At 38.6% G+C, this 57,424-nt stretch carries 61 protein-coding genes, 1 tRNA gene and 1 other annotated feature; of the genes, 41 read left to right on the plus strand and 21 right to left on the minus strand.

Annotation, left to right across the window (positions count from 1 at the left end):
* Positions 1-4: 4 nt before the first annotated feature.
* Genes BSO02S_RS18955 through BSO02S_RS18970 form a run of 4 tightly spaced genes read right to left on the minus strand, consistent with a single transcriptional unit; the run spans position 5 to position 4,130 of the window.
* Positions 5-1,096, minus strand: a complete 1,092-nt coding sequence (locus BSO02S_RS18955; protein ID WP_084375100.1) for a GerAB/ArcD/ProY family transporter — start codon at positions 1,094-1,096, stop codon at positions 5-7.
* Between the two features lie 24 nt (positions 1,097-1,120).
* A complete protein-coding gene (locus tag BSO02S_RS18960; RefSeq protein WP_066071093.1) occupies positions 1,121-1,351 on the minus strand; it encodes a hypothetical protein in 231 nt (76 codons plus the stop codon).
* Complete coding sequence (locus BSO02S_RS18965) at positions 1,348-2,553, minus strand: Ger(x)C family spore germination protein (RefSeq protein ID WP_169802773.1); 1,206 nt, start codon at positions 2,551-2,553, stop codon at positions 1,348-1,350. Before BSO02S_RS18965 ends, BSO02S_RS18960 begins: the two co-directional genes overlap by 4 nt.
* 2 nt (positions 2,554-2,555) lie before the next feature.
* Positions 2,556-4,130, minus strand: coding sequence for a spore germination protein (locus BSO02S_RS18970; RefSeq protein ID WP_066071099.1), 1,575 nt, complete (start codon positions 4,128-4,130; stop codon positions 2,556-2,558).
* Positions 4,131-4,322: 192 nt separating this feature from the next.
* On the opposite strand from BSO02S_RS18970, the gene BSO02S_RS18975 reads away from it, so the two are divergent.
* Positions 4,323-5,051: a YwiC-like family protein gene (locus BSO02S_RS18975; RefSeq protein ID WP_066071101.1), complete on the plus strand. Its 729-nt coding sequence runs from the start codon at positions 4,323-4,325 to the stop codon at positions 5,049-5,051.
* A gap of 36 nt (positions 5,052-5,087) precedes the next feature.
* Here the strand turns inward: BSO02S_RS18975 and BSO02S_RS18980 are convergent, their stop codons facing one another.
* Entirely contained in the window at positions 5,088-5,780 is a 693-nt protein-coding gene (locus BSO02S_RS18980) for a Crp/Fnr family transcriptional regulator (protein WP_084375101.1), read from the minus strand.
* Between the two features lie 284 nt (positions 5,781-6,064).
* On the opposite strand from BSO02S_RS18980, the gene BSO02S_RS18985 reads away from it, so the two are divergent.
* A complete protein-coding gene (locus BSO02S_RS18985) occupies positions 6,065-6,244 on the plus strand; it encodes a YjzC family protein (RefSeq protein ID WP_066071104.1) in 180 nt (59 codons plus the stop codon).
* Positions 6,245-6,371: 127 nt separating this feature from the next.
* Positions 6,372-8,966 (plus strand): ATP-dependent chaperone ClpB, encoded by a 2,595-nt coding sequence (gene clpB, locus BSO02S_RS18990; RefSeq protein WP_066071107.1) that lies wholly within the window; start codon positions 6,372-6,374, stop codon positions 8,964-8,966.
* Between the two features lie 48 nt (positions 8,967-9,014).
* Here clpB and BSO02S_RS18995 read toward each other — a convergent pair whose 3' ends face one another.
* Positions 9,015-9,200 (minus strand): YjzD family protein, encoded by a 186-nt coding sequence (locus BSO02S_RS18995; protein WP_066071112.1) that lies wholly within the window; start codon positions 9,198-9,200, stop codon positions 9,015-9,017.
* A 188-nt stretch (positions 9,201-9,388) separates the two neighbouring features.
* On the opposite strand from BSO02S_RS18995, the gene BSO02S_RS19000 reads away from it, so the two are divergent.
* The 4 genes from BSO02S_RS19000 (at position 9,389) to BSO02S_RS19015 (ending at position 12,405) form a co-directional block, all read left to right on the plus strand.
* Positions 9,389-10,111 (plus strand): hydrolase, encoded by a 723-nt coding sequence (locus tag BSO02S_RS19000; protein WP_066071114.1) that lies wholly within the window; start codon positions 9,389-9,391, stop codon positions 10,109-10,111.
* Between the two features lie 80 nt (positions 10,112-10,191).
* Positions 10,192-11,031: a hypothetical protein gene (locus BSO02S_RS19005; RefSeq protein WP_066071117.1), complete on the plus strand. Its 840-nt coding sequence runs from the start codon at positions 10,192-10,194 to the stop codon at positions 11,029-11,031.
* 216 nt (positions 11,032-11,247) lie between these two features.
* On the plus strand, positions 11,248-12,195 hold the full coding sequence (locus tag BSO02S_RS19010) for a BMP family ABC transporter substrate-binding protein (protein ID WP_084375102.1): 948 nt from the start codon (positions 11,248-11,250) through the stop codon (positions 12,193-12,195).
* A gap of 18 nt (positions 12,196-12,213) precedes the next feature.
* The gene (locus BSO02S_RS19015) at positions 12,214-12,405 is read left to right on the plus strand and encodes a ComZ family protein (RefSeq protein WP_066071123.1); all 192 of its coding nucleotides are present in this window, start codon (positions 12,214-12,216) and stop codon (positions 12,403-12,405) included.
* 35 nt (positions 12,406-12,440) lie between these two features.
* Here the strand turns inward: BSO02S_RS19015 and BSO02S_RS19020 are convergent, their stop codons facing one another.
* Positions 12,441-12,680, minus strand: a complete 240-nt coding sequence (locus tag BSO02S_RS19020; RefSeq protein ID WP_066071126.1) for a hypothetical protein — start codon at positions 12,678-12,680, stop codon at positions 12,441-12,443.
* 208 nt (positions 12,681-12,888) lie between these two features.
* Here BSO02S_RS19020 and BSO02S_RS19025 point away from each other — a divergent pair, with 208 nt between their 5' ends.
* The 9 genes from BSO02S_RS19025 to BSO02S_RS19065 all read left to right on the plus strand — a co-directional run bounded on the left by BSO02S_RS19025 (position 12,889) and on the right by BSO02S_RS19065 (position 23,034).
* Entirely contained in the window at positions 12,889-13,821 is a 933-nt protein-coding gene (locus tag BSO02S_RS19025) for a beta-ketoacyl-ACP synthase III (RefSeq protein ID WP_066071128.1), read from the plus strand.
* 57 nt (positions 13,822-13,878) lie between these two features.
* Positions 13,879-15,117, plus strand: coding sequence for a beta-ketoacyl-ACP synthase II (gene fabF / locus BSO02S_RS19030; protein WP_066071132.1), 1,239 nt, complete (start codon positions 13,879-13,881; stop codon positions 15,115-15,117).
* Positions 15,118-15,255: 138 nt separating this feature from the next.
* Positions 15,256-16,056, plus strand: coding sequence for a DUF2268 domain-containing putative Zn-dependent protease (locus BSO02S_RS19035; protein WP_066071135.1), 801 nt, complete (start codon positions 15,256-15,258; stop codon positions 16,054-16,056).
* 140 nt (positions 16,057-16,196) lie between these two features.
* The gene (locus BSO02S_RS19040) at positions 16,197-17,219 is read left to right on the plus strand and encodes an ABC transporter ATP-binding protein (protein WP_066071141.1); all 1,023 of its coding nucleotides are present in this window, start codon (positions 16,197-16,199) and stop codon (positions 17,217-17,219) included.
* The gene (locus BSO02S_RS19045; RefSeq protein ID WP_066071144.1) at positions 17,219-18,229 is read left to right on the plus strand and encodes an ABC transporter ATP-binding protein; all 1,011 of its coding nucleotides are present in this window, start codon (positions 17,219-17,221) and stop codon (positions 18,227-18,229) included. The genes BSO02S_RS19040 and BSO02S_RS19045 overlap by 1 nt, the downstream gene beginning before the upstream one ends.
* A 37-nt stretch (positions 18,230-18,266) precedes the next feature.
* Positions 18,267-19,985, plus strand: a complete 1,719-nt coding sequence (opp4A, locus tag BSO02S_RS19050) for an oligopeptide ABC transporter substrate-binding protein (RefSeq protein ID WP_066071147.1) — start codon at positions 18,267-18,269, stop codon at positions 19,983-19,985.
* Between the two features lie 173 nt (positions 19,986-20,158).
* The gene (gene opp4B, locus BSO02S_RS19055; RefSeq protein WP_066071150.1) at positions 20,159-21,124 is read left to right on the plus strand and encodes an oligopeptide ABC transporter permease; all 966 of its coding nucleotides are present in this window, start codon (positions 20,159-20,161) and stop codon (positions 21,122-21,124) included.
* A gap of 11 nt (positions 21,125-21,135) precedes the next feature.
* Positions 21,136-22,047, plus strand: coding sequence for an oligopeptide ABC transporter permease (gene opp4C, locus BSO02S_RS19060; protein ID WP_066071153.1), 912 nt, complete (start codon positions 21,136-21,138; stop codon positions 22,045-22,047).
* A 240-nt stretch (positions 22,048-22,287) separates the two neighbouring features.
* Positions 22,288-23,034, plus strand: coding sequence for a YjbA family protein (locus BSO02S_RS19065; protein ID WP_066071156.1), 747 nt, complete (start codon positions 22,288-22,290; stop codon positions 23,032-23,034).
* A 247-nt stretch (positions 23,035-23,281) separates the two neighbouring features.
* Here BSO02S_RS19065 and trpS read toward each other — a convergent pair whose 3' ends face one another.
* Positions 23,282-24,271, minus strand: a complete 990-nt coding sequence (gene trpS / locus BSO02S_RS19070) for a tryptophan--tRNA ligase (protein ID WP_066071159.1) — start codon at positions 24,269-24,271, stop codon at positions 23,282-23,284.
* 52 nt (positions 24,272-24,323) lie between these two features.
* Positions 24,324-24,558: a binding site (T-box leader), on the minus strand.
* Positions 24,559-24,613: 55 nt separating this feature from the next.
* Positions 24,614-24,970, minus strand: coding sequence for a DUF3899 domain-containing protein (locus BSO02S_RS19075; protein WP_066071162.1), 357 nt, complete (start codon positions 24,968-24,970; stop codon positions 24,614-24,616).
* Between the two features lie 222 nt (positions 24,971-25,192).
* On the opposite strand from BSO02S_RS19075, the gene BSO02S_RS19080 reads away from it, so the two are divergent.
* The 5 genes from BSO02S_RS19080 to BSO02S_RS19100 all read left to right on the plus strand — a co-directional run bounded on the left by BSO02S_RS19080 (position 25,193) and on the right by BSO02S_RS19100 (position 31,011).
* Entirely contained in the window at positions 25,193-26,887 is a 1,695-nt protein-coding gene (locus BSO02S_RS19080; protein WP_066071164.1) for a peptide ABC transporter substrate-binding protein, read from the plus strand.
* Between the two features lie 108 nt (positions 26,888-26,995).
* Complete coding sequence (opp3b, locus tag BSO02S_RS19085) at positions 26,996-27,928, plus strand: oligopeptide ABC transporter permease (RefSeq protein WP_066071167.1); 933 nt, start codon at positions 26,996-26,998, stop codon at positions 27,926-27,928.
* A complete protein-coding gene (opp3C, locus tag BSO02S_RS19090) occupies positions 27,925-28,953 on the plus strand; it encodes an oligopeptide ABC transporter permease (RefSeq protein ID WP_066071170.1) in 1,029 nt (342 codons plus the stop codon). The genes opp3b and opp3C overlap by 4 nt, the downstream gene beginning before the upstream one ends.
* 18 nt (positions 28,954-28,971) lie before the next feature.
* Positions 28,972-30,069, plus strand: coding sequence for an ABC transporter ATP-binding protein (locus BSO02S_RS19095; protein WP_066071174.1), 1,098 nt, complete (start codon positions 28,972-28,974; stop codon positions 30,067-30,069).
* A complete protein-coding gene (locus BSO02S_RS19100; RefSeq protein WP_066071177.1) occupies positions 30,070-31,011 on the plus strand; it encodes an ABC transporter ATP-binding protein in 942 nt (313 codons plus the stop codon).
* Between the two features lie 43 nt (positions 31,012-31,054).
* Here the strand turns inward: BSO02S_RS19100 and BSO02S_RS19105 are convergent, their stop codons facing one another.
* Positions 31,055-31,240: a hypothetical protein gene (locus BSO02S_RS19105; protein ID WP_066071180.1), complete on the minus strand. Its 186-nt coding sequence runs from the start codon at positions 31,238-31,240 to the stop codon at positions 31,055-31,057.
* A 586-nt stretch (positions 31,241-31,826) separates the two neighbouring features.
* Between BSO02S_RS19105 and spxA the strand changes: the two genes are divergently transcribed.
* The 5 genes from spxA to pepF all read left to right on the plus strand — a co-directional run bounded on the left by spxA (position 31,827) and on the right by pepF (position 38,048).
* Positions 31,827-32,222: a transcriptional regulator SpxA gene (gene spxA / locus BSO02S_RS19110; protein ID WP_066071183.1), complete on the plus strand. Its 396-nt coding sequence runs from the start codon at positions 31,827-31,829 to the stop codon at positions 32,220-32,222.
* 309 nt (positions 32,223-32,531) lie between these two features.
* Positions 32,532-33,203 carry an adaptor protein MecA gene (gene mecA, locus BSO02S_RS19115; RefSeq protein WP_066071186.1) on the plus strand — a complete coding sequence of 224 codons (672 nt, stop codon included), beginning with the start codon at positions 32,532-32,534 and terminating at the stop codon, positions 33,201-33,203.
* A gap of 74 nt (positions 33,204-33,277) precedes the next feature.
* Positions 33,278-34,789 carry a cardiolipin synthase gene (gene cls / locus BSO02S_RS19120; protein ID WP_066071189.1) on the plus strand — a complete coding sequence of 504 codons (1,512 nt, stop codon included), beginning with the start codon at positions 33,278-33,280 and terminating at the stop codon, positions 34,787-34,789.
* 104 nt (positions 34,790-34,893) lie between these two features.
* The gene (locus BSO02S_RS19125) at positions 34,894-36,090 is read left to right on the plus strand and encodes a competence protein CoiA (protein ID WP_066071192.1); all 1,197 of its coding nucleotides are present in this window, start codon (positions 34,894-34,896) and stop codon (positions 36,088-36,090) included.
* Between the two features lie 140 nt (positions 36,091-36,230).
* Entirely contained in the window at positions 36,231-38,048 is a 1,818-nt protein-coding gene (pepF, locus tag BSO02S_RS19130) for an oligoendopeptidase F (RefSeq protein ID WP_066071195.1), read from the plus strand.
* Between the two features lie 37 nt (positions 38,049-38,085).
* Here pepF and BSO02S_RS28725 read toward each other — a convergent pair whose 3' ends face one another.
* From BSO02S_RS28725 to BSO02S_RS19150, 4 genes are all read right to left on the minus strand, one after another.
* A complete protein-coding gene (locus BSO02S_RS28725; RefSeq protein ID WP_501193487.1) occupies positions 38,086-38,235 on the minus strand; it encodes a hypothetical protein in 150 nt (49 codons plus the stop codon).
* Between the two features lie 333 nt (positions 38,236-38,568).
* Positions 38,569-39,462, minus strand: coding sequence for a ClpXP adapter SpxH family protein (locus BSO02S_RS19140; protein WP_066071299.1), 894 nt, complete (start codon positions 39,460-39,462; stop codon positions 38,569-38,571).
* Positions 39,431-39,844, minus strand: coding sequence for a globin domain-containing protein (locus BSO02S_RS19145; protein ID WP_066071200.1), 414 nt, complete (start codon positions 39,842-39,844; stop codon positions 39,431-39,433). Before BSO02S_RS19145 ends, BSO02S_RS19140 begins: the two co-directional genes overlap by 32 nt.
* 199 nt (positions 39,845-40,043) lie before the next feature.
* Positions 40,044-40,628: a CYTH domain-containing protein gene (locus BSO02S_RS19150; RefSeq protein WP_066071203.1), complete on the minus strand. Its 585-nt coding sequence runs from the start codon at positions 40,626-40,628 to the stop codon at positions 40,044-40,046.
* A gap of 117 nt (positions 40,629-40,745) precedes the next feature.
* On the opposite strand from BSO02S_RS19150, the gene BSO02S_RS19155 reads away from it, so the two are divergent.
* From BSO02S_RS19155 to BSO02S_RS19170, 4 genes are read left to right on the plus strand one after another with little or no spacing between them, the layout of a single operon-like run.
* Complete coding sequence (locus tag BSO02S_RS19155; RefSeq protein ID WP_066071206.1) at positions 40,746-41,111, plus strand: UPF0738 family protein; 366 nt, start codon at positions 40,746-40,748, stop codon at positions 41,109-41,111.
* Positions 41,112-41,134: 23 nt separating this feature from the next.
* Complete coding sequence (yjbM, locus tag BSO02S_RS19160) at positions 41,135-41,773, plus strand: GTP diphosphokinase (protein WP_066071209.1); 639 nt, start codon at positions 41,135-41,137, stop codon at positions 41,771-41,773.
* 45 nt (positions 41,774-41,818) lie between these two features.
* A complete protein-coding gene (locus BSO02S_RS19165) occupies positions 41,819-42,613 on the plus strand; it encodes an NAD kinase (protein ID WP_066071302.1) in 795 nt (264 codons plus the stop codon).
* Between the two features lie 15 nt (positions 42,614-42,628).
* Positions 42,629-43,537, plus strand: a complete 909-nt coding sequence (locus tag BSO02S_RS19170; RefSeq protein ID WP_066071212.1) for an RluA family pseudouridine synthase — start codon at positions 42,629-42,631, stop codon at positions 43,535-43,537.
* 311 nt (positions 43,538-43,848) lie between these two features.
* On the opposite strand, the gene prpE is transcribed toward BSO02S_RS19170, so the two are convergent.
* Positions 43,849-44,589, minus strand: a complete 741-nt coding sequence (prpE, locus tag BSO02S_RS19175) for a bis(5'-nucleosyl)-tetraphosphatase PrpE (RefSeq protein WP_066071214.1) — start codon at positions 44,587-44,589, stop codon at positions 43,849-43,851.
* Between the two features lie 87 nt (positions 44,590-44,676).
* Here prpE and BSO02S_RS19180 point away from each other — a divergent pair, with 87 nt between their 5' ends.
* The 3 genes from BSO02S_RS19180 to BSO02S_RS19190 all read left to right on the plus strand — a co-directional run bounded on the left by BSO02S_RS19180 (position 44,677) and on the right by BSO02S_RS19190 (position 48,041).
* Positions 44,677-46,536 (plus strand): monovalent cation:proton antiporter family protein, encoded by a 1,860-nt coding sequence (locus BSO02S_RS19180; protein ID WP_066071217.1) that lies wholly within the window; start codon positions 44,677-44,679, stop codon positions 46,534-46,536.
* Between the two features lie 111 nt (positions 46,537-46,647).
* On the plus strand, positions 46,648-47,418 hold the full coding sequence (fabI, locus tag BSO02S_RS19185) for an enoyl-ACP reductase FabI (RefSeq protein WP_066071220.1): 771 nt from the start codon (positions 46,648-46,650) through the stop codon (positions 47,416-47,418).
* A 125-nt stretch (positions 47,419-47,543) separates the two neighbouring features.
* The gene (locus tag BSO02S_RS19190) at positions 47,544-48,041 is read left to right on the plus strand and encodes a CotO family spore coat protein (protein ID WP_066071222.1); all 498 of its coding nucleotides are present in this window, start codon (positions 47,544-47,546) and stop codon (positions 48,039-48,041) included.
* A gap of 43 nt (positions 48,042-48,084) precedes the next feature.
* Here BSO02S_RS19190 and BSO02S_RS19195 read toward each other — a convergent pair whose 3' ends face one another.
* Positions 48,085-48,600, minus strand: a complete 516-nt coding sequence (locus BSO02S_RS19195; protein WP_066071225.1) for a CotY/CotZ family spore coat protein — start codon at positions 48,598-48,600, stop codon at positions 48,085-48,087.
* Between the two features lie 144 nt (positions 48,601-48,744).
* Between BSO02S_RS19195 and BSO02S_RS19200 the strand changes: the two genes are divergently transcribed.
* The 7 genes from BSO02S_RS19200 (at position 48,745) to spoVIF (ending at position 52,393) form a co-directional block, all read left to right on the plus strand.
* The gene (locus tag BSO02S_RS19200; RefSeq protein WP_066071229.1) at positions 48,745-49,101 is read left to right on the plus strand and encodes a DUF1360 domain-containing protein; all 357 of its coding nucleotides are present in this window, start codon (positions 48,745-48,747) and stop codon (positions 49,099-49,101) included.
* A gap of 332 nt (positions 49,102-49,433) precedes the next feature.
* On the plus strand, positions 49,434-49,901 hold the full coding sequence (locus tag BSO02S_RS19205; RefSeq protein ID WP_066071233.1) for a sporulation protein: 468 nt from the start codon (positions 49,434-49,436) through the stop codon (positions 49,899-49,901).
* A gap of 16 nt (positions 49,902-49,917) precedes the next feature.
* Positions 49,918-50,394, plus strand: coding sequence for a stage V sporulation protein AC (spoVAC, locus tag BSO02S_RS19210; protein ID WP_066071236.1), 477 nt, complete (start codon positions 49,918-49,920; stop codon positions 50,392-50,394).
* On the plus strand, positions 50,395-51,420 hold the full coding sequence (gene spoVAD, locus BSO02S_RS19215) for a stage V sporulation protein AD (RefSeq protein WP_066071239.1): 1,026 nt from the start codon (positions 50,395-50,397) through the stop codon (positions 51,418-51,420).
* 4 nt (positions 51,421-51,424) lie between these two features.
* Positions 51,425-51,781, plus strand: a complete 357-nt coding sequence (gene spoVAE / locus BSO02S_RS19220) for a stage V sporulation protein AE (RefSeq protein WP_066071242.1) — start codon at positions 51,425-51,427, stop codon at positions 51,779-51,781.
* Between the two features lie 107 nt (positions 51,782-51,888).
* The gene (locus BSO02S_RS19225; protein WP_066071244.1) at positions 51,889-52,011 is read left to right on the plus strand and encodes a YjcZ family sporulation protein; all 123 of its coding nucleotides are present in this window, start codon (positions 51,889-51,891) and stop codon (positions 52,009-52,011) included.
* A gap of 127 nt (positions 52,012-52,138) precedes the next feature.
* Complete coding sequence (gene spoVIF, locus BSO02S_RS19230; protein WP_066071305.1) at positions 52,139-52,393, plus strand: sporulation-specific transcription regulator SpoVIF; 255 nt, start codon at positions 52,139-52,141, stop codon at positions 52,391-52,393.
* 28 nt (positions 52,394-52,421) lie between these two features.
* Here the strand turns inward: spoVIF and BSO02S_RS19235 are convergent, their stop codons facing one another.
* The 5 genes from BSO02S_RS19235 to BSO02S_RS19255 all read right to left on the minus strand — a co-directional run bounded on the left by BSO02S_RS19235 (position 52,422) and on the right by BSO02S_RS19255 (position 57,022).
* The gene (locus BSO02S_RS19235) at positions 52,422-54,731 is read right to left on the minus strand and encodes an ATP-dependent helicase (RefSeq protein WP_066071247.1); all 2,310 of its coding nucleotides are present in this window, start codon (positions 54,729-54,731) and stop codon (positions 52,422-52,424) included.
* A 121-nt stretch (positions 54,732-54,852) separates the two neighbouring features.
* A complete protein-coding gene (locus BSO02S_RS19240; RefSeq protein WP_066071250.1) occupies positions 54,853-55,275 on the minus strand; it encodes a GNAT family N-acetyltransferase in 423 nt (140 codons plus the stop codon).
* A 6-nt stretch (positions 55,276-55,281) separates the two neighbouring features.
* Complete coding sequence (locus tag BSO02S_RS19245; protein WP_066071253.1) at positions 55,282-55,794, minus strand: YjcG family protein; 513 nt, start codon at positions 55,792-55,794, stop codon at positions 55,282-55,284.
* A 164-nt stretch (positions 55,795-55,958) separates the two neighbouring features.
* Complete coding sequence (locus BSO02S_RS19250) at positions 55,959-56,681, minus strand: alpha/beta hydrolase (RefSeq protein ID WP_066071256.1); 723 nt, start codon at positions 56,679-56,681, stop codon at positions 55,959-55,961.
* Between the two features lie 116 nt (positions 56,682-56,797).
* Complete coding sequence (locus BSO02S_RS19255) at positions 56,798-57,022, minus strand: hypothetical protein (RefSeq protein WP_066071260.1); 225 nt, start codon at positions 57,020-57,022, stop codon at positions 56,798-56,800.
* A gap of 180 nt (positions 57,023-57,202) precedes the next feature.
* Here BSO02S_RS19255 and BSO02S_RS19260 point away from each other — a divergent pair.
* Positions 57,203-57,274 (plus strand) — tRNA-Val (locus tag BSO02S_RS19260).
* The last annotated feature ends 150 nt before the right edge of the window (positions 57,275-57,424 follow it).

Genomic DNA, 57,424 nt, shown 5'->3' on the forward strand with positions numbered 1-57,424 from the left:
GTTCTTATACCTTTCTAAGTTTTTTTCTGATGACTGCGACAAATAAAAGTAACAAAGGAATGAGCAGCTGAATGGAAATAAAATAAAAAGGTGTGGTTGTCCCCATACCATGAATCATTTCTTGAAATGAGGACGCTGACCAAATAGAGAAAAGAATAATTAAAAAACCAAATGGTAAGATAATTGGCTTATAACTTGGCAATTTCAGCCATTGTGAAGTTCCAAGAACAAGCATATAAAAAAACGCCGATAGCTGTACAAAACCACCAAGAACCCAAACGGCTATGACAATTGACTCGACATGTTCAAAAAATGATCCAATGCTAATATATCTCGCCGCTTGAAACGCTGGAAATTGAGTACTGGTAATAATTCCCCCAAATAAAAATATATTCCCAAGATTGATATATACCATTGTCAGGACACTCACAATTACAGACAATATACTCCATTTCATCGCTTTCTTTTCGTCCGATAAAAGAGGAAGCAGGAAGGACAATAACGAAAATTGACTTAACCAAGCATGTGGTGCTAGAGATCCTTTAACAGAAGGTATCCAGCCATCCTCCATGATTGGAAACATATTTTTTACGTTCAGATCGGGAATTAGGAATAAATAGATCATTACGTAAAGAACCAAGACAATTGGCAAGAAAACAGTAGCACTCCTCCCTAATACTTCTATGCCCCCATGGACAGCAAAAGCACAAGTTAGTGCAATACCTCCTGTAACAACAACTATCGGAGTTTTATGCAAAAAGGCACTTTCGACGAATTCCCCATACTCCCTAAAAGCTATGGCCGTATCATATAAAAGGAAGAATAAGAAGATGAACCCGATGATCTTCCCGAAGGTACGACCAAGAATGAGTTCACTATATTCGACAAGTGTCTTGTTCGGGTAAAGTTTATAGAGTTTAGTAATAATATAAACAATCAAAAAACCGCTTAAAGCAGCCCAAATGGGCGAAAGCCATAGATCACGTTTTGCCTGTTGTGCGGTAATAAATGGAATATAAAGAATGGCCGTGGCCACAACGACCGCGTACATAATTAGTGCCATTTGGAAGGAGGAAATTTTCCCTTTTTCAATCATTTCGCTTCATTCCTTTATAAGATACTAACTAATTTCCCAATATCTGCCGATTGGTTTGAAGATAAAGTCAATTAATTGGCTTGGTCCAGGCATGTTAGGGAATAAAACGAGTAAAATAGCAAGCACCCATCCAATCGTGATTAATGTAAAAAATACTACCTGTACTTTCCGTATATTTTTCTTCAGTTTCGGCCATTCATATAAAATGATAAGCATCAAAAGAGCCGTTATTCCCAATATCCCTCCCCACTTCATCTTTCTCTCCCACCTTTTTTTGCTTTCTCATTGGATAAACCCGTTCTTCTAATATTTACCTTTGTTTCGAATGTAACGTCTACTTTTCGGAATATTTCGCTCCATTCGTTTTTCTTCTTTTTCCATGTACCTGGATAATCCCGTTGGAACGCTGCTGCAAAGCCAAATATATCAGCATTCATTTTTTTCTGTGCTTTTGATAAAGCCAATCTCTCTCTTTCCTCAATTACTTGAACAACCATACGTTTTAGTTTTTTTGATGACTTTAGATTTAACAAATTAAGACTTGTTGTATTTTGAATAACTTCTAGATCTGCATCTGTCTTAACCTTGATGCTCCAGTTTCCGTTTGAAATCTTAGGAATCAACTGGTTATGGCTTCTTAACAAATTTAATGACACAAAGGCCTTTTCGTCTTTTAAAGAAATCGTAATAATCCCTGATTTCGCTTCATTTCTCGGCCAAAGAATCCCTCTAGTTTCTTTATCGCTCAGTCTCCCGACCATCTTATCTCCTCTCAATACGGCTGCCCCTTTAATGAATGGAATGTTCTTCCCCTTGTTAACAGCCAAATTGGACGGTGACATTTTTGCAACCCAAGGAATGACGGCGGCACCAGCATCCCCTGTTAACATTTCCGACAAACTTTTTACAGTTACTTTTACACCTATTTGTGAGTCGACCAATTTGCGAAGCTGTTTAGCAGAGTCCCGCTCCAACTCAGGCATCGACTCCAAAACTTCTTTTGCAGAGTCCATAGAAACAAAAACATCAGCACGTTCGCGAGGCTCCGTATGCCCCATCCAAAAATCAATATGATCCCCAATTCCTTTTTCCGCTAATTTCTCACCGATAATTAGCACTTCGTTTTGTCCCCAGAAAATCCGCCTTGTAAGCTTCTCTTGGAGCCTGGACATCGCATCAGCAATAGTTACACCTTTGGCTGATCGGACTAAGGTTTGACTACTATTATTTCCGCTTGACACCCCTTCTTGTTGTCCGCTCTCTGCCGGCTTTGGTATAAATACTTGGACGGACAGTTCAATCTCCTCCTTTTTACTTTGATCAACACCAGTTGCCAAAATGATTGCTAAGTCATTTACCTCAGTACGATCCCAGCATCCGGCAAGCAATAGTATTATGAGGCAAAGAAGAAGGACTAGGGAAATATATTTTTTCTTCCTCCGTCTAAAAAAGCCCATCATTAATCACCACCTTTACTTGGACCGGGTTTCTGATCATGAGGCTGCCTTTGCAGGTTCCCTAATTCAATAGATGTGGATTCTGGACGAGTGTTCATTGCCCACCAAGGGGCGCGAATGAGTACATCCTTTAAATTGTGAATCTTAAGTGGGGCCATTGAATTTAAATACGGAACACCGAAAGAACGTATGGTGCAGAGATGTACGACAATAGCGATAATCCCAAGCATAACACCTAATAAACCTAATATTCCGGATAATATCATGATCGGAAAGCGCAGCATCCGAATCGAAATTCCTGCAGCGTATCTTGGTAGTAAAAACGAGGCGACACCCGTAATCGCCACCACCATTACCATCGCTGATGAAACAAGACCAGCCGTGGTTGCGGCTTGTCCTATGACAAGTGCGCCAACGATACTAACTGCAGCACCTACTTGTTTCGGTAGTCTTATACCCGCTTCGCGTAATGCCTCAAAAGTGATTTCCATAATGAATGCTTCAATCAATGCCGGGAATGGAATTTGCTCACGGCTTTGGGCAATGGTTAAGAGGAGAGATGATGGGACCATTTCTTGGTGGTACGTAAGAATAGCAACATATGCTGATGGAGCGAGCAATGCGATAAAAAAGAATAAATAACGCAGCCAGCGGATGAATGTACTTATTAAAAAACGGTTGTAGTAATCTTCTGGTGCTTGTAACAAACTTGCGAACGTACATGGAGCGATAAGGGTGAAAGGAGTCCCATCAATCAATATGACAACCCGTCCTTCTAAAAGGCTGGAGGCAGCAACATCCGGCCGTTCTGTTGATAATACTTGCGGGAAAGGAGAAAAAGGGTCATCCTCAATCATTTCCTCTATATACCCGCTTTCCAAAATTCCATCGATTTCAATTCGTTCTAACCGATTTGTCACTTCTTTTATTAATGTATTGCTTGCAATCCCTTCAATATAAGCAATGATTACTTGCGTTTCTGTGAACTTACCGATTGTCATTTGTTTCATTTTTAAGGCGGGATGGCGAATTTTTCTTCGTAAAAGGGAAGTATTTACTCTTAATGTTTCCACAAAACCTTCCCTCGGACCGCGAATTACAGATTCGGCCACCGGATCCTCGATTCCCCGTTTCTCCCACTTTGGTAAACCTATAGAAATTCCTTTTATTTTATTGTTAATAAGAATCACGGGGTTTCCAATTGAAATTTGTTTAATAACATCAGTAATGGTGTTGATTACCAAAACATCAGAAACAGCTAATTTCTTACTAACATTTTCAATCGATGTTTCTGGATCAAAGCTTTCCAACTGAACGAGTGGCATGAGAACCTGTTGATCAATTTCCTGAGTATTTGAAAGCCCATCGATATAAATGAGAGCAGCTTTTGTCCGAGCACCGATGGTAAATTCACGAAATACGACATCAGAGCAATCGGTATAAGCTGATTTTAGTATTTGGATATTTTGATTCAAACCCAGATTGATTGGTATGTTGGGTAATTTAGATAGTGTTTCTGTTATTTGCTGGCTTGGAAAACGGTATCCTTTACTTTTTCTATGCTTAAAATAATTCATCAGCAGGATCCCCTTATTAATAATCAAGGTTATTCTTTCCAAAAAAAGCGGGATTATGAGAATTTTGTAGATGACTAAAAGAAAGAGATGAAATTTCTTCACAATTGTAGGTGTCATTATGTGATATGTTTCACTTTTTTTTCTGCATCGCTACCTTATATTAAAGGCAGATAGGAATAAGGAGTGACGAAGATGAAATTATTTTTACCTAAACAACATGGTGCTTGGGCAATGCTGATCATCCCTTTTTGGTTTGGGGTCATCAATGGGGGTTTTTTATGGCAGCATATCCCGTTTTTTATGGGCTGGCTCTTATTGTATTTGGCAACTTATCCGATGCTCCTCTTATTTAAAAAGAAAAAAATCCCCTTTTATACAAAGTGGACGCTTATTTATATGGTACCCGCATTATTGCTATTAGGCATCCCATTAGCAGCAAGACCCAGCCTTTTTTATTTTGGACTTTTGATGATGCCGTTTTTTATGATCAATGCTTACTATACTTCCAAAAATCAAGACCGTGCCTTTATGAATGATATTAGTGCTATCTTCGCTTTTTCGATAGCCGGCTTGGCCAGCAGTTATTTATATGAGGGTAATGTGATCGCAACAGCACTTATTTTTACCTTTATTACATCAGTACTATTTTTTATTGGCTGTACCTTTTATGTGAAATCCATGATTAGGGAAAAGAAGAATACAAAGTTAAAATGGATTTCATGGGGGTACCATTCTGTGCTCGTTCTTTCTTGGTTCATAGGCGGGTTTTGGATTGCAGCTCTCGCCTTTATCCCGAGCCTGCTTAGAGCGATTCTTTTTTACGGAAAGAAGCTATCACCAAAACAAATCGGCATTTACGAAATCATAAACTCAGGTCTGTTCTTCGTAATCATTGCAATCCAAATAATTTTACACAAATAAAAAAAGCCGATATCGGCTTTTTTTTCGTAGAAATTGCTAATCAACCTTACATATTTCGGTTGGACAATCCTCGCAATCGATTTCCCTTTTTAAGTACCCTAAATCATGAATCGTAATCGTTCCCTTATCAATCGAAATGACACCAGCTTTTCTTAGGTCGCTCAGTAAGCGATTTACTACCTCACGGGAGGTGCCGCAGAAATTGGCTAACTCCTGATTTGTTAAGGGTAATTCAATTAATACACCTTTATTTGTTCTAATGCCATAACTATTGGTAATTCGAATGAGTGTGGAGTATAAGGCCCCTTTTTTTCCGTGAAGCACTAAATCACGAAACCTGGTTTGTGTTTTCCGATATTGCAGGCTCATCCACTGGATGAACTCAAACGAAAGTGGTAAATTTTGTGAAAGCTTTTCTTCCAGTGTATCTTTCATAATTACTGCCACTTCTCCACTTTCGACAACACGCGCACTTAATAAGTATCTTGAGGAAGGTGAAAATAAGTTTAATTCACCGACAAAATCACCACGGGAGCACATTCTTAATGTAAGCTCCCTTCCGTCAGGAATAATTTTGCTGATTTGAAGGATGCCGCTTTGAACGATATATAATTCATCAGCAACGGATCCTTCTTGAAATAGAAATGTGCCCTTTTCTATTTTCTTCATATGGTGAACGGTATCAAATAGATGGGACAATGTTATTGGCAGTGCTTTTACTGACTGCATACTTATAACCACCTTTAAAGGTGCGAAATCAATCGCTAATTTGATTTTAACAAATAATTAACAGTCAAGGTTGGATTTACAGGATATTACTATAATTATATTGTTAACACTGAATAATTATCAATAAATGTACGATAAGTTCATACAATCGTCAAAAAGCCAAACATTCTTCGTTTATTTCTTAGGAAATACTGTCGACGAGTAAGGATATTTGTAATAAATTCCAATAGTGGCCGTCAGTAAAAAGGTAATAATAAATATGTAGAAGATAAGGAGGGATAAGAATGGGGCAAAATCGACAGTTTAAATCAGGAAAAAAGGCACCTAATAATGGAGTGTATGTTGAAGTTGGTGATACAGGAAGCAATGTGAACAATCCCAAAAAAATAAACCTTAAAGCAGGAGATCCCTTTCCTGAAACATCAAATGATGAACGTGTTTGGACGTATCAGCGAAAGCCATAATCTTTGAAAGAGAAAAGTCATCCAAACAGGATGGCTTTTTTCGATTCTAATTTTACTTTTAATCAGGGGTTGTTTTATAATAAGAGTAAATAGGTCAAAAATGGTCAAAGATGGAGCGTGAGTAAATATGGACTTAAACCGAATGACGGAACGGCTGCAAAACGGCTTGATGGATGCCCAGTCGCAGGCGGTTAAAAGGAATCATCAAGAGATTGATGAACCTCATTTATTTTTATCGCTAATGGACCAGGAGGATAGCCTCATTACTGCAATCCTAGAAAAAGCAGGAATGCCTTCTGAAAAGATTAAACAGGACCTTACTGACGCTCTTGCAAAAAAGGCCCAAGTAACCGGGAGTGGTGTAGAGCAAGGCAAGCTTTATATCACTGCAAAGCTGCAAAAGTTACTGGTCAGTGCGGAGGAATATGCGGCTAAGTTTTCTGATGAGTACCTTTCGGTTGAGCATGTTTTGTTAGCTGCATCTTTCGCGAATGATTCAGAGATGAGAAAGATATTACGAACGAATGGGAAACAACCAGAACTTATTTTACATGCAATTAAAGAAATAAGGGGGAACCAAAGAGTGACATCACAAAATCCTGAAGCAGGATACGATGCCCTTAAAAAATACGGCAGAGATCTCGTTTCCGAAGTAAAAGCTGGTAAAATGGATCCGGTTATTGGCAGGGATACGGAAATACGTAATGTGATCCGGATTTTATCAAGGAAGACAAAGAATAATCCTGTTTTAATCGGTGAACCCGGGGTAGGGAAAACGGCGATAGTGGAAGGACTTGCCCAAAGGATTGTCAGAAAAGATGTTCCGGAAGGATTGAAGGATAAAACAATTTTCTCCTTGGATATGAGTGCGTTAATAGCAGGGGCAAAATTCAGAGGAGAATTTGAGGAAAGATTGAAGGCTGTATTAAATGAAATAAAAAAAAGCGAGGGGCAAATCTTGCTTTTTATTGATGAAATTCACACGATTGTCGGGGCTGGGAAAACGGAAGGTGCGATGGATGCAGGCAATATGCTAAAACCGATGCTTGCCCGCGGTGAATTGCATTGTATTGGAGCGACAACACTTGATGAGCATCGCAAATATATTGAAAAGGACCCCGCCCTTGAGCGCCGATTCCAGCAAGTACTTGTTCAAGAACCAAACGTAGAAGATACCATCTCTATTCTAAGGGGCTTGAAAGAACGTTACGAGGTTCATCACGGGGTGAAAATTCATGACCATGCCTTGGTGACCGCAGCAACTTTATCTGACCGCTACATCACTGATCGATTTCTGCCAGATAAAGCTATCGATCTTGTTGACGAAGCATGCGCCCTTATACGCACTGAAATTGATTCGATGCCGACTGAACTCGATGAGGTGACACGCAGGGTTATGCAGCTTGAAATCGAAGAAGCCGCTTTAAGAAAAGAGAGTGATGAAGGGAGTAAAAAAAGGCTTGAAGCGCTCATGAAAGAACTTGCCGATTTAAAAGAAACGTCCAATGCCATGAAGGCGAAATGGCTTCAAGAGAAACAAAGTATTCAGAAATTGCAGGAAAAAAGGGAGCGAATTGAAAAACTCCGGCAAGAACTCCAGCTGGCGGAGGATAAATACGACTTAAACCGGGCGGCAGAGCTTCGCCATGGCCAAATACCATTAGCCGAAAAGGAACTTAAGGAGCTTGAAACGGCAACTGCTAGGGAAGAACGGATGCTTCGTGAGGAAGTAACAGGTGAAGAGATAGCCAATATTATTTCAAGATGGACAGGAATCCCACTCTCCAAATTAGTTGAAGGTGAGCGGGAAAAGCTGTTAAAACTGGAATCTATTTTGCATGAACGTGTAATCGGCCAGAATGAAGCAGTCAATCTGGTGTCAGATGCTGTTTTAAGGGCACGAGCAGGAATAAAAGATCCGAACAGACCGATTGGTTCCTTTTTATTTTTAGGTCCGACAGGTGTTGGGAAAACAGAACTTGCGAAAGCCTTGGCAGAGTCTTTATTTGACAGCGAAGAACAGATTATTCGAATTGATATGTCAGAATATATGGAGAAGCATGCGGTTTCCCGCTTGATTGGTGCTCCTCCAGGCTATGTGGGCTATGAAGAAGGGGGACAATTAACGGAAGCAGTAAGACGAAAACCTTATTCAGTGATTTTATTGGATGAAATTGAAAAAGCACACCCCGAGGTTTTTAATATCCTTTTACAAGCACTTGATGATGGAAGGATTACGGATTCACAAGGGCGGGTAGTTGACTTCAAAAATACGGTGATTATTATGACTTCCAATATTGGGTCACATTTCTTACTTGAGCTCAGTGAAAATGAAATTGAAATTTCAAAAGCTGTAAGGGAAAAAGTAATGAGTCAATTAAGGGGCCATTTCCGTCCTGAATTTTTAAATCGAATTGATGAAACCATCCTCTTTAAACCATTATCATTAGCGGAAATTAAGAATATTGTTGCCAAAATGATGAGGGAGCTTCAGAATCGGTTAAAGCATCAGCATATTGATATTTTTATTAATGAGGAAGCAAAGGAATTGATCGCTGTTAACGGATTTGACCCTGTTTATGGTGCAAGACCATTGAAGCGATTTATCCAACGAAATATTGAAACGAAGCTGGCCCGTGAAATTATTGCGGGCAAGTTGCATGACCAGTCAAAAGTGGAAATAACAGCGGAAAATGGAGAAGTAGCATTAAAGATACTATAATATAAAAAAGTCATCCATTTACGAATGGATGACTTTTTTATCTTTCACTTAATGTTTTACTGCCGGCTCGTTTGGAATTACAGCGGAAGCAATGAAAATTAAAATCGTTACTCCAACTGAAACTATAGCACCAGGAATAAATTCAAATGTTGCACCCGGTGTCATTGAACTAACTACATATGAAAGCATTTGCACTAAAAGAAATGACCATAAAAAAGTCCAAAAGAATCGCACTAATTTTCACCTCTAACTATTTTACATCTTTATTCATATTATCATATGTTTTCAAAATAATAAACGCTTAATCGATAATTCACAAAAGAGATAAAATTATTCGAATACAAAAATGGGCTAACCTCCCTTTCATCTTTTTGAGTGCGGCATACGATAAGGTGAGGAAATATGTAAAAGGAGATTTATCGATGGAAAATCGTAATTTTCAGATGGATGCCCAATGGAATATTATACATTACCCTGAAAAGCCCACCGGATTTGGGATCTTAATAATCGGAGATGAGAGGCATTTTGTAGACGAGAGCAAATGCTTCTGGACACAAAATGAAGGAAAACTGGCGATTGTCAGTGAGCTTAAAGAAAAAGGGTACACCATTTTTTCCTCAAATCTATATGGGCGAAACTGGGGGAGCAAAATCGCAGTCGAGCTAGCGGAAAGGTTATACCAACATGTGATACGCAGTGAAATACTGAACCATAAAATTCATATTTTAGCCGAGGGGATGGGTGCACTGGCTGCCGTAAAATTAATGGAAAATATGAAAGGGAATATTCGGTCGGTTGTTCTTTTAAATCCTATTCTTTCCTTAAAGCATCATCTTGAACAAGAAAAGGAGCATAAATTCTTTTACAAAAAATTATTGAGGGAATTAGTGGCAGCACATCAGGTCGATCAAAAGACACTCGAAAATAATATTTTTGCTATGGAGGATTTCATCAATCTAAAATTCGGCATTCCGGTTAAGATTATTCATGTCCTTTCGGGGGGAAAGTCCTATAACCAGTCCAAATTATATCAACAAATAATTGCCAATTTAGAGATAAATCCTACCTTTATTCTCCCGGAAAAAAAGCAGCAGCTTGGAAAAATTATGGTGAAGTTTTTTAACAGTCATGAAGCAATCCTCTAATCAGCATCTCCCCAAACAGAAATATTTCCTTAGCGAAGCGCATAGGATTCATTAAGGTTAGTTTAGGGGAGGGATATTTTATGGACAAGGCTGTTATTTTTGGTGCTTTCGACTTCGTTAGTTTTCATGTTTGCAAAACCTTGCTTAATAAGGGATTTGAGGTCAATGGCATTCATATAGAAGAAAAAGATAAAACAGATTTTCTAGCAGACAAGAGGCTCGAAGTTGGTCGAAATGCAAATTTTTCAGAACAATCGTTAATCATGTGGGGGAACAATCAGGATCAGGATAACGGTAAAACAATGCTTATTTTTTCAATATATGATCTTTATATGCTGAAAAAAGAAACACTTATAGAAAATGGAGCGGTGATGAAAGCAATTATTCACTATATCGAACGAAATGAAAATAATACGGATTTAGCGTTTATTCTCCCAATTCAAATGCTTAGCAGAACCTTTAAGGAAAGAAGGTTGGAAGGTTTTATAGATAATGTTAAGGGATTGGTGAAGAATACCCGCTTATTCTATCTGCCTAGTATTTACGGACCATGGCAGCCGTCTGTATTTCTATTTCAACAAGCCATTTCATCAAAATTCCAAAAGGCGGATATGACCATTGGGGATAGGGAATGGACCAACGATACCCTGTTTATTGACGATGCCGCAGAATCTATTTGTGAAATCATTGAATCTGGGAAGCCCGGGAGTTATCTGCTAGAAAGCGGCAGAAAGAATCACTGGTTCAAATGTGCGGCATACCTAAATGTGGATGGGAATCATGTGAATATAAATCGCAGTGAATCAATACAAGTTGATCAGCACATTGTTAAAGTTTCAGTAAATCCAGTATTAGCAATCGAGGATTCATTTACAAAACAGGTGGAACAATTTCAAAATATGATAGCAAATCGTATGTAGAATATTGCATAAATACCAATGGTTATTTGAATGGGAATAGAATTAATAATATACAGATAGTGGAAGTGCAGGAAATTTGTCTTTTCATTTTATTGTTCAAAGGTTAGAATAAATATAAAAAAGGATTCCATCCTGAACGCGTGATATTTTAAACTTTTATTATTTTAAAAAAGAAACGTGTTGTAGAAATAGCAGCTGTATAAGGAGATGCATGGAATGCTAAACCGTTTAGGAATCATTCTTTTATGTTTTTTTTTCCTTGGGGCATGCGGGGAGGCAGACTCTGCAGGTAAATTACAAAAAGTCGGCTTGTTAGTGCCTGAAACAGTCAATGACCAAGTTTGGGGAACAAAGGGCTTTAAAGGCATGTTAAAAATACAATCAAAATTCAATGTCGATGTTTTTTATAAAGAAGGAATGAATTCAGAATCCGTTGTCGAACGTGCTGTTAAAGAGTTTGATCAAAAAGGCGTAAATCTTATCTTTGGTCACGGCTCGGAATACGCTGAATACTTTAATAATATTTCAAAAGACTATCCTAAAATCCATTTTGTCAGTTTTAATGGTGATGCAAAAAATGTAAACACGACAAGTTTGAATTTTAAAGCGCATGCTATGGGCTTTTTTGGCGGGATGGTTGCCGCCCATATGTCGAAAGAACATAAAGTAGGTGTTTTAGCTGCTTATGAATGGCAACCGGAAATTGAAGGCTTCTATCAGGGAGTAATGGCTGAAGATAAAAGTGCAGATGTCAGTATAGAATACGTTGGAAATTGGGATGATGAAAAAAAGGCAGTACAATTGGCCAATCACATGATGGAGAAGGGTGTCGATGTCATTTATCCGGCTGGTGATGGCTTTAATGTACCTGTTATTGAAAGGGTAAAGGAACAAGGCTTTTATGTCATTGGCTATGTTTCCGACCAATCTGATTTAGGAGAATCCACTGTTTTAACAAGCACAATCCAACAGGTGGATACTTTATATGAAAAGGTTGCTGAGCAATACAACAATGAGAAACTTAAATCTGGGAACCTTTCCTTTGATTTTCAGGACAATGTGATTTCGCTTGGTAAATATAGTCCTCTTGTTAACAAAGAATTTATTCAAGTGATGAATAAACGAATTGAAAATTATAAAGAAACAGGAAAGCTGCCAAAATAAAAATTTGAAGGAGTACATATGAACAGTCAAGATAAATCATTACAATTTATGCAGATTGCACTGAAATACTTACCAGAGGCTAAAGAGCAATTGGATAAAGCTGGCGTTGAATTATCGATGGAGCTGATTGAGCCGTTTATGAATCTCTTTACAAAGGTCATGCAAGACGCTTATGAGCTTGGTTTAGAAGATGCTAAGGTGGAACTATAAAAGAAGAAATAAGCTGCCGCTAAAAATGTGGCAGCTTATTTCTTCTTCCAAAATTGCTCAATAAAAGGATAAACCTTTTTAAATAATGGTTTGAAACCCTGTAACGATTCCATTAATGTATCAATGTTCACCATAAGTTCCTCATAATTAATAGTCGGCTGTTTGATTATAGGTTCCTCGTGCTGCTCCTTCTGCTGATAGTCTCCTCTTCCCCCAAACATAAAACTTGTGAATCGATCTTGATACTCATGCTTTTCAATATGCTGCTCTTCCATTTTTATTACAGCTCCTTTCGTTCTAAATATCTCCTTAAGTTAGAATATGAATAAATGAATAAAAGGAATGTACATTAGCGGATGTTATTTAGGAAGAAAAAGTTGCTTAAATAGGGTTCCATTTGATAAAATTAGTACCAAGTCATAATAATTGATAATAATCTTTAGGATATAGTGAATTTCGTCAAAACTAAAGGAGATGAAACTTGTGAGAGCTGGCATTGTCGGGATTGGCAGGTATTTACCTGAAAAAATTGTCACCAATCAGGATTTAGAAAAAGTGATGGATACCTCTGATGAATGGATTCGCACGAGAACAGGTATTGAAGAAAGAAGAATTGCTGCTGATGATGTTAACACATCAGATATGGCATTTAATGCTGCGCAAAAAGCGATTCATCATGCAGGGATTACCGCCGAAGAGATTGATTTAATTTTAGTCGCGACGGTTACACCTGATACGCCGTTTCCATCCGTTGCCTGCAGGATCCAAGAAAGATTAGGTGCAACTAAAGCTGCCGCCATGGATGTTAGTGCGGCCTGTGCAGGCTTCATGTATGGAATCATTACAGCCAAACAATTTATTGAGTCTGGTGTTTATAAAAATGTTCTTGTGGTTGGGGTAGAAAAGCTATCAAAAATTACAGATTGGAATGACCGTAATACCGCCGTATTATTTGGGGACGGAGCAGGAGCGGTAATAATTGGCCCCGTATCTGAAGGGCGGGGGATTTTATCCTTTGAACTCGGTGCAGATGGTACAGGCGCAAAACATTTGTATCAAGATGAATATATTATTATGAATGGACGAGAAGTATTCAAATTTGCGGTACGGCAAATGGGTGAGAGCTGTGTCAATGTTCTTGAAAAGGCGGGCTTAACAAAAGAGGATGTCGATTTTCTTATTCCACATCAAGCCAATATTCGCATCATGGAAGCATCCAGACAAAGATTGGAGCTCCCTCCTGAAAAAATGTCCAAAACAGTTCAAAAATACGGCAATACATCTTCTGCATCGATACCAATTTCAATTGTCGAAGAATTGGAAGCAGGGAAAATTAAAGATGATGACCTTATTGTTATGGTAGGATTTGGAGGGGGCTTAACCTGGGGGGCAATTGCAATCCGCTGGGGTAAGTAAACAGATAGCTTTTTTAAAGAAAACAAGGAATAGTAGGACGTAAAGGAGATAGATAACATGGAAAAGCGACGTGTAGTTGTAACCGGCATCGGTGCGGTGACACCACTTGGGAATGATGCTGAAACTACCTGGAAAGGCATTCTTGAAGGGAAATCAGGGATTGGGCCGATGACAAGGGTCAATGCAGATGAGTATCCAGCAAAGGTAGCGGCAGAAGCAACGGACTTTAATCCGGAAGATTTTATGGAAAGAAAAGATGCTCGAAAAATGGACCGATTTACACAATTTGCCGTTGCATCTGCCATTATGGCTGTGAAGGATGCAAATTTAACAATTAATGATGAAAATTCTCATCGCGTAGGTGTGTGGATTGGCTCTGGTATTGGCGGGATGGAAACATTTGAGCAGCAGTTTGAGATTTTTCAAAAAAGAGGGTACAAGCGCGTAAGCCCATTCTTTGTACCGATGCTAATTCCAGATATGGCAACAGGTCAAGTGTCAATCACACTTGGAGCAAGAGGCTTCAATTCTTGTACCGTTACAGCCTGTGCAACAGGAACAAATTCAATTGGGGATGCTTTTAAAGTCATTCAGCGCGGTGATGCAGATGCAATGGTCACCGGCGGAGCCGAAGCCCCAATCACAAAGATGTCTGTCGCTGGTTTTTGTGCGAATACAGCTCTTTCAACAAATCCAGACCCACAAACGGCAAGCAGGCCATTTGATAAAAACCGTGATGGTTTTGTTATTGGCGAGGGTGCTGGAATTGTTATCTTGGAAGAACTAGAGCATGCTTTGGCGCGTGGTGCCAAGATTTATGCTGAAATCGTTGGTTACGGGGCAACTGGGGATGCTTATCATATTACCGCACCAGCACCTGGCGGTGAAGGCGGTGCCCGTGCAATGAAAATGGCGATTAATGATGGCGGGTTAAAACCTGAGGAAATCGATTATGTAAATGCCCATGGTACAAGTACCGAATATAATGATAAATTTGAAACACTCGCAGTTAAGGAAGTATTTGGCGAACATGCATATAAATTAGCGATTAGCTCAACGAAATCGATGACAGGCCATCTTTTAGGTGCTGCTGGAGGGGTTGAGGCAATCTTCACCGTATTGGCGATAAAAGATAGTATGGTTCCGCCAACGATTAATTACGAAACACCAGATCCAGAATGCGACTTGGATTATGTGACAAATGGTGCACGTCCAAAAGAAATTAAGGCGGCGATGAGTAATTCGCTTGGCTTCGGTGGACATAACGCAACCATTGTCTTTAAAAAATACGAATAAAAATTGGGGCTCGACCAGACTTTTGACTGGTCGGGCCTTTTTATTCGCAAGGCTTGGCTTCTAATATCCTAAGAACCACTTCTCGAAAACATCATAAAATGGTCAGGAGGGAGAACTTAAGGTAATTGGAGTGAGAAAATGGGAATCATTCGAACGGATCAATGGTTACAGGAGGAGTTTGGCCGGCCTGTTAAAATCTGTGAAAAATTAAAGCCTTATTTTAAAGGGCAAACCTCTAACGAAATTTACAACCAACTATTGAATTTTGGGATGTATCGACCATCCTGGTCTTCAAGAAGTAATCTCGACAGAATGGTTGAACAAAAGGCATGGGACAAAGTGGAGCATATATCACAAAAATATCAGAAAAAATGGAATGGTCCAGACATTCCGGTTTTCCTTTTTCCGTTAGCACAGTCAAGAGGTTTTTTTATGAGAGAAGTAAAAAGTAAAGCAGGTGTATCTTTTCCGGATAAAATGTTCCTCTTTCTTTCTCATTACGAGGATTCGAAAGAGGTAGAAGCACTTTTAGTTCATGAATACCATCATGTCTGCAGACTGCGGATGCTGAATAAAAAAATAGAGGATTACACATTACTCGACTCGATTATCATTGAGGGATTAGCAGAGTATGCTGTCCTAAAAAATTGTGGCCGGGAATATTTAGCGGACTGGTGTCGTATGTATTCAGAAAGGGAAATTTTAAATTTTTGGGAAAAATATTTAAAAAAACAATTAGGTAAGAAAAAACATGAAAAAGCGCATGATGAATTATTATACGGTGGTGGAAGAATTCCGAATCTACTCGGATATGCGGCAGGATTTAGTATTGTTGAAAATTTTTACAAAAACAACAATTATTCTACAAAACTTTCTTTTACTACTCCTGCATTAACCTTCCATAAACACTATAACAATTTTAGTGAAAAAAGCCGATAATTAAAGGCTTTTTTTAATTTTCGAATAATGATAATTGGAAAATATCAAATAAAGTCTTGCAATTGTAATAATTCTGTAATAGAATTTTATTTAAATATAACGAATTAACAGAATAATTTTAAAAAGTTAGAAGGTGTACTATGAGCACAAAAAAGTCGCTGATTAAAGAGGCACCACTGCTCGAAGTGAAAAATTTAGAGACGGCCTTTGATATCGAAGGAACCGATTATAATGCAGTAGATAATGTATCGTTCACAGTAAAACCACGACAAATTGTTGGGGTTGTTGGAGAATCTGGCTGTGGTAAATCAGTTATGAGTCTATCGATAATGAAGTTGCTCCCAAAAGGAATCGGGAAAATAAAATCAGGTGAAGTCATTTTTGATGGAATAAATCTTGAAAAAATGACTGAGTCTCAAATTAATAAAATCCGTGGAAAAGACGTCTCAATGATTTTCCAAGAGCCAATGACCTCGTTAAATCCGGTATTTACCATTGGCTATCAACTTCAGGAAGTACTTTTTAATCATATGAAGATTACAAAAAAAGAGGCAAGGCAAAGGGCAATCGCCTTATTAAAAAGCGTTGGTATCTCCCGGCCTGAAAAAATTGTTGATGAGTACCCGCATCAATTGTCAGGTGGGATGAGGCAGCGGGTGATGATTGCCATTGCGATTGCCTGTCAGCCCAAATTATTAATTGCTGATGAGCCAACTACAGCTCTTGACGTGACAGTTCAAGCACAAATTTTGGAGCTTTTAAGGGAGATTCAATCAGTCAATGATATGTCTGTTATTCTGATTACACATGATTTAGGTGTCATAGCGGAAATGTGTGATGAAGTAATCGTTATGTATGCTGGAAGAATAGTCGAAAGGACCGACGTGGATACGCTATTCCATAATCCTAAACATCCATATACGACCTTACTCATGGGGGCAATCCCGAAAATGGATGAAACGGAAGAACGCTTAAGCTCCATCCAAGGTATTGTTCCATCGCTGACAAATATGCCAAAGTCCGGCTGTCGTTTTGCGCACCGTTGTCCAAAAGCAATGCCAGAATGCTTTACCATTACCCCAAAGCTAGAAGATGTAGAACAAGGCCATGAGGTTGCCTGTTTGCTCTTTGAAACAAGTAAACCAAAGGAGGGGGTAAGGTAATGAGTACAGTGTCCGTACATAAAAAGGAAAAAAACTCTTCCTCTCAATCTGAAAATCTCTTAGAGATTAAAAATCTTAAAACCTATTACCCTGTTAAAGGGGGATTTTTTAAACGGATCGTTGGAAATGTCAAAGCGGTTGATAATATCTCGTTTGAAATAAAGAGAGGGGAAACACTTGGACTAGTTGGTGAATCGGGATGCGGTAAATCTACTGCCGGCCGGACTATTTTACGATTATTAAAACCAACAGAGGGCCATATTCTCTTTGATGGAAAAGATATTACTAGAGTTTCTGGTAAATCACTCCGCGAGATTCGTAAAGATATGCAAATGGTGTTTCAGGACCCTTATGCTTCATTAAATCCAATGCAGATGGTTGGAGATATTATCGCGGAACCTATTTATAACTTCTCTAGAAAAAGTAAGGATGAACTAAAAAGAGAAGTAATGGATTTGTTAGATAAGGTAGGTTTACCACCTGATGCCTATTATAAGTACGCGCATGAATTTTCAGGCGGCCAGCGCCAAAGAATCGGAATTGCTAGGTCGCTGGCGTTACGGCCGAAATTAATCATAGCGGATGAACCGGTTTCAGCACTTGACGTATCTGTTCAATCGCAGGTATTAAATCTTTTAAAAGATTTACAAAAAGAATTTGATCTCACTTTTCTATTTATTGCCCATGATTTAAGCGTTGTGAAACATATGAGTGATCGAATAGGGGTTATGTACTTAGGCAATATGGTAGAGATTTCGGATAAAGACGATCTTTACGCCGAACCTCTTCACCCATATACACAGGCATTAATATCGGCGATTCCATCACCTGATCCAAGGATTAAGAAGGAACGGATTATTTTAAAGGGTGATGTGCCAAGCCCAATCAATCCGCCATCTGGCTGCCCCTTCCATCCGCGCTGTCCAATGGCAATGGAAGAATGTTCGAAATCAAAACCTGTATTAAAGGAGGTGAAGCCCGCTCATCGAGTAGCTTGCCACCTTTATTAAAAAAGTAAAAAGTTTAAATCTTATAGGGGGGAAACAAATGAAGAAGAAAAGTATAGTTATGCTAGCGGCATTAATGCTTGTCCTATCGGCATTTTTAGCGGCGTGCAGCAGCGGAGAAAAAGCAGGAACTAAGGAAAAGGAAAAGGAAGGCACTAAGAGCGGCGAAACAGCTGAAAAACCACAAGATGGCGGTACGCTTACTTACTCGCTCGACTCTGCACCTGAAGGTAAATACAATTTCGCATTCTACGGTACTGCTGTTGATGCGGAAGTAATGGAATTCTTTGATGAAAACCTGATTAAATTTGATGACAAATTACAAGCACAGCCGCATATCGCTTCTTGGAAAACCACTGATAATAAAGTCTATGACTTTGAAATCAAAAAAGGCGTAAAATGGCATAACGGTGATGAATTATCCGTTAAAGACTGGGAATTCGCTTTAAAAGTAGTTGCTGACAAGGACTATGAAGGTCCTCGTTTTGAAAACGTAGTAAATATTGATGGTGCGCAAGCTTACCATGATGGAAAAGCGAAAGAAATCACTGGAATCAAAGTTGTGGATGATTACAACATCCAAATTACATTTGATAAAGCTCGTGTAAACAACTTGGAAAACCTTTGGACATACCCAATGAACCGTACAGAATTCAAAGGAATTGCTGTTAAAGACATGATGTCTTCTGCACAAGTTCGTACGAAGCCAGTTGGTTTAGGACCATTTAAAGTTGTTAAAGTAGTACCAGGTGAGTCCGTTGAAATGGAACGCTTTGATGATTACTTTGATGGTAAGCCACATATCGAAAAGGTTAATTTAAAAGTTATCGATCCTTCATTAACTGTGGGTGAACTTAAAAATGACACACTTGATATGACTTCATTCCACCCAAGTATTATCGATCAAGTTTCTGCACTTCCTAATGTAAACGCAGTTAAGTACCCTGGCGTAAGCTACTATTATGTTGGTTTCAAATTAGGTAACTGGGATGGCAAGAAGAACGTAGCTGACGAACCTAAGTACCAAGACCTTAAGCTTCGTGAAGCAATGTACTATGCAATTAACCGTGAAGAGTGGGTTAAAGCTTTCTTCTTCGGCGTTGGTAAACCAGTAAACCGTCCAATTCCAACTAATCACTGGATTGCTGCGGATAATAAAGATTTAGAGCAATTCAATTACGATCCAGAAAAAGCTAAGCAATTGCTAGATGAGGCTGGCTATAAAGATGTGGATGGCGATGGCTTCCGTGAAGATCCAAAAGGCAAGAAATTTGTTGTTAATTTCAGCCACTATGCAACATCAAACCCAACATTTGAAACTCGTGCAAAAGCATTGACTCAATATTGGGAAGCAGTTGGATTGAAATCGAAACTTACAATGACAGATGCAAACCTTTACTATGATATGCTTGAAAAGTCTGATAAGTCAATGGAAGTATTCTTCGGAGGCTGGTCAACTGGTTCTGATCCAGATCCAACTCCACTTTGGAGCTCTAAAGCACTTTGGAACTACCCTCGCTGGGTAAATGCTGATAGTGATAAATTGCTTGATCAAGCTATTGACATGAGTGTTGTTGGTACAGATCTTGATAAACGTAAGGATCTATATGTACAATGGCAAAAACTATTCATGAAAGAGCTTCCTGCACTTCCAATCGCAGAGCTTGAAGAAACAATGGCCGTTAACAAGCGTGTACAAGGTGTAACATTTGACGTATCTGGTAAGAACCGTCCAAATGTATGGTGGATTAAACAATAATTATCCAGACTAACACGTATTAGACTATGTTAAATGCTAAATAAATACCAACTCAATCTTGATTTTCAAATGGGATGCGGCAAGAAAATGATATCTTTCCTGCTCCCATTTGAACAAGGTGGGGCATCAAAACAATGGCTGTTTAACATAGCTTATAGACAAGGAGAATGCACATGTTGAAGTATGCATTTCGAAGACTATTGGGAATGATTCCAATGCTGCTCCTTACCTCCATCGTAGTATTTACCTTGGCAAAATTAATGCCAGGGGATTCACTGACTGGAGAAATTGATCCAAGAAATACAAATCCAAAATACATTCAGGAAATGCGTGATAAATTAGGTTATAATGACCCAATGCCGAAACAGTATTTTCGTTGGATTAGTAATTTCTCGGAGGGGGAATTTGGAAAATCAACTCGTTTCAAAATACCAGTATCAGAGGTTATTGGAGAACGTTTGCCAAACACCTTACTGCTTGGTTTTGCATCAATCTTAATTACTTATATGTTAGCTTTCTTTATGGGCTTATATTCAGGAAGAAAACCATACACATTAGGGGATAATCTGATAGGTGGATTAAACTATATTGGGTTGTCAGTACCTGCTTTTATCGCTGGGGTTTTTGCCATCTTTCTCTTTTCATTTAAGCTTGATTGGTTCCCATCAAATGGTTCGGTCGCCATAGGTCTTACAGACGGAACATTCGAATGGTGGATGAGCCGACTCCATCACGTATTTTTACCAGCAGTTGTTCTAGGATTATTAGCAACTGCAAGTTATACACAATTTTTACGGAATGATATTATTGAAAATAGCAGGAAGGACTATGTCCGTACTGCAAGGGCAAAGGGTACACCTGAAAAGAAGATTTACAATGTTCATATTTTAAGAAACTCAATTATTCCTCTTATCACCTTTTTGGGTTTTGATATTGTAGCCATTATCAGTGGTGCTATTATTACAGAAACAATCTTTACATATCCTGGTCTTGGACAACTTTTCTTACAATCTGTTTCAACAAGGGATTATCCAGTTTTAATGACTTTGACAATGATGTTCTCCTTCTTAACGCTAGTCGGTAACTTAATTGCTGATATATTGTATGGTGTTGTAGATCCGAGAATTAGGCTAGATTAGGGGGAGAAAAAATGGAATTAGTTACACAGAATGAAAAAAATGTTATGATAACACCCCCGAAAAAAAGTTTATCACCTTGGGCACTTGCCCGTAAGAAATTTGTTAAGAATAAAATGGCAATGATTAGCTCTATCTTTTTATTAATTGTTGCAGTTATTTCCTTCCTGGCCCCATATATTACAACAGCGGATATTACACGAATTAACATTGGTGAAATGGCGTTAGAACCATCTAATAAACATTGGTTCGGAACGGATAAAGCTGGTCGGGATGTCTTTACGAGATTACTCTACGGCGGCCGAATCTCCCTATTAGTGGGAATGAGCTGTACATTATTTGTTATTCTTCTCGGCACTTTTATTGGTGCTGTGGCAGGTTATTTCGGTGGGGCAGTAGATAGTTTATTAATGAGATTTACCGACTTTATTTTAAACTTTCCGTTCCTCGTGTTTGTTATTGTTCTAAATGCGATTCTTTTTGGGAAAGTATCTGGATTATGGGTATTAATTGGCGTTATTAGTTTCCTTAGCTGGGGCGGAATTGCTCGGATTGTACGTAGTAAAATCCTTGCAGAAAAGGAAAATGAGTATATTACTGCGGCCATCGCCATCGGCTGTTCACCAGCTAAAATAATTGTCAAACACTTATTGCCAAATGTACTTTCCACAATCATTGTCCAAGCGACAATTACATTCGCAACAATGATTGTCGTTGAATCAGGTTTAAGTTACCTTGGATTTGGAGTACCACAAGAGATTCCAAGTTGGGGGAATATGCTGAATTCAGCAAATGAACCGGATGTGCTTCAATTCAAACTTTGGATTTGGGTACCGCCTGCACTGATTATTACCATTACCATTTTATCGATAAACTTCATTGGTGAAGGGTTAAAAGATGCTTTCAATCCTAAATCGAGAAGATAAAAATCTACCATACCTATATGGTAGATTTTCTTTTTCCTTCATTAATCAGTAAGACTTCACAAAACTTAGTGAACATAAACAAAGGTACATCCACATATACATAGTGATAATTAATGGACAAGTTCAGATAAAATATCAGGACTAATTTCTAACTGGAGCAAAATATATATTAAGGAATAATTTAACTAAGGTCTGCCCATACTGATTGACAAACAGTTTCTTGAAGTGAGGGGTTGTACAATGTTGTATCTTCATGATGTTTGGGTGAATTGGTTTGAAGGGGAGGAAAATGGTTATAATATATGCCATTTTCATGAATGGCGTAAAGATGACGGGGTGGAGCTGTTAGACCAGGTGCCACTGTTAAAAGTCGAGCCGATTCTTTTTAACTATATTGAGAATGACCTGTCAGAGGTACCTCAACAGCTTCTAGATGATATTTATCAGAAAGCCTATTTAAGGAAAAACCACGAAAGAGTTCAGCTCGATTATTGCTTTGTTGTTACAGATGGAACAGGAATTTTAGCCGTTGATACAATTGGCTACAATATCCCGATTCGAAAAAGCAGATTAATCCCAAGACAGGAACAGCTTGTCTATGAAATGATTGCTCAACATGAAGCTAATAAATATCATTTTTACGAGCAGCCAAAAACCAAGGATTTTCACATTCTTTCCCCTGAACCCGAACTAATGAGAGGGTTAACAAGGAAAGAACGACAATTAAAACAGTTGTTATTTATGGCCCTTGATCAATTGCTTTCATCAAATAATGAAGCAGAGGTCCGCTATTGGTTTACCGAGTGGTGTCCTGAGGATTATTCATCGATCCTGGAGTTAAATTTTGAAGACGCCTGGGAGCAGCTATTTGAAGAAACAAAGTATGGCTGGTCGAAAAGGCATGAAACATTCTGTGAGAATCTAATAAAAGGCCAGCCATTTTTTGAGAAGCTCTGGGAAATGGAGCATGGCCCAAAAGTAAACTAAAAGCCTGACCCAAAAGGTGTGTTCTACATACCTTTTGTGGATCAGGCTTTTTATTTGAAAAGCGGAAGCGCCCGTTTAGCTGCGTATGGACTGGAGCGCTTTGACTGAGATAAAGGAAACACGGAGAGCGGAGCGCATCCGTGCTTGACTTATCGTAGGGAAAAGAGCGAAGTCCACTAGCCGCTGGGCGCTGGAGCTAGACAGTTCTCTAAATTTAATGTTTAAACTAGTTTAGATTGAAGAAATATTAACGTCGTTTTCTACCAAGTCCCATTGCATTTTCCATCTTTTTAAGGGTTTTATTAGCCACGAGATTTGCTTTTGCTGCCCCCTCATCTAAAATACGATCGAGTTCCGTTGATTCCAGTAAGTGATAATATCTTTCCTGAATGGGTTTAAAGAAATTAACAACAACCTCCGCTAAATCACCTTTAAAATCTCCATACCCTTTCCCGTGATACAATTCCTCAATTTCCGATATTGTTTTTCCACCTAAAATAGAATAAATCGATAACAAGTTGGATATTCCCGGTTTATTCTCTTTATCAAATTTAACGATACCTTCTGAATCTGTTACAGCAGACTTAATTTTTTTTTCAATTTGCTTAATATCATCTAGAGGTGAGATATTGGCTTTTTTATTCGGATCCGATTTGCTCATTTTCTTCGTTGGTTCTTGCAATGACATAATCCTTGCTCCAACCTTTGGAATACTGATTTCGGGAATTGTTAAAACGTCATTGTATTTTTTATTAAATCTTTCTGCTAAATCCCGTGTTAATTCCATATGCTGCTTTTGGTCCTCGCCAACAGGGACGAGGTCCGTGTTATACAAGAGGATATCTGCTGCCATAAGCGGCGGATAGGTTAAAAGACTTGCCTGAACGGCATCTTTTCCAGTCGATTTATCCTTAAACTGGGTCATTCTTTCTAATTCGCCAATATAAGAAACGCATTGCATCATCCATCCCGCCTGTGCATGGGCAGGAACTTCTGATTGAATGAACAATGTTGCCTTTTCTGGGTCTAGACCAACCGCAAGATATAATGCGGCTAAACTTCTAATGTTTTTGCGCAGCGTCTGGGGATCCTGTGGAACGGTAATAGCATGCTGATCTACGATACAAAAAAAGCAATTGTAATCGTTTTGCATCTCGACAAACTGTTTCAATGCCCCAATATAGTTGCCAAGAGTAATCGTTCCACTAGGTTGAATACCTGAAAAGATTGTTTTCATTTTTAAAATCCTCCTAATAATATATAAAAAAAACCACTCGTCCCCCAAAATTGATAGGGACGAATGGTTCGCGGTACCACCCTAAATTACTCTGTAAAAGAGTCACTCAGTTCTAAGACATCGTTAAGATGACTTAAAGTCCTCTTAACGCAAGGAAAACGTCTACTCCTACTTTGTTCAGAAAGAAGCTCCAAAGTCCATTCCGTATTTTTTCGTGTTTGTTCCCACCAGCCACAAACTCTCTGAAACGAAGGGAAATACGTACTACTCTTTTTCATCACTTTACAGCTTATATTCGATTATTCACATTATAATTGAAGTACATATTATTTATCAAGTCAGTTAAAGATAATATATGAAAAGGGCAATCACCATGAAAAGCCCATTAAACAAGCCATAAAACAGCAAGGGTTTTTGATCAACCGTAATAAGTTCAGATAGCCGTGGAATTTCTTCAAAGCTTCTTTTATTTTGCCCTCTCGAAAAGAAAAGGTTAAATGACCTGGAGATGATATCATAGAACCCAGATTGGATCGTATAAAGCAATAAGGAAGTGAGTAGTAGAAAAGATGTAATGTAAAAAGATATATTGATATAGCTTACTAAAGAAATTTTATGGTGGAAAATAAAAGAAGTAACAAGTATTGCTAGCTGAATAAAAACCAAAATAATCAGTCTCTTTTTAAAACGAAAATTCACAAGAAAACCTCCAAAACATTGATTTACAAGGGATTTTGCTAAAGATATTATACAAAAAAATCTTTATAAATTAAAATTATAACACAACTAATTGTAATTATTACGTAAAATATGTATCCTTTCTGTTAATTAATTTTTAAAAAGTAATGTACAATTTTTTAAAAATCTGTATAATAGGGAATGTAGTAATTTTTCAGAATAATAGAAAAGGGAGGTCTACTAGTGAAGAAATCAAAACTTTCACTACTTTTAGTATTATCACTAGTTCTAAGCATGTTCCTAGCAGCATGTTCTGGTGGTAATAAAGACAATTCAAGCAAGGATGACGGAAAAGATAAGCCAGTTGCTGAAAGCAAATTAGCCGACAAACAAGAACTTAATGTTCTTGAATCTGCTGAAATTCCAACGATGGATAGCGTTTTAGGTACAGACGTTATGAGTTTCACAACTATGAATGCTGTTAACGAAGGTATGTATCGTTTAGATCAAGACCAAAAGGTAGTACCTGCTGGTGCAGAAGCGATGCCAGAATACAATGCTGATAAAACAGAATTAACTGTTAAATTAAGAAAAGATGCAAAATGGTCTAATGGTGATCCTGTAACTGCACATGACTATGTTTATGCATGGCAGCGTGCAATCAACCCTAAGACAGCATCTGAATACGGACCATACTTTATGGAAGGCAAAATCAAAAATGCTACCGAAATTGGTCAAAAGAAAGCAAAAGTAGAAGACCTAGGTATTAAAGCTGAAGATGATTATACTTTAAAAATTACTTTAGAAAGACCAATTCCTTATATTGAATCTTTCATTACATTCCAATTGTTCTATCCACAAAACCAAAAATTTGTTGAAGCACAAGGCAAAGATTATGCAAAGGATGCTGCACATGTCCTTTACAATGGTCCATTTAAGATGACAAAATGGAATGGTCCTACAGCAACTGAATGGGTATTAGAGAAAAATGAAACGTATCATGGTGCAAAAGACGTTACATTAACAAAAATCAACTTTAACGTTTCTAAAGATCCTCAAGCATCTGCCAATGCATTTACTGCAGGGGAAGCTGATATTACACCGAAACTTGCTCAAGCAGCAATTATTTCACAATTTGAAGGATCTGATGAATTAATTCAATACCAAGAACCAACAATTTTCTGGATCAAAATGAACCAAAAGAATAAAGCGCTGAAAAATGTTAATATCCGTAAAGCTATTGCATTGTCTGTTGACAAACAAGCATTGGTTGATGATGTATTAGCAAACGGTTCAATCGCTGCTGATTTCTTTGTTCCAAAAGCATTTGCATTTGATACAAATGGTAAAGACTTCCGTGATACTACTGATTCTTACCAAAAAACGAATAAAGAAGAAGCTAAAAAGCTTTGGGAAAAAGGTTTAGCTGAGGTAGGTATGAAAGAAGTAGCCCTTACTTATGTTGGTGGCGATACTGAAACATCTAAAACGACTGATGCATTTGTTAAAGATCAGTTAGAAAAAGCCCTTCCAGGCTTAAAACTAACGATTAACAGTGTTCCATTCAATATTCGTATCGACCGTGAACAAAAAATGGATTACGATTTATTATTCAGTGGTTGGGGACCAGACTATGCTGACCCAATGACATTTATGGATTTATACCTTACTGGTGGGGACCATAATAAAATGGATTACAGCAATCCAAAATATGATCAGTTAGTTAAATCTGCACAAACAGATTTAGCTGCCAAACCTGAAGAACGCTGGAAAGCACTGCAAGAAGCTGAAAAAATTATTTTAGAAGATGATGCAGCTCTTGCTCCAATGTATCAACGTTCTGTTAACCTTTTGATCAATCCTAAGGTTGATGGATTCGTTCACCATGCATTCGGTCCTGACTATAGTTACCAGTGGATTAAAATCCTTAAAAAGTAACTATACTAACCAAATAGGAAGAGAGTATATTAAAAAATATACTCTCTTTTTACCTGTATCGGAATTGTCGAAAAACGTCGAAAATTTAACCAATTAGGAGGTGCGAGCATGGCAAAATATATACTGCAACGTGTAATCTATATGGTTATCACATTGTTTATTGTTGCTTCCATTACTTTTTTCCTCATGAAGCTAATTCCAGGGAGCCCATTTAAAAGTTTTACCAAGCTCACAGAATTCCAGCAAACCCTTTTGTTAGAAAAGTATGGCTTAAACGATCCATTGCCTGTTCAGTATTTTAATTATATGAAGAATACGGTAAAGGGTGATTTGGGAATCTCCTTTCAATTTAATAATACTCCAGTAACTGAACTTCTTGCGAACAGAATTGGTCCTTCAGCAATCTTAGGTTTACAAGCCATGGTTGTTGGCGCACTATTTGGTATCTTTTTAGGTACAATTGCTGCACTAAAACAAAACACTTGGATTGATTATGGGTCTACCTTTATTGCCGTCATTGGTAAATCAGTCCCATCATTTATTTTCGCGGGATTACTTCAATATTATCTAGCAGTAAAATTACACTGGTTTCCAGTTATGTTATGGCGTGGTCCAGAATACACGATACTTCCAACGATTGCTTTAGCCATGTTCCCTATATCGATTGCAGCCCGTTTTATGCGTACAGAAATGATAGAAGTACTGGGCTCCGATTATATTACTTTGGCAAGAGCAAAGGGTGCCAGCCGCTTTCAAATCAGTATAAAGCACGCATTAAGAAATGCATTGATTCCAGTTGTTACCGTTTTGGGCCCATTGGCTGTAAGCTTGATGACGGGGTCACTAGTAATTGAACGGATTTTTGGAATTCCGGGACTGGGAGAACAGTTTGTTAAATCAATTGATTCGAACGATTATCCTGTCATTATGGGTACCAATATTTTATTTGCTGTTTTATTCGTAGTTATAATCTTAATTGTTGATATTCTTTATGGATTTATCGACCCACGTATTCGTATTTCGGGGGGGAAAACTAAATGATCAACAAAGAAAATATCATTACAAAAGATATGTTTGCACCCGCTCATGTTGATCCGTCAAAAAGTGAAAAAATTTCAAAGCCCAGCTTAAACTTTTGGCAGGATTCATGGCTCCGGGTTCGGAAAAATAAAGGGGCAGTTATCAGTCTCGTAATCCTTGCTATTATTATTATAATGGCGTTTGTGGGTCCATTGATTACGCCCTATGCCTATGATACGCAGAATACAAAACATAATAACCTTCCTCCTCGAATAAAGGCCTTGGAAAATGTTCATTGGCTGCCGTTTGATGGTACATTGAAGAGACACAACGGTGTTGAATATAATGCTTATGAGGTGCGTAAGGTAGATGCTTATTATTGGTTTGGTACGGATAACCTCGGACGTGACCTGTTTGCCCGTTCTTGGAAAGGTACACAAGTATCTCTATTCATTGCCTTTGTGGCAGCATTAGTAGATATGCTTGTTGGGGTTTCGTATGGTGCTATTTCCGGCTATTTAGGCGGCCGTACAGATAGTCTTATGCAGCGGTTTATAGAAGTTATTGTCGGCATACCGAACTTAATCATTGTAGTGTTAATGATTCTTGTATTGAAACCAGGGATTATTCCGATTATTATCGCCTTAACCATCACAGGCTGGACAAGTATGGCACGTGTAGTACGGGCGCAAGTGCTAAAGTTCAAAAACCAAGAATTTGTTTTGGCAGCAAAAACCTTAGGGGCATCAGATACCTCTATTGTATTCAAGCATATGATTCCAAACATGTTTGGCGTTATCATTATTAATACCATGTTTTCTATTCCGAATGCGATTTTCTTCGAAGCCTTTCTAAGCTTTATTGGGCTGGGACTGCAAGAGCCAAATGCATCCTTAGGGACCTTGGTAAATGATGGGTTTAAATCAATGATTGCCTTTCCATATCAAATGATTATTCCTTCCGTCATGATTGCATTAATCATGATTTGCTTTAACTTAGTAGCTGATGGATTACGTGACGCTCTAGATCCAAAAATGCGTGATTAGAAGGCAGGTGAATTGTAAATGGAGAAAATATTACAAGTAAAAGATTTAAATATATCGTTTCATACCTTTTCTGGGGAAGTTAAAGCAATTCGTGGTGTCAGCTTTGACCTATTAAAAGGAGAAACGCTGGCTATTGTAGGTGAGTCAGGTTCCGGAAAATCCGTTACAACAAAAGCAATTATGCGATTACTACCAGAACACAATTCAGAGATAAAAAAGGGAGAAATCCTTTTCAACGGTAAAGATCTTACAAAGCTTACAGACAAACAAATGCAAAAAATTCGCGGTCATGATATTTCGATGATCTTCCAAGATCCGATGACATCGTTAAACCCGACGATGAAAATCGGTAATCAAATTATGGAACCGCTCGTTAAGCATCAAAATATGAGCAGTCATGCTGCGAAGGAAAGAGCGCTTGAATTATTAAAATTGGTCGGAATTCCAAAGCCAGAAATCAGGATAAATCAGTATCCACATCAATTTTCAGGCGGAATGAGGCAAAGGGTTGTCATTGCTATTGCATTGGCATGTAATCCTAAAGTTCTTATCGCAGATGAACCGACAACGGCACTTGATGTAACCATTCAAGCACAAATTCTTGAACTAATGAAGGATTTGCAAAAAAAAATCGATACATCTATTATTTTTATTACGCATGACCTAGGCGTAGTTGCCAATGTTGCCGATCGAGTTGCGGTAATGTATGGTGGCAAAATCATTGAAATTGGGACCGCTGATGAAATTTTTTATAATCCACAGCACCCATATACATGGGGATTAATCAGCTCGATGCCAGACATGGAAACAGATGATGATGAACTATTTTCTATTCCAGGAACACCTCCTGATTTATTAGATCCACCAAAGGGTGATGCGTTTGCTCCCCGGAATCCATATGTTATGAAAATTGATTTGGAGCAAGAGCCACCGTTCTTTAAGGTGTCTGATACTCATTATGCAGCTACATGGCTATTGCATCCTGATGCACCTAAGGTAGAACCGCCAGAAGCTGTTAAAAGACGACAAAGTCAATTCTCTTCCATAGCTGGAACAGCAAGCGGAGACGTAAGGTTAGAAAAAAGTAACTTCCCTGGAACAAAGGAGGGAAAGTAAATGGCTAATAAAGAAAAATTACTTGAAATAAAAAATTTAAAACAATATTTTAATGAAGGTAAAGCGAATGAAGTAAAAGCAGTTGACGATGTTTCGTTTGATATCTTTAAAGGTGAGGTTATGGGACTCGTGGGTGAATCCGGCTGTGGAAAATCCACAACAGGACGGACCATTATTCGTTTGTACGATGCTACTGGGGGAGAGGTCTTATATAACGGGACCAACGTTCATGGCAAAAAGTCGAAACACCAACTTAAAGAATTTAACCGGAAAATGCAAATGATTTTCCAAGATCCATACGCCTCCCTTAACCCAAGGTTGAAAATTGCAGATGTTATTGCCGAGGGAATTGACATTCATGGTTTAGCCAAATCAAAGAAGGAACGGATGGAGCAAGTATATGAGCTCTTAGAAACGGTTGGATTGAATAGGGAACATGCAAACCGCTATCCACATGAATTTAGCGGCGGCCAGCGTCAGCGGATTGGGATTGCCCGTGCCCTTGCTGTCCAACCAGAATTTATTATTGCGGATGAACCGATATCGGCATTGGACGTTTCCATTCAAGCACAGGTTGTTAATTTAATGAAAAAGCTGCAAAAGGAGAAAGGATTAACATATCTTTTCATAGCACATGACCTTTCGATGGTAAAATATATTAGTGATCGGATTGGTGTTATGTATTATGGTAAGATGGTTGAGTTAGCTTCGGCTGAAGATCTTTATAAAAACCCGCTTCATCCTTATACGCAATCACTATTATCTGCAATTCCCGTTCCTGATCCAATCAGTGAACGATCACGTAAACGTAAATCATATGATCCTGCCAGCCATAATTACGATAATAATGAATCCGTTGAATTTAGAGAAGTTACTCCTGGGCACTTTGTCCTTTGTTCGGAGAAAGAATTTAATCAATATAAAGTAATATCCAAGCATTAAAAAAAACGATCTCGGTTTTGAGATCGTTTTTCCTTTTTATAAATTATTTACGATTACCCCCGACTGTTTTCCAGCCTGTCTGGTATTTGGCACTTTCGTCGACAAATTCCGAGCGGTTTCTTCCACCGAAAACCTTTTCACCGAAACTGTTTGTTATAACTCCCATGAGGGCTGTAATACCTATGATTAGTAATGCAACAATGGTTAAATCAGTTATGTAAGAACCCATGTTAATCCCCCTCCAATTATTTACAAATTAGAATATTTATCATTCCATTTAAATATCCTCTTATCCTTATTTTAAAAGAACTTGCTCCTTATTGAAAGAGGAAAATTAAAAACCCGATAGAAATTTGCTGAAGGAATGAATGCGTTTTCATTGATGTCGTTTTAATTGAGAATTAAGTTAATATAAAATTAAGCTTACACTAGTAAAATAAATTAGGTCAGCTGTTTATACCGAACTTTCGTGCATACCCTCAAAAGATTCATTCTTAGCAACGAAGTTTTTGGTAAGGAAATAGAATAAAATAAAATGTTCAAGATAAAATAGTTAAAATTTATGAAACTTTTGAGGGAAATATTCGTCTAAAATAATGTAGTTGTGTTTATTGAATGTATTTGTGCAGTCAATTAATTTTTTTGAAAAGGGATACCTTTTTTAGAATCTGTGGTGTATAATTAATGATATAAATTACTTATTTATAATTATTTTAATTAGTAATGTAAAATATATCCGTTTGAAAAAGTTTTATTTCCACCATAAGGGGTATTATAAAAATTAATCGTAAATAATAGAGGAGTGTGAATAACGGATGGTAACACTATACACTTCACCAAGTTGTACATCATGTCGAAAAGCTAAATCATGGTTAGAAGAGCATGAAATCCCATACACAGAGAGAAATATTTTCTCTGAACCATTATCAATGGAAGAGATTAAAGAAATTCTTCGGATGACTGAGGATGGGACAGATGAAATTATCTCAACCAGATCGAAGACTTTCCAAAAGTTAGACGTTAACCTTGACGCGATGCCACTTCAAGATTTATTCGGATTAATAAAAGAAAATCCAGGCCTGTTGCGTCGACCAATAATTATCGATGAAAAACGGCTGCAGGTTGGCTATAATGAAGATGAAATCAGACGGTTCCTGCCAAGAAGAGTGAGAACGTTCCAATTGCGCGAAGCACAACGATTGGTAAATTAAATAATCAGGCCTTCTTCTGGAGGTCTTTTTTTGTATCTAAAAATAAAAAGATAAACATTTGTGGTTTTAGTACCATTTTGCTACAATAAAAGGAATATTTTAATGTTGGAGAAATAGGCATTATAATGGTTTTTTAGATTTTAGCCTTTTTTATTTCCCTTATTAGTACTTTTGTCATAAAATAAAAGTACAAGAGTATTTGCCTTTTTCTTAAAGAATAATTCTTTTTGATTTAAGTAAATGCTAAGGCATTATCTGCTTGGGGGTATTTAGTCCCTTCAATCTGGAAAACGGAAGGGAGAGGTTTTGATGGAGATTGAACGCATTAATGAAAATACAGTGAAATTCTACATTTCCTATGGTGATATAGAAGAAAGAGGCTTTGATCGTGAGGAAATTTGGTACAATCGAGAACGAAGTGAAGAACTCTTTTGGGAAATGATGGATGAAGTCCATGATGAAGAGGAATTCGCTGTCGAAGGTCCACTTTGGATTCAAGTCCAAGCACTTGATAAAGGCTTGGAGGTTCTTGTAACTAAAGCACAGCTTTCAAAAGATGGACAAAAGTTTGAGCTCCCCATTCCTAATGATAAAATAAAAGATTTAGCCGTTGATGATAATATTGAAGATCTCTTGGATCAACACTTCAATCCGAATCTTGCTGATGAAGATGATATTTTGCTTGAAGAAGAAACATTGGAATTTCTCCTTGCATTTAAAGACTTTGAAGATGTTATCAGTTTATCACATCGGCCAGGATTGGATGATTTGGTGACAATGCTTTATCATCTTGACGGAAAGTATTACCTATATACAGAATTTCCAGAAGAATTATTTGAAGAAGAAGAAATTGATGATATACTAAGTATTTTGCTTGAGTACGGCCATGAAACACAGCTGACTATTCATCGCATTCAAGAATATGGAAAAGAAATAATTCCTGAAAATGTTTTTTCAGTATTGCGAAAGCATTTTAACTAATAAGTGTACCGATTTCACAATTGAAATCGGTATTTTTAATATTAAAATATAAGGGAAATTTTGGTGGTGAGTGGATGAAAAACACGGTAAGGGTTGTCCTTTTTATGGCGGTTTTATCCGTACTATTGTTTTTCTTTAAGGATCAATTGAAAAGTGGTATCCTTGGATTCCTAAGCGTTTTAATTTCGCTTTCCGTTATTTTTATCGGGTTTGTAATATTTCTTGAAAACCGTCATCCAACACAAACAATCACATGGTTAGTGGTATTAGGGAGTTTTCCCCTAGTTGGTTTTGTTTTTTACCTCCTTTTTGGCCGCAATTATCGCAAAGAGAAAATGTTTCGAAAGAAATATTTCCTTGATAAACAAGCTTTTCTAACGGTTGAAGTGGAAGACGATCCTAGGCGTGAGGAGAAACTTAGCCTTATGGGGCAGCACCAGGGGAAATTATTTACCTTGGCTCACAAACTAGGCAACAGTCCGATTTCTTTTGACACCTCAACAAAGATATTAACAAATGGGGAAGAAACCTTTCATCATATCCTTGAAAAGTTAAAAAAAGCACGGCATCATATCCATCTTGAATATTACATTGTCCGTCACGATCGTATTGGACAGGAAATTAAAAATATCCTTATTGAAAAAGCAAATCAAGGTGTCAAGATCCGCTTTCTATATGACGCTGTGGGATCTTGGCAGCTTTCAAAGGGATATATTAATGAATTGAAAAATGCCGGTATTGAAACGGTCCCATTTGGGCCTGTAAAACTGCCTTTTTTAAATAATAAATTTAATTTCCGCAACCACCGAAAAATCATTGTGATCGACGGAACCATTGGTTTTGTGGGTGGATTGAACATTGGTGATGAATATTTAGGGAGAGACAAGGATATTGGCTTTTGGCGCGATACACATTTAATGCTGCGCGGGGAAGCTGTTCGAACACTGCAGCTTATCTTTTTACAGGACTGGTATTATATGACCAATCACAGCTTTTTAACAGCGGAATACTTATCACCACAAATTGATCATATAGGTCACGGCGGTGTTCAGCTGATTGCTGGTGGTCCCGATAATGAATGGAGTGTCATCAAAAATATCTTTTTCTCCATGATCGCAAGTGCTGAAAAGTCAGTTTGGATTGCGTCACCGTATTTTATTCCGGATGAGGATATTTTCTCAGCTATAAAGGTAGCTGCACTCAGTGGAATCGACGTACGACTGCTTGTTCCGAACCGGCCTGATAAACGGATTGTCTTTCACGCGTCAAGATCTTATTTCCCTGAGCTTTTAGAGGCAGGGGTTAAGGTGTATGAATATGAACGGGGCTTTATGCACAGTAAAATTGTCATTGTTGATGAAGAACTTGCCTCGATTGGAACATCCAATATGGATATGAGAAGCTTTCATTTAAATTTTGAGGTAAATGCATTCTTATTTAGGACAAAAAGTACACAGAAGCTTGTTGCTGAATACGTAAAAGACCTCGAATCTGCTAAACAACTAGAATTAAAAACATTTCAACAAAGACATTTAGGGTTTAGGTTACTGGAATCGACAGCGCGGCTGCTTTCACCACTCTTGTAAGGATAAAACAAAAATCTTGTCGAAATGGCAAGATTTTTTTTAAAATTAAAAGGAATTGCAACTGAAATAGTCGAATTATTAGGAAGAAAGGAGGAGAGATAAACTTGTTAACCGCACGAACGAAAACTGGCAAAATAATTTGCCTTGGCTATGATTACAAAAAGGAAACACTTTTGTACTTTCGCAGTAAAGAAGAATTCATTTGCCCAATTTGTGGGGAGAGTGTACTGCTAAAATTGGGAGACCAGCGGATTTTTCATTTTGCCCACAAACAGGGAAGTACCTGCCGCGATTTTTATGAAAGTGAGTCCGTTTACCACATGGAAGGGAAGCGGCAGCTCTATCAATGGCTCATCCGGCAAAAGGTTCCCTCGGTTTTGGAGTACTATGATCGAGAGATTCAGCAGCGTCCCGACATCATGTTCAAGTATAATGGAAAGAAATATGCCCTAGAATATCAGTGTTCCACATTACCAGAAAAGGTTTTTATCAAAAGGACGCAAACGTATCTCGAAAATGATTACATTCCGCTCTGGATTCTCTCTAGCACCCATATTCATCAAAAGAGGAAGGATATTGTTTCATTATCTAACTTTCATTATTTATTTTTACGAACTACGACAACAGGAAAGTTTTATATTCCCGCTTATTGCCCCGATCAACATCTTTTTCATTTAGTTGAATCGATTACTTCTTACTCCATAAAAAATGCTTTCATCCAACATTCTCTTTATCCGCTTGAAAAAACAAAATTAGATGGCTTATTGGAACCCAAAATGGGCAATCACCTTAATCTATCAAGTTGGAATAGGGAAATAGAAAAATTCAATCTAAATTGGACTCTTCATCCGGGAAAAGGGCAAAAAACTTTTCTTTATGAAATTTATAACAAAAATATGAACCTGTTCTTATTACCGCCAGAAATTGGCCTTCCCGTTCCACATTCGATACTCATTCAAACTTCCCCAGTCATTTGGCAAACGTATTTATTTCTAGATGTTTTGGCCAACAAGAATCTCGATGATTTGATTACTCTCCAAGAAATAAACATGCATTTTAAAAAGAGAATCAGCCGAAAAGAGATTGTCTTAAGAAAATTGCCCCAGCTTGAGGGACTTAATCCCTTAAGGGCTGAAATGGAATATCTCATGCAGTTAGTCCAGTTGGGTATTTTAACTAGAAAAGGAGAAACTATTTTTCAAATGAGGCGAAAAATAATCATTCCAAAATCGAATCGTGAAAGGGAGGAGGCAAAGCTTCTATTTTATAAAAAAAATAGTCATATTCTTTTTAAAAGTTAAATGAAAATAGTCATCCGGGCATAATATAGGTGAGAGTACTTGCTTCTTTTCCACAATTTTAAAAGGGGAAATGAAAGGTTAGGGAGAATATTATTAAGAGTGAGGACACTCACAATTCGAATTTGAATGGAGGAAGAATAATGGAAAATGAAACTGCAGTTAAGTCGCTGCCGGCACGAAGTGAGATTCCTGTGGAAGACACTTGGAAATTAGAAGATATTTTTGCAAATGATCAGGAATGGGAAAAAGAATATCAAGATGTATTGGGACAAATTCCTGGAATTAAAGAATTTGAAGGTAAATTGGGGGAAAGTGCGGAAACACTTTTTAAAGCTCTACAGTTCCAAGATAAGCTGTTAGAACGAATTGGCAAGCTATATACATACTCTCATATGCGTTACGACCAAGATACAACGAACTCCTTTTACCAAGGGTTAGATGATCGGATGAAAAATCTCTATTCACAAGCCGGCAGTCAATTGGCTTTTATCGTACCGGAAATCCTGTCTTTGGACGAAAGCAAAGTAACAGGATTTTTGAATGAGAAACCTGAATTAAAGCTTTATGAGCACGCGATTGCTGAAATAAATCTGCAAAGACCGCATGTGTTGACTGCTGAGCTGGAAGCATTATTAGCGGAAGCAAGCGAGGTGATGGATGCCTCTAGCAATACATTTGGGATGTTGAATAATGCCGACCTACAGTTCCCATCTATTAAAGATGAGAACGGTGAAGAAGTTGAAATTACCCATGGGCGTTATAGCCGTTTTTTGGAAAGTGGGGTTCAGCGTGTAAGGCATGATGCGTTTAAAGCAGTGTATAAAACGTATGGTGATTTCAAAAATACATTTGCAAGCACCCTAAGCGGCAATGTAAAAAAGGATAATTTCAATGCTAGAATAAGAAAATATGACTCGGCAAGACATTCAGCCCTTTCTGCCAATAATATTCCGGAAAGTGTTTATGATAATCTAATTAATACGGTTACTGATAATCTTCATTTATTACATCGCTATGTGAAGCTTCGTAAAAAAGTATTAGGCCTTGATGAACTGCATATGTATGATTTGTATACACCGCTTGTCAAGGATGTGAAAATGGAAATTAAGTATGACGAGGCACGGGATATGGTCCTTAAGGGCTTAGCCCCATTGGGAGAGGAATATTCACAAATATTAAAAGAAGGCTTTGAAAACCGCTGGGTTGATGTTCATGAAAATAAAGGAAAGCGGAGCGGCGCCTACTCTTCTGGTGCATACGGTACCCATCCGTATATTCTGATGAACTGGCAGGATAATGTAAATAACCTATTTACCTTGGCCCATGAATTTGGACATTCCGTGCACAGCTACTATACACGAAAATCACAGAAGTATCCGTATGGAAATTATTCTATTTTTGTTGCGGAAGTGGCTTCAACCTGTAATGAGGCATTGCTAAATGATTACTTATTAAAAACCATTGATGACGAACAAAAACGGATTTACCTGCTTAATCATTATTTAGAGGGCTTCAGGGGTACCGTCTTCCGTCAAACAATGTTTGCTGAGTTTGAGCACATGATTCATCAAAAGGCGCAAAATAATGAAGCCTTAACAGCAGAAGCACTAACAGAAAGCTATTACGCATTGAATAAAAAGTATTATGGTGAAGAGGATATTGTCATTGATAAGGAAATCGGCTTAGAATGGTCGAGAATTCCCCATTTTTATTACAATTATTATGTTTACCAGTATGCAACAGGCTTCAGTGCAGCCACCGCCTTAAGTAAGCAGATTTTAGAAGAAGGCGAACCAGCAGTGAAACGTTATATCGATTTCCTAAGCGCCGGAAGCTCGGATTATCCGATTGAAGTCCTGAAGAAGGCAGGCGTCGATATGACAAGTGCCGATCCGATTAAAGATGCTTGTAAGGTATTTGAAGAAAAACTTAACGAATTAGAACAGCTTTTGTCATAAGAAAAAGGGGATGGCGCCGAATTTGGCTCCATCCCTTTTAAAAACCTCTAAATCTTTTTCGATCATTGAGATAATGGATGAGGAAAAAAATAGATAAAAATAAAATGGGCGCACTAAGTAAAAAGGGAAAGATCTTCAATAATGCGAGTAATTGGAGAAAAAAAGCAGTCATAATAAAGAGAATCATAATAATCAGAGGAAATTTGCTCACAGTAATAGTCCACCTTTTTTGTGATACTTATAAATATGTCTATTGTCCATCACCTGAAATTATGACTTTATGACAATAATGTGAAAAAGAGCACAAACTTATTGTTGTCGTTTTAAAATCATGCTATATTATATACATGAAGTTGATCACTACAAACATATACCCCTTTGTTTGACCGTGATAGATTTCTCCCATCCCCTTTGTTCGTATAATAGAAAAATGCCTTGCAGTGTGAAAGCTGCAGGGCATTTTTATTTTTCGTGATTGTTAAAAAAACAAAGGCTGATTCCTTTTGAAATAAGCCTTTGTCTACTCTTCGATATATCTCCAAAATGTGCCGTATTTTGCTGGTATCTGTTCAACTACTTGCTTTAATAGTAGTTTCTTCATTTCCCGTTCAATTTGCGAAATAGACATATTATAAACCACGGCAATTTCCTTTGAAGCGACAAATTTAAAGAATTCCATGAATACCTCTAAAGGCGGTGGTGGAGATTGAATTGGTTTTTCAGAAAGCATTTCCTCTAGAATTTGGACATAAATCTCATATGGATACGTGCCTGTAATCTTAATACCTTCATCCTCCGCATTTTCATTAAAAAATACTAAGGTAGGAATTTCTTGTACTTCCATTTCAGAAGTAATTTTTAAATCACACTGGAAGGCTTTTGCAGCACTTTCAGAATGGATATCATTGATGAATTCCTCAATATCCAAGCCTAAGCTTTTCGCACAATCTACCAATACTTGCAAATTGGAGATATTTTGCTTTTCTAAAAACAACATCTCCTGAATTCTTCTAAGGAAACGCAGCCCTGCTCGTCTCCCTTGTAATTCAGCAGCTTTTAGGGCAATCGAAACAGTATATGGTGTGTCCACCGGATTCTCCAGCCAAAGGCTGCCATCGCATGACATTCCCGATCTACTCGCTGTCTTCTCCCAAACTTGAGCCATACTTTCATAATCCTTTTTTTTACTCATATTTAAATTGGCCAACCGTCCACTTAAAACATTCTTGAGCGAGAAGTACCGACCATATTCGATTTGGAGCTTCTTTAGTATTGGTTCAAGTGCCCAGCATTCAGGACATAATGGATCAATAAACATATAAATTTCAATCGGTCTTTTTTCGCTGCCACGACAACGCTGCTTTGTCCCAGGTGATTTAGGGTTATTCAAAATTTTCACCCGATATCTGGCCATCATCGTCAGGCGTATTTATCATGTGCTGGGCAGTAAGATAGAGTCGGGAGTATAAATCATTTCTTTGTGGACCTTGTAAGCCAATTTTGTCCATCGCTTGTGTCATGCAAGCTAGCCATGCTTGCGACCGGGTCGGCGTAACGGGAAAAGGTAAATGACGAGCACGCATCATCGGATGACCATGCTCTTCCGTATAAAGGGGCGGACCACCTAAATATTGAGTTAAGAATTGCTTTTGTTTCCGAGCAATTTCAGAAAATTGGTTCGGGAAAATTGGAGCAAGATCAGGATGTTGTGCAACGAGGCCATAAAAAGTGTCTACAAGACGATGTAGTGTATCTTCACCAATGGCCTCAAATGGTGTAAGCTTTTTCTCAATCATGTTGACAACTCCTTTAATATCTTTTGTAATCTTATTTTAACAATGCCTTTTTCATATCTCAAATTAATTGCTTTGCTAAGGATCATTTTAAAGTAAAGACAATATTAATGTATACAAAGGTCCCGTATCTTAGCAGAATTTGATGGTAATTGTCAGATGGAAATAAATCCTTGACGGGAATTGTCAATCATTCGTTCGTTTAATCTTGCTGTTTTTGTTTCTGATTATAAAAGCGGCGAATTTTATTTTCTGTATTTCGCTTTGGAATCTCCAATCGAAGAAGCAGTTCCAAAAAAATCTGCTGGCCGGCCTGAATGTCTTTAACCTCATATTCTAATTCATAGTCTTCTTTATTTAGATAGATACTGTGGTCTAGTACAAGCAAACCTTTCTTGTATTCCCATTCTACCCGATTTGTTTTCAGCGAACCAAAATATACGAGTTGCGAAAAGGAAATACCATATTCTTCTATTAGACGTTGGATTATCCCAGTTGGCAGATTGCCATGTTCAATTGCTAGTAAGGCTTCATTTTTACTTAAATTCTGATTGGTTTCTAGAAGTCCAATCGTTGCTGGCTGTTTTAAGGTCAATTCGTAAGACCCCCGTTTTTGGCGAATCCTTAATGCAGAACCCTCTCTCATTAAAGCAAAATCAGCTGTATCAAAGTAATGGTTTTCTTGGCTAAAAATTTGCGTTTCGGTAATCAAAAACTTTTTAAGAAACAGTTCATATTCTGCTTTTGTAAGCATATTTTTAAATTCAATTTCAATATTTTGCGACATCGCTCGTCGTCCCTTCACTTCATTCTTTTAAATATCACTTCTTCAATCTAACTACAATCCTTGGGGGAAATGGATGAATTATGCTAAAATAGGGAGGTGGAAGATGGAGGTATAGGGATGAAAAAAACAATTACAATCTTAAATGCAAACATAACCGAAAACAAGCTAATGTTAGAAACAAATGAATCCATCAATGGGCTGGTTCCCGGTGAACAGCTTCTTGTGGATTCCGACCAATACGCTTTCATTTACCTAATGGAGGATAAAGATGATTATACATATATTGTTTTACCCGAACAAATCTGGCCGCTTTTAAAAACTGCTCAGGCTGAATTAATCCCTATATGGGTTACTTTTAATGAAGAGCAAACAGTGCTTAGCAATTTCCATGACGAATTAGAATATGTAATCAGCAATATTAAAGGTAATAGTAATTATGGGAATGAATTAGTCACAAAAGTAGAGAGTATTTTCTTAACATAATTTGTTTTTATTGAGGTGGAGTTATGAAGCACTGGGACCAATTTTTAGCCCCATATAAGCAGGCTGTTGCTGAGCTGAAGATAAAATTAAAGGGGATGAGGGGGCAATTTGAATTTGATTCTGCTCATTCCCCAATTGAATTTGTTACCGGCAGAGTAAAACCAATTGCAAGTATTCTCGATAAGGCGAATCAAAAAGGTATTCCGCTTGAAAGATTGGAAGAAGAAATGCAGGATATCGCGGGTATGCGGATCATGTGTCAGTTTGTCGATGATATTCATACTGTTGTCAATTTATTAAGAAATCGCAATGATTTAGAAATTGTGGAGGATAGAGATTATATTTCCCATAAAAAAACAAGCGGGTATAGGTCCTACCATGTGGTCATTCGGTACCCGGTTCAAACCATTCATGGGGAAAAGATGATTCTTGCCGAAATTCAAATCAGAACGCTGGCAATGAATTTTTGGGCGACGATTGAACATACATTAAGCTATAAGTACAAGGGGATTTTTCCAAGCGATATTCAAATGCGGCTTCAAAGAGCATCCGAAGCAGCCTTTCGTTTGGATGAGGAAATGTCTTTGATACGCGGTGAAATTCAGGAGGCACAGGCATTTTTTTCAAGAAAGAAAGAGTTGAAACAAGAAGAAAAAGACTAGTGAAATGACCATCCAAAGCAATACAGTACAAGGAGTATGTAGATGATGAAATTTGCGATTACATCAAAAGGAGATCAAAAATCAAATATATTGATGCACAAAATGAGGACGTATTTACTTGATTTTGATCTTAAGTACGATGAGGACCAACCGGATATCGTTGTTTCTATTGGCGGCGATGGTACACTGCTCTACGCCTTTCACCGCTATAGTAGCCGTTTGAACAAAACAGCCTTCGTTGGAATACATACGGGACATCTTGGTTTTTATGCGGATTGGATTCCTGATGAAATTGAAAAGCTTGTGATTGCGATAGCCAAAACCCCTTATCAGGTCGTGGAATACCCGCTGCTTGAGGTCATTATCCGTTATACCCATGCGGGGCAGGAATCAAGGTATCTGGCCTTAAACGAATCTACTGTCAAAAGTGTCGAGGGGACGCTTGTTATGGATGTTGAAATCCGCGGTCAGCATTTTGAACGGTTCCGTGGTGACGGCCTATGCGTTTCCACCCCTTCTGGCAGTACGGCATATAACAAAGCACTTGGCGGAGCAATTATTCATCCATCTATTTCCGCGCTTCAAGTCGCTGAAATGGCATCGATTAATAACAAGGTCTTTCGAACGGTAGGTTCACCGCTCATCCTGCCAGCACATCATACCTGCATGCTTAAGCCAGTTAACCGGTCTGATTTTCAAATCACTATTGACCATCTGACACTGCTTCATAAGGATGTAAAGTCGATTCAATTTCGGGTTCCTGAAGAAAAGATTCGTTTTGCTCGCTTCCGTCCGTTTCCTTTCTGGAAAAGAGTCCATGATTCATTTATTTCAGATTGAGAAGCAGGTAACGTTATGATGGCATCTCTATTTTCTATGACGTGGGCAATTGATGGCGGCAGTGCAGGAATGCTTGTCAGAGAATTTTTAAAAAATAAAGAGGTTTCACGCACAGCTTTAACGGATATTAAGTTTAAAGGTGGCAGTATTCAGGTTAATGATGAAGAAGTGAATGTGCGTTACAAGCTGGCAGCGGGCGATAAATTAACAGTTATTTTTCCTGTGGAGCGCCCAAGTGAGGGTTTAAAAGGAGAAGATATCCCGCTAACAATTTTGTTCGAAGACGAATTTCTGCTGGTAGTAAATAAACCGGAAGGGATGAGTACGATTCCGTCGCGTGAGCATCCGGATGGCAGTCTCGCAAATGCGCTTATCGGTTATTATCAACACAGCGGTCTGCAGGCAACGTCGCATATCGTAACAAGGCTTGACCGGGATACATCGGGGCTAGTTTTGGTGGCTAAGCATCGCCATGTCCATCATTTATTTAGTCTGCAGCAGCGGAGCGGGCAGGTTAAGCGGACATATGAAGCTTTTGCCGGAGGTTCTCTTGTGCTAGATGGAGGAACGATAAAAGCGCCAATCGGGCGGAATGCCGATAGTATTATCGAAAGAGAAGTCCGTGATGACGGTCAATATGCTTGTACACATTATCGCGTGATCAAAAGGCATCAGGCATTTACACAGGTTGAGCTGAAGCTCGAAACCGGCCGGACTCATCAAATAAGAGTTCATATGTCCTATCTGGGACATCCGCTGCTCGGTGATGATTTGTATGGCGGCGATGTATCCTTAATTACCAGGCATGCGCTTCATTGTAAAAAAATCAAATTTAGGCACCCATTTTCGCTGGAAGAAATGTCCTTTACGGCATCGCTGCCATCAGATATGCGTGAAATATTAGAGGCTGACCCGCTTTTTTAGAGGGTTAGCCTTGTTTTTTGGGGGGGCAGGAATTTCCAATTAATATCTAGGAAATGTCGTAAGTTTGGTAAAATAGGTAGTAAGTGTCCGTAAATAGGTGGTAAGTGACGAAAAATATGTAGTAAGTACTCGAAATTTCGATAGATTTCCAATTAATATCCAGGAAATGTCGTAAGTTTGGTAAAATAGGTAGTAAGTGACCCCAAATAGGTAGTGAGTGACGATAAATAGGTAGTAAGTGACACAAAATCCGTCGTAATGGACACAAAATATGTAGTAAGTTCCCATAATTCCCGTAGAAGCCTTATTAATCAGTCAAATTGTTTAAATTTTTCCCCGATATATGGCATAGTAGAAACAACCCCGACTAATTCCATGTCGGGATACCTTAATGCGGTGAGCATACCGCCGAAGACCGCACCGGTATCAATATTATAGGTATTGTTGATGATTCGCGGCTCATGAACGGGGGTATGCCCGTAAACAATACAGGCATCACCGTGATACTCTTTGGCCCAATCCTTTCTTACTGGTGAACCGTCGGGATGCTTTTCCCCCGTAATATCACCGTAAAGAACAAACTCCTTGACCTTTGCATGGGTTTGGCCGATAAATTCCTGTTTAATGCCTGCATGGGCAATAACAAGCCTTTGGTTATCTAATACTAAATAAAGAGGAGCCTTTTCATAAAGATCGATAAATTTTTTGCGAATGGATTGCTGGTCTTTTTTATATAATGATTCATACTCAGCAACTGTCGTCTCCAGCCCGTGAGCAACTTGTACTTTATTCCCTTGGAAGAACCGGTATAGTTTATTGCAATGATTTCCCGGCGTATAATACGCCCGTTTATCCTTAATGACGAGCTGCCATACAATCTCTATTACCTTAAGGGAGTCTGGTCCTCGGTCAGTTAAATCACCAACGAAACCAAGCAGCCTGTCATCTTGGTGGATAGGAATTCCACTGCTCCAGCTGTAACCGAGTTCTCGGGTAAGCTCCTTCAATTCTTGTAGACATCCGTGGATATCGCCGATAATATCAATTTTCATAAGTAACAGCCCCCTAAATAATATTATTTTTCCTGGAAAAGTTCTTTTTTATAAAAGAAACTGCAAAGATTCGAGAGGAGGAAAAACATGCAACAGCATATGTCAGTCATTTCACTACTAATTGTTGTTACAATGGCATTTTTAACACCAATTATCCTGCACCGGTTTAAATTGAATTTTATTCCTGTTGTCGTAGCGGAAATTATTATGGGTCTTATTATTGGGAAAAGCGGCTTCGATGTGGTCCACCAGGACATGTGGCTATCCACACTTTCGACGCTCGGCTTTATTTTCCTCATGTTTTTAAGTGGACTGGAAATTGATTTTACAGCCTTCACGGGCAGTAAAAGGCGGGAGATTCTTCCTAATGGAAAAAAGGAACCGAATACCTTTGTTATTGCTACCGTCATTTTTGCCGGGATTTTTATTTTTTCACTTGGCTTATCCTATTTATTCGTTATCGCAGGTTTTATTGATAATGCCTTCTTGATGACACTAATCATTTCGACCATTTCATTGGGGGTTGTTGTACCAACCTTAAAAGAAGCCCATTTGATGAAAACGGTCATCGGCCAAATTATCTTACTGATTGCCGTAATTGCTGATTTAGCAACGATGATTTTACTGGCAGTCTTTGTTTCGCTAAATGAACCGGAGCATGGAAATACATGGCTGTTGCTGATTTTGTTTGCTGCAGGTATCGTTCTTTATTTTGTCGGGAAAAGGTTTAAAAATCGGACCTTTATTGAGACATTATCGACAGGGACAGTACAAATCGGAACAAGAGCCGTGTTTACACTTATTATTGTTTTAGTGGGGCTTTCTGAAACACTTGGTGCTGAAAATATTCTTGGAGCCTTTCTGGCCGGTGTCTTAGTTTCGTTATTATCTCCCAACCAGGAGCTGGTACATAAGCTTGATTCTTTCGGCTATGGATTTTTAATTCCGATATTTTTCGTAATGGTCGGTGTAAATCTTGATGTATGGTCACTTTTTAGTGAAAAAAAGCTTCTGTTATTAATTCCGCTCTTATTGATTGGACTTTTATTATCAAAACTTATTCCAGTGTATTTTTTGAAAATTTGGTATGATAAAAAAACGGTTTTAGCGTCCGGGTTTTTACTCACATCAACCCTTTCGCTCGTCATCGCAGCGGCAACAATCGGAGAGAGGATTGGAGTCATTACAGAGCATATGAAGGGGACATTAATACTGGTGGCCGTGATTACCTCTATTTTTACACCTATTGTGTTTAAAAAGCTTTTTCCAAAAGAAGCATCCGCAGGCAAAAAGGTCAGCGTGTCCTTCTTGGGGGCCAACCAAGTCACACTGCTTGTATCCAGAGAATTAAAATCTGGTCTTTATGATCCAGTACTTTATCATCCTAATATGGAAAAATCAGAAAAACAGATTGCCAATTCGCTATTTGATATTGTGGAAATCCCGGATTATTCATTGGATACAATCGCAAACACCAAGGTTTATCATTCAGAAGTAGTCGTGATTTCAACCGGCGATGAGGAGCTGAATGCAACCCTGTCGCTTGCTGCTAAAGAAAAAGGGGTTCCAAGGGTTATTGCCCGGATTGAAAGTCCTGATTTAGAACAAAGTTTACGCAGCTCTAATATCGAAGTGTTTTCGGCCTTTATGTCGACGAAGACGCTGCTACGGTCGTTAATTGAATCGCCAGCCGTGATTAACATTTTAACAAACCAAGAAACAGGGCTATATGAAATTGTCATGATGAACACACACTTTGATGAAATGTCGTTACGGCGTTTTCCCTTTACGGGCGATATCATTATTGTTCGGATTTTTAGAGGGAAAGATTCGATTGTTCCTCACGGGGACACGGAGCTTCAAATGCATGACCGCCTGATTGTTACCGGCACGAAGGAATATGTTGACGAACTGAAAAGAGAGCTCGAATTCTGCGAAACCTGTTAAATAGTTAAAAATTTAACTAAAAGAGACTTGAACTTTTCATTTGTGACAAATTAGTGTAAAATTAGTACCAAGTACTAATAACTCATATAATCGTAGGAGGACTTTTTAAATATGAATCTTTCTTTAGCTGGAAAAACATATGTCGTCATGGGTGTGGCTAATAAACGCAGTATTGCATGGGGAATTGCCCGCTCACTTCATAATGCAGGGGCCAGATTAATTTTTACCTATGCAGGTGAACGAATTGAGAGTAGTGTTCGTGACTTAGCCAATTCTTTGGAAGCTGAAGGAACACTTGTACTTCCGTGTGATGTAACAAACGATGAAGCGATTGCAACGTGCTTTGCTGAGATTAAAGAGGCTGTTGGAACAATTCATGGGCTGGCACATTGCATTGCGTTTGCCAAAACCGAGGAGTTAAAAGGTGAATTTGTGAACACATCTAGGGAGGGTTTCCTGCTTGCACAAAATATAAGCTCTTTTTCTCTAACGGCTGTTGCAAAACAAGCACGTGACTTGATGGCAGATGGCGGAAGTATTGTGACATTAACCTATTTAGGTGGAGAGCGTGCCATTCCAAACTATAATGTAATGGGTGTAGCGAAAGCATCCCTTGATGCAAGCGTCCGTTATTTAGCAGCTGATCTAGGAAAATTCGGCATTCGTGTTAACTCGATTTCTGCGGGTCCCATTCGTACATTATCAGCCAAAGCTATCGGTGAGTTCAATTCTATTTTAAATGAGATTGAAGAAAGAGCACCATTACGGAGGGCGACAACTACAGAAGAAGTCGGTGATACCGCCCTATTCCTGTTCAGTGATCTATCCCGTGGAATCACTGGTGAAAACGTCCACGTTGATTCCGGATATCATATTCTTTAAAACAAAAGGCCCGCAGCCACTGCGGGCCTTTGTTTATTTTCGCTAAATGAAAATTCTTGTGAACGAGTATAGGCATTTAGCATAAATATAAAGTGTGTAGGAATACGTAATAGGAGGTGCAATGCATGTCGAAAAAGAGGAGTCAAGGACCACTTCTATATGTCAATCAACCGTTATCAGGGACTTCTTCCAACAACAACATGCAGGAAGTATATACAAGCAAGTTAGACCAAGAGAAACTGCTGGAAGAAAAGCAGCAAGTGAAAGCAGTCAGAAAGAAACATTCTCCCACAAAACAGGAAATAGAACATGAGGCAATTTCTGTTGAAGAGGTGCAGTCCTCATCATCCACCCGAGATCAGGAAAAACATCGTCCTTCTTTTAGCAGGGTAAAGCCCTTCAAAGAAATGAAATTAAATGAACGATTAGATTATTTAATCAACTTTCCGAAGGTCCTTCCACCCGTTCCATGCGTCTTTTATACCATCGAAAAAAGTTATCAAGGTTACCTTACCAAATACGATGAAGATCAAGTAACCATCAAATTTCATGATCAAACATCTAAAACCCTTCCCGTAGGTGCAATTAAAGATGTCCTGATGATTGGGATAAAAAATAGTTGAAAAAGCAAAAAAAGCCAGCCGATTAAACCGACTGGCTATATTTTTAGTTACAAATGCCTAAGTTTACATCCGCAATACACTGAACTGCACAGAAACAGCTTAAGTCAACTGTAATGCAGTCGTTGCTTGCGCGGAACCGTTCAACTTGACAAACCTTTGAAAGATCAATACAGCATTTATCTCCGCCTGAAACCAAGTTTACTGGTTGGAAGTGGCCGCCCTCACGGCGTCCCGGTACTAACACACGAAGTGTCGCACAGCAATTATCAAATACATCTTCTACGCGGAAGTAGATGGATACACAGGCATTGTTTTCGTTGCTAAAGAATGCATGAAATGGAGAACCGTCCGCCGTACTTAAAACAAACACGCGAGTATCAACTGGCTCTCTCCTAGCTGGTGACACCAATGTACCTAGTGGTTCTGTAAAACAACTGGAACACTCTGTACATTCTTCTTCGACAGCGTTATCTTGGATATCTTTAATGGCACGAACGACTTCGCAAACACAGTTGCCATTTAGAAAGTCGTTATTATTATTATTATTTCCACAACCCATTTATTTTTCCTCCTTTATCCGTGATATATACCTTACATTACTAACATATTTCACTGAGCCCTTTTGGGTTACGGACAATTGCCTCTTTTTGAAAAAATTAGGCGGATAAAATATATGATGCAAAATAGAAAGGACCATTGAATTATGAAAATAACCATCTTAAACCTGTTCATTTTATCGCTTGCAAGCTTCAGACTGACAAGATTGATTGTCTTTGACAAAATAACCGAATTTATTCGGGAGCCCTTTTTTGATGAAGTTGCAGAGGAAAATGAAGAGGGAGAAATCGAGGTTTATTACATCCCGAAGAAAACGGGGGCAGGAAAGTTTTTGGGTGAACTTCTAAGCTGTTATTGGTGTACAGGAATTTGGGCCTCTACGGCAGTCGTGGGAATGTTTCTTCTATCCCCTGATTACACCACACCAGTGATCCTCGTTTTAGCCGTTGCCGGCCTTGCTTCAATATTGGAGTCGATCGTTCAGCTATTTATTGAAAAATAATTTTTTTGCTGAGACAAGACTTGCATAACAGTCATATTCTAACTAGTAGTGAATGATAGCTATAGCAAGGGAGAGAGAAAAATTGAACAAGAAAAGAAAGAAGACTCAAGCAGCACAAACAACACAGGGAACGCAGCCAACAAAAAGTGTAAAGAAAAAGGGATGCGGCTGCGGTAAAAAAACAACAAAGTAAACAGAGGGTAAACTGTCAGGTGACTGGCAGTTTCTTTTTTTTCTAAAGATAAAAATTACAAATAACTAGTTATAATTTCAGCCAATCTCGAAAAAACTATATGGAAGTGTTAAAAAAAAGAACTAGGGATGGGAATCAAATGAACTATATTCATCGATTGATATTATTCGCTTGTTTAATTTTACTCTCCTCCTGTAATCAACATCAACAGGTCAAGGATAGCCAATTAGCCTTTATGAAAACAACAAATCTAAATGCGGTCATAACGGATAGAAATAAAAGTCTTGATCGCGTGAAAGAAATTAAACGAGATGTTAGCAGGGTGCCGGAATTATATGATGTTGCCGTCGTGGAAGGAGAAAAGAATACACTTGTTGTTTATAAGGTCAAGCATATGCATCGTTTCAGAATGAAGAAAATCGAAAAGAACGTAACGGAAATGCTTGAAAAAAAATACCCAAACGAAAAATTTACTGTCTCTAGTGATTATAAAATATTTCTTGAATCGGTACGGCTCTATGAGCGAATGAAGACGGCTAAATTTTCTCATCAGGATGCAGAAAAACGCTTAAAGGAAATCGTCAAAATGACAAAAGATACGAAGTAAGAAAGGGAGAATATAGATGGCAAGTAAGCAAAATAAAATGACTCCTCAGCAACAGAACTATCAAAAGCTTCAACAAAAGCATGAAATAAAAAGGCCAGTTCTAAAAAATTGCCTAAAAGCCTTTCTTGTGGGCGGGTTGATTTGTGTAATTGGCCAAGCCATCAGTTATTTTTACCTGTATTTTTTTAATTTTACAGAACAAAATGTTGGCAATCCGACTGTGGCGACAATGGTCTTTTTATCCATGTTATTAACTGGCTTTGGTTTGTATGATCGACTCGGACAGTTTGCAGGAGCAGGCAGTGCCGTACCCGTTACTGGCTTCGGAAATGCCGTTATTTCGGCGGCTATCGAACATCGAACGGAAGGGTTTGTGTTAGGTGTAGGAGGAAATATGTTTAAACTTGCGGGTTCAGTGATCCTTTTTGGGGTTTTCTCAGCCTTTGTCGTCGCACTTATAAAAACACTATTGGTGATTTGGGGGGTCTTGTAATTGTTAAAAGGACATCAGTCATGGGTCTTCGCAAACCGGCCAATGATTTCAGCAACAGGTGTTACGGGAGGCCCATTTGAAGCAAATGGAAAGTTGGCCAATGATTTTGATCTATTATATGAAGACTTATGGATGGAAAAAGAGTCGTACGAGAAAGCGCACCGGTTATTACTAGAAGAGGCCATTAAAATCACTTTACTAAAAGGGAAAGTCCAAAAGGAACAAATTCAATTTTTATTCGCCGGGGACTTAATAAATCAAATTACACCAACAAGCTTCGCGGCAAGAACAATGCAAATCCCTTATTTTGGACTTTTTGGTGCCTGCTCGACATCGATGGAAGGCTTGGCACTGGCCTCGTTCGTTGTCAATTACCAAGGAGCGAAATTCGTACTTACAGGTGCATCAAGTCATAATGCAGCCGTGGAAAGGCAATTCCGCTACCCAACTGAATATGGCGGTCAAAAGCCTCCGACAGCACAATGGACCGTGACAGGTGCTGGTGTTGCCCTAGTTGTCCCGAATGATCCATTACTTCAAGAGCCGGTGACAACCTCAGCGACGATTGGAAAGGTTATTGATATGGGCCTAACCGACCCGTTCAATATGGGAGGAGCAATGGCACCAGCTGCCGCGGATACAATTATCGCTCATTTCCGTGACCTTCAATTAGACCCCTCGTATTATGATTTAATTGTTACCGGAGACCTTGGCAGGGTCGGTCATGACACTGCATTCGAATTACTCAATAAAAGTGGTCTAAAATTGGAACGAAAGCAATTTCAGGATTGCGGCCTATTAATGTATAAGGATGATCAACCGGTTCAAGCAGGAGGAAGCGGTGCGGGGTGCTCTGCAACAGCCGTTTATGGACATCTGCTCAACGAAATGAAAAAGGGTACATATAAAAGAATGTTAGTAGTGGCAACAGGGGCGTTGTTATCGCCGCTCAGCTTTCAGCAAAATGAATCAATCCCATGTATTGCCCATGCTGTTGCCATTGAAATGAATGGAGAAAGAGGGTAAAAATATGCTAGCAATGTTTTTCTGGGCGTTTGTTATTGGAGGGGTATTCTGTGTGATTGGACAGCTTTTATTTGATGTCGCGAAACTAACCCCTGGGCATACGTTAAGTCTGCTTGTGGTTGTAGGAGCAGTTTTGGATGGCTTCGGCCTATATGAGCCGCTGGTTGACTTTGCTGGGGCAGGAGCAACTATTCCTATTACCAGTTTTGGAAACTCCTTGGTACATGGGGCGCTTGAGGATGCAAAGCTGCATGGTCTGATTGGTGTATTAACAGGGATGTTTCAGGTAACAAGTTCTGGAATCTCGGCAGCGATTATTTTCGGGTTTATTGGAGCCCTTATTTTTAAACCTAAAGGGTGAAATGCACATTTTTCTATCTAATTCTTTGTTTAGAAGGTCATGCCTACACACACTATTAAGTAATTTCATATGTTATTAATGAGATTACTTAAGTGAGGTGACAGTCTATGTGCTATGGCGGATACGGATACGGCGGAGGTTACGGCGGAGGTTACGGCGGAGGTTCAACTTTCGTTTTAATCGTCGTATTGTTCATCCTTTTAATCATTGTTGGAGCAAGCTTCTTTTAATAAATAATCAGCTTGTTTCGATGGGAGGGGTTGGCAAAAAAAATGGCCAGCCCTTTCTATTTTATTCACCAATTTATCCTTCCTTCATACAATAAAAGTAGCTTATGAAGGAGCGTGATTATTGAACATGGATAATGGGTTCTTTAAAAATATTGAAAAGAAAACGGGCGTAAATATGAAGGATATCTTTGATTTAGCTAATTCATTACAAAATGCCAATTTCAAAGATGAAAAAACCGTCCGTAATGTGATTCGTCGAGTTTCTCAAATTGCCAATAAACCGGTAAGTAAAGAAATGGAAGATCAAATTGTCAAATCAATCGTGAATGATGGCAAGCAGCTTGACTTCAATACAATCGCGAATATGATGAATAAAAAGTAAGAAAAAAGAAGACCAACTCCTAAAAATCTTAGGATTCGGTCTTCTTCTTTTTATTTAGCGGAGCGAGAAAGCGTGACCGGCCTGCCTTTTTCCCTCTTCTATTGCTCGGGACAGAGATTAATAGTTCCTGTTTGGCACGAGTCATCGCCACGTAAAATAGTCTTCGTTCTTCCTCAAGAGCAGTAAAGTCACCGCCTCGATAAGCTTCTAAAGCAAAGTCATGCGGGAGGCTCCCATCGACCGCGCCGATCATATAAACGGTTTGATACTCAAGCCCTTTAGCGCGGTGGATGGTACTAAGGCTGATGGCATCGCTAAAATGCTTACTTAAATTTTTAATTTCCTTTGTACTTGCCGACATATGCTCGGCATGTGCCAGCAATGCTTCAATTGTAACAAAGCTCTTTGCCGCCACCTTGAGGTCCTTAAGGTCATCCGAGCCTTTTTCTAACTTACTCGACTCATTTCCCCGTTTCTTTAGAAAATCAAGAAAACCGATGTCTTTTTCAATCTTTTCAATCGCTGTTATTGGTGACGAATGTTTCAACCCGCGAATAATAGTAACAGCCTTTTTCAGTTTCTTTTCTTGAAAAGCGTGTTTGGTAGTTACGTGTGAAAGTGCCTCAAGAAGACTGCAGTCTTTCAATATACTTTGTGCTTTTAATTCTTTAAGGACTGTCTGCTTTAAAAACAATAATGGTAATATATCTGCTAACGCTTGAGGATCATCTTCATATAAACTAACCTTCAGAAATGAAAGGGTGCTTCTGACAATATAGCGATCGTAAAAAGATTCCGCATCCAAATCAATTTTGAAAGGAAGGTTGGAGGCGGCCAATCGTTCAAACACTGCGCGGGAACCGACATTGGTTCGATAAAGAATCGCAAAGTCAGAGGGATTTGAACCAGCACCAATCCGTTCCTGAATATCGGTGACAATCATTGTTGCCTCTTCCTCTTCATCGTAGGGGAAAAATAACAGCGGAACTGTCCCTGAGGCAAATTGCGCCTTCATCTTCTTCGTTCTTCTTATTTTATTCGCAGCAATCATTTGATTGGAGGATACAACGATTTCATGGGAGGAACGATAGTTTTGGTCAAGGGTAACCATTTTGGCGTATGGAAAATCCTTTTCAAATTCTAGCAAATAGCTTGGGTCACTGCCCCTAAATGAATAGATAGCCTGATCATCGTCGCCAACTGCACAAACATTTTTATGCTTTCCAGAAAAAAGTTTTATGAGCTCATATTGGACCTTATTAATATCCTGAAACTCATCAATTAAAAAATAATGAAACCGTTCTTGATATTGTTCGAGGAGAGCAGGAGCGGAGTTCAAAAGCTGATAACAGCCAATCAGCATATCATCGAAATCAAACAATCCCTCTCTGTATTTATATTCCTCATATTTTTTATAAAGGAACACAGTTTTCTCTTCCCATTCGGATACGGGCTTTACTTCATTTGGAAACAATAGTGAGTTTTTCCATAAGCCGATTTGTTGTAGTGCTAAATCATAGGCAAATTCTTTTTCTGATAAATCGAGCTCTTTACCGGCTTCCTTGAGAATTTTGTCCCGCTGCCAATCTTTTTTCAGTAGCTTATTAGATGTCCAATTACTTGAATCATGGAACATAAGAATCCGATAAAAAATGCTGTGAAAGGTACCGGTAACAAGTTGATTGATCCTTTCCTGTTTCATTTGCGGATACGTGAGTAGACGGTTCTTCATTTCAGCCGCAGCTTTTGACGTGAAAGTAACAAGCATAATGGACCGTGGATCAATCTGTTTGTCAGCAAGCATATAAGCCGTCCGTGCTGTTAATACCCGGGTTTTGCCGCTTCCGGCTCCGGCAAGGACTAATAACGAGCCGTCCGTCTCCATGACAGCTGCTGCCTGACTTTCATCCAGGACGATGCCACTATCCGCCAGCAGTTGGAGAAAAGATGGGCGCTCCTGAGGATTGGCAGTGTTTGTCTGTTTAAACGGAACCGTGTATTCAATCTTTTTGGAAGGGCTGAAAAGTTCCCCGCTTTTTGGAGTCTCGGTAATCGTTCTGCCTTTAGGTAGTTTAAATCCATTCTGCTCGCTATAGGTTTGAGGGGACTCTATTTTATCGATTGATACAGCGGGATCCGGATCCGGACAATCTCTTTCAGGTGCATGGGCATGAAAAAAATGCGGTGAGTCTTGGATCCCAAGAAACAGGCGAACCTTTTTGCTACAGACAGGGCAGTGCAGCTCACCATTTTTCCCCGCGAGAAATATTTTTTGATATTGATCCCTTGATAATTGTCCAAGAACAATATTCTGATTTTGATATATAGCTGTTTTCATATGTTTAAACCTCTATTTCGAAAAATAAACCATGTACTATCATAACAAAACCAACAAGTAATCGAAAGTGTTTGCTAGATAAAAAGCACCTGCCGTTGAAACGACAAGTGCTTGGCTTTTGTTATTTTTCTTTAATCATCGTTTTATGGGGAATTCCGGCATCCAAGAATTCCTCTGAAACTATTTTGTAACCGAGACCTTCATAAAAAGGAATGGCCTGTGTTTGGGCATTAAGCTTTAATTTATGAATTCCATGTTCACGAGCATATTCCTCGATTCCCTTCATAACTGCTTTCCCTGCACCGGTCTTTCTTGCCCCTTTTAACACACAAATTCGTTCCACTTTTCCATAGCCATCGACGACGCGAAAACGTCCGGCACCGACGGGGCTATTTTCTTGATACATAACGAAATGAGTGGCTTCATCCTCGAATGAATCAATTTCCTCCTCAAGCGGGACATGCTGCTCGTCAACGAAAACAATCTTTCTTACTGAAAAAGCATCTTCTCGTTCTTGTGAATTTTCAACAACCTTTACTGTCACGTTAACCTATTCCTTTCCTAGCCGAAATGTTTCATAAACAGTCCAAGATCCATTTTCTAATTGATAAAGAAGATGGAAGCGGTCAACAATCTCTTCGTGATTGACCTTTTTCATGCGAAGTGAGCCAAGTACATCCGAGTGCTCATCATTGGAAAGCTCTTGCCCAATCGTAATATGCGGAACAAAGGCATAATCTAAGGCTTGCTGGCTAAATTCCTGATTGATTTCCTTATGCAAAGCAGAAAGCTCTTCCGTTGGATCAACTTTAAAATAAATAACATTATTAACTGGTTGAAAAGAACTAACTTTGGAAGTCTTTAGTGTAAAAGCCTGGTGATTTTGAGAAATTTCCCGTAATTTATCAGCAAAATCTTTCGCATTATCTTCCGTTGCTTCAAAGCCATTCTTTAATGTTAAGTGTGGAGGAATTAGGGCATAATGCGGATCATAGCGTTTGCGGTAAGAATTCACTAAATCTTGAAGATTTTTTGATGGAAAAACGACAACTCCAAATTTCATACGTATACCTCCGTGTTAAATAGAATTCTTTCTATAATAAATTAGGTGATTCCGAAATGAAAAGACTAAAAACCCAATAGGCCTTCTTGGTATTATAGCAAATTTTCAAAATATATGAAATCATTTATCTCACAGCCATTGGATCAACGAAAATATTCTTCTTGCTAAAATAGCATTTTAAGAGCTCTTCTTAAATCAGGCTGCCAGTATGTCCATGTGTGATTTCCGGTAAACTCTTCATAAAAATAGGTAAAGCGTTTTTCTGAAATAACCTTTGAAAGGTTTCGATTCGGGCTAAGGAAGTCGCTGACTTTCCCGTCCGTCATTTGCACTTCCGTTTCGAGCTTTCCTATGACGTGATAGATTTCTACAAGCTGCGCTTCCGAAAAGTCTTCAACCAATGCCAACACCTGTTCATCCACATAGGGAGACTGGAGTAGTACTTTACCAAAGGTATGCGGGTATTGAAGTGCCGTCATCAATGAAACAGTGGCACCAAGAGAATCACCGATAAGTGCCCTTGTCGATCCCATATGATAGGTAGGAAACTCCTTATCAAGAAATGGAACTAATTCATGGGCAAGGAAACGAATGTATTTTGGGTTCTGCACGCCATCAGGATGGTATTTCCTGCGCCGGTCAGCTACATCCTTATAGGGTACCCCAACAATAATTAAATTTTCAATTTCTCTATCAAAAAGAAACTCGTCTGCCAATCGACCAATTCTGCCGAGTTGGAAATAATCCCGGCCATCCTGGGCGATTAACAGCGAGTATTTATATAACGGCGAGAAATTTGCAGGCAGGTAGACGAGGAGCTGCATTTCCTCTCCAAGCTCAACGCTATGAAAGGTTAGTTCTTTAATTGTGCCTTTTGGAAACTCCATGTGACGTATCCCTCCATGATTCGATAGTACTCAACTGCATTATAACAAAACTCATGAGGAAATGCTTTAAGAGCGGAGGGAACTGGATATTTTGTTGATATAAGTGGAAGGGGGGCTTAGTGAAGATATCGACTTTTAGACCGTGATTCGGGCATAATTGATAAAATGTTATCGCGTTTAAAGGTCCGTATTTGTTTTCGCAGCAAACAAAAGCCGCGAATATAGTCATCATTTACTTCTTTTACAATCAATACCCGCTGCGATAACTTCTTGTTTTCAGCAAGATAAATCATCTCTAACGGTATATTTTCCTCAATCGAACGGATAAAAAGCCCATCCATATGAATCCCTCCTTTTCTTAACTTATAATATCATTATATTCGAACGTTTGTTCTTTATTCCGTCGGGTGAGGAGGAAAATTTTTATGAAGAAAAGAAAAATCAGTGTTGACATTTTTAACTTTTTCACTATAATTATATATGTAGCTTAGCAAAAGATAATAAGCTCCTAAATCAAATACGACTTGTTAGCTCAGTGGGAGAGCACTTCCTTGACAGGGAAGGGGTCGTGGGTTCGAATCCCTCACAGGTCATCAGTTTAAGGTAAGGCACATTCCTTTTTGGGGAGTGTGCCTTTTTTGTTTTCTATATGAATCTAAATCCACGTCGTAATTTCCATTCAAATTCGTTCTTACACTATAAGATATCCATCTAAACCCAATGATAGAATAATAGACTTTTGC

Source organism: Neobacillus soli NBRC 102451 (assembly GCF_001591665.1).
Classification (GTDB): domain Bacteria; phylum Bacillota; class Bacilli; order Bacillales; family Cytobacillaceae; genus Neobacillus; species Neobacillus soli.

Bases quoted from the DNA above. Each gene is read 5' to 3' on its own strand.
- BSO02S_RS18970 (WP_066071099.1), bottom strand. From the start codon at position 4,130: ATGAATTATTTTAAGCATAGAAAAAGTAAAGGATACCGTTTTCCAAGC.
- BSO02S_RS19190 (WP_066071222.1), top strand. From the start codon at position 47,544: ATGTCGAAAAAGAGGAGTCAAGGACCACTTCTATATGTCAATCAACCG.
- BSO02S_RS19200 (WP_066071229.1), top strand. From the start codon at position 48,745: ATGAAAATAACCATCTTAAACCTGTTCATTTTATCGCTTGCAAGCTTC.
- BSO02S_RS19205 (WP_066071233.1), top strand. From the start codon at position 49,434: ATGAACTATATTCATCGATTGATATTATTCGCTTGTTTAATTTTACTC.
- BSO02S_RS19180 (WP_066071217.1), top strand. From the start codon at position 44,677: ATGCAACAGCATATGTCAGTCATTTCACTACTAATTGTTGTTACAATG.
- BSO02S_RS19105 (WP_066071180.1), bottom strand. From the start codon at position 31,240: ATGGGTTCTTACATAACTGATTTAACCATTGTTGCATTACTAATCATA.
- BSO02S_RS19255 (WP_066071260.1), bottom strand. From the start codon at position 57,022: ATGGATGGGCTTTTTATCCGTTCGATTGAGGAAAATATACCGTTAGAG.
- BSO02S_RS19150 (WP_066071203.1), bottom strand. From the start codon at position 40,628: ATGTCGCAAAATATTGAAATTGAATTTAAAAATATGCTTACAAAAGCA.
- fabI (WP_066071220.1), top strand. From the start codon at position 46,648: ATGAATCTTTCTTTAGCTGGAAAAACATATGTCGTCATGGGTGTGGCT.
- opp3b (WP_066071167.1), top strand. From the start codon at position 26,996: ATGGCAAAATATATACTGCAACGTGTAATCTATATGGTTATCACATTG.
- BSO02S_RS18955 (WP_084375100.1), bottom strand. From the start codon at position 1,096: ATGATTGAAAAAGGGAAAATTTCCTCCTTCCAAATGGCACTAATTATG.
- opp4B (WP_066071150.1), top strand. From the start codon at position 20,159: ATGTTGAAGTATGCATTTCGAAGACTATTGGGAATGATTCCAATGCTG.
- BSO02S_RS19035 (WP_066071135.1), top strand. From the start codon at position 15,256: ATGGGAATCATTCGAACGGATCAATGGTTACAGGAGGAGTTTGGCCGG.
- opp4A (WP_066071147.1), top strand. From the start codon at position 18,267: ATGAAGAAGAAAAGTATAGTTATGCTAGCGGCATTAATGCTTGTCCTA.
- BSO02S_RS19145 (WP_066071200.1), bottom strand. From the start codon at position 39,844: ATGATTGAGAAAAAGCTTACACCATTTGAGGCCATTGGTGAAGATACA.
- BSO02S_RS28725 (WP_501193487.1), bottom strand. From the start codon at position 38,235: ATGATTCTCTTTATTATGACTGCTTTTTTTCTCCAATTACTCGCATTA.
- BSO02S_RS19245 (WP_066071253.1), bottom strand. From the start codon at position 55,794: ATGAAATTTGGAGTTGTCGTTTTTCCATCAAAAAATCTTCAAGATTTA.
- fabF (WP_066071132.1), top strand. From the start codon at position 13,879: ATGGAAAAGCGACGTGTAGTTGTAACCGGCATCGGTGCGGTGACACCA.
- mecA (WP_066071186.1), top strand. From the start codon at position 32,532: ATGGAGATTGAACGCATTAATGAAAATACAGTGAAATTCTACATTTCC.
- BSO02S_RS19040 (WP_066071141.1), top strand. From the start codon at position 16,197: ATGAGCACAAAAAAGTCGCTGATTAAAGAGGCACCACTGCTCGAAGTG.
- cls (WP_066071189.1), top strand. From the start codon at position 33,278: ATGAAAAACACGGTAAGGGTTGTCCTTTTTATGGCGGTTTTATCCGTA.
- BSO02S_RS18965 (WP_169802773.1), bottom strand. From the start codon at position 2,553: ATGGGCTTTTTTAGACGGAGGAAGAAAAAATATATTTCCCTAGTCCTT.
- BSO02S_RS19065 (WP_066071156.1), top strand. From the start codon at position 22,288: ATGTTGTATCTTCATGATGTTTGGGTGAATTGGTTTGAAGGGGAGGAA.
- BSO02S_RS19155 (WP_066071206.1), top strand. From the start codon at position 40,746: ATGAAAAAAACAATTACAATCTTAAATGCAAACATAACCGAAAACAAG.
- pepF (WP_066071195.1), top strand. From the start codon at position 36,231: ATGGAAAATGAAACTGCAGTTAAGTCGCTGCCGGCACGAAGTGAGATT.
- BSO02S_RS19095 (WP_066071174.1), top strand. From the start codon at position 28,972: ATGGAGAAAATATTACAAGTAAAAGATTTAAATATATCGTTTCATACC.
- spoVIF (WP_066071305.1), top strand. From the start codon at position 52,139: ATGGATAATGGGTTCTTTAAAAATATTGAAAAGAAAACGGGCGTAAAT.
- BSO02S_RS19165 (WP_066071302.1), top strand. From the start codon at position 41,819: ATGAAATTTGCGATTACATCAAAAGGAGATCAAAAATCAAATATATTG.
- BSO02S_RS18985 (WP_066071104.1), top strand. From the start codon at position 6,065: ATGGGGCAAAATCGACAGTTTAAATCAGGAAAAAAGGCACCTAATAAT.
- BSO02S_RS18980 (WP_084375101.1), bottom strand. From the start codon at position 5,780: ATGCAGTCAGTAAAAGCACTGCCAATAACATTGTCCCATCTATTTGAT.
- BSO02S_RS19000 (WP_066071114.1), top strand. From the start codon at position 9,389: ATGGAAAATCGTAATTTTCAGATGGATGCCCAATGGAATATTATACAT.
- prpE (WP_066071214.1), bottom strand. From the start codon at position 44,589: ATGAAAATTGATATTATCGGCGATATCCACGGATGTCTACAAGAATTG.
- BSO02S_RS19010 (WP_084375102.1), top strand. From the start codon at position 11,248: ATGCTAAACCGTTTAGGAATCATTCTTTTATGTTTTTTTTTCCTTGGG.
- spxA (WP_066071183.1), top strand. From the start codon at position 31,827: ATGGTAACACTATACACTTCACCAAGTTGTACATCATGTCGAAAAGCT.
- opp3C (WP_066071170.1), top strand. From the start codon at position 27,925: ATGATCAACAAAGAAAATATCATTACAAAAGATATGTTTGCACCCGCT.
- BSO02S_RS19225 (WP_066071244.1), top strand. From the start codon at position 51,889: ATGTGCTATGGCGGATACGGATACGGCGGAGGTTACGGCGGAGGTTAC.
- BSO02S_RS19170 (WP_066071212.1), top strand. From the start codon at position 42,629: ATGATGGCATCTCTATTTTCTATGACGTGGGCAATTGATGGCGGCAGT.
- BSO02S_RS19250 (WP_066071256.1), bottom strand. From the start codon at position 56,681: ATGGAGTTTCCAAAAGGCACAATTAAAGAACTAACCTTTCATAGCGTT.
- spoVAC (WP_066071236.1), top strand. From the start codon at position 49,918: ATGGCAAGTAAGCAAAATAAAATGACTCCTCAGCAACAGAACTATCAA.
- BSO02S_RS19020 (WP_066071126.1), bottom strand. From the start codon at position 12,680: ATGGAAGAGCAGCATATTGAAAAGCATGAGTATCAAGATCGATTCACA.
- BSO02S_RS19100 (WP_066071177.1), top strand. From the start codon at position 30,070: ATGGCTAATAAAGAAAAATTACTTGAAATAAAAAATTTAAAACAATAT.
- BSO02S_RS18975 (WP_066071101.1), top strand. From the start codon at position 4,323: ATGAAATTATTTTTACCTAAACAACATGGTGCTTGGGCAATGCTGATC.
- BSO02S_RS19195 (WP_066071225.1), bottom strand. From the start codon at position 48,600: ATGGGTTGTGGAAATAATAATAATAATAACGACTTTCTAAATGGCAAC.
- trpS (WP_066071159.1), bottom strand. From the start codon at position 24,271: ATGAAAACAATCTTTTCAGGTATTCAACCTAGTGGAACGATTACTCTT.
- clpB (WP_066071107.1), top strand. From the start codon at position 6,372: ATGGACTTAAACCGAATGACGGAACGGCTGCAAAACGGCTTGATGGAT.
- BSO02S_RS19015 (WP_066071123.1), top strand. From the start codon at position 12,214: ATGAACAGTCAAGATAAATCATTACAATTTATGCAGATTGCACTGAAA.
- BSO02S_RS19140 (WP_066071299.1), bottom strand. From the start codon at position 39,462: ATGGCCAGATATCGGGTGAAAATTTTGAATAACCCTAAATCACCTGGG.
- BSO02S_RS19235 (WP_066071247.1), bottom strand. From the start codon at position 54,731: ATGAAAACAGCTATATATCAAAATCAGAATATTGTTCTTGGACAATTA.
- spoVAE (WP_066071242.1), top strand. From the start codon at position 51,425: ATGCTAGCAATGTTTTTCTGGGCGTTTGTTATTGGAGGGGTATTCTGT.
- BSO02S_RS19005 (WP_066071117.1), top strand. From the start codon at position 10,192: ATGGACAAGGCTGTTATTTTTGGTGCTTTCGACTTCGTTAGTTTTCAT.
- BSO02S_RS19045 (WP_066071144.1), top strand. From the start codon at position 17,219: ATGAGTACAGTGTCCGTACATAAAAAGGAAAAAAACTCTTCCTCTCAA.
- opp4C (WP_066071153.1), top strand. From the start codon at position 21,136: ATGGAATTAGTTACACAGAATGAAAAAAATGTTATGATAACACCCCCG.
- BSO02S_RS18960 (WP_066071093.1), bottom strand. From the start codon at position 1,351: ATGAAGTGGGGAGGGATATTGGGAATAACGGCTCTTTTGATGCTTATC.
- yjbM (WP_066071209.1), top strand. From the start codon at position 41,135: ATGAAGCACTGGGACCAATTTTTAGCCCCATATAAGCAGGCTGTTGCT.